Consider the following 50,597-nt stretch of genomic DNA (forward strand, 5'->3'; position numbering starts at 1 on the left):
GCCGGACCTCTTCAACCGCCTCGACCGAGACAGTCACGTCGCTCATCAGGTGCTACTTCCTTGATCGGGAGTTACACCGTTGACCGTACAGACCCGGCGATGCCGGGCAGGCCCTTCACCGTCACAGAGTGCGGGCGTCAGTTGTGGCCGAACTTCTTCTGCTTGCTCTTGTGGGCCAGATCCATCGGACTGGGCGACGGATGCATCGACTCGGTCGAGGAATCGGCCGAGGTCTTCGACGGATCCTGCGAGGAGCGGGCCTGCTGCTTCGGCTGCTTCTGCTGCTTGTTCTTGGCCATGGTGGAGCCTCCGTGAGGGTCTAGGGGCCAGGACCGCCTTCACACTCACACAGCGCTGGAAAGCGCGCATTTTGGATCATTACTGCGCGTGGTGATGCCCCTTCCCCCCGCGCACCGTGAGATCCGCCACGCCGATGATCGAGTTCCGGCCTTCAACACCCTTGAGGTCGGGCAGACTCGGGGCACCCGCCGAAAAACACAGAGGACCCCCAGGGAAGAGGGTGGAACGCGTGGACCGCTGCGTCGTCCTGGTGGACGCCGGCTACCTGCTGGGTGCCGCCGCCAGCCTTCTCGCCGGGGAGCCCTCCCGCTCCCGGATCACCGTCGACCATGCCGCCCTCATCCAGGGCCTGCGCGAGCGGGCCGAGGCCGACACCGAGCAGCCCCTGCTGCGCATCTACTGGTTCGACGGCGCACCCGACCGGGTGCCGCAGCCCGAACACCGGCGGCTGCGCGTCATGCCCCGCGTCACCGTCCGGCTGGGGGCGCTGACCCGGAGCGACGGCCGCTGGGCGCAGAAGGGCGTCGACGCCGCCATGCACGCCGAGCTCACCGAGCTGGCCCGCAACCGCGCATGCTCCGACGTGGTCCTGGTCACCGGCGACGGCGACCTGCTGCCCGGCCTGATGTCCGCCAAGGAACACGGCGTCGCCGTGCACCTGTGGGCCGTCCAGGCCGCCGACGGGGACTACAACCAGTCCGAGGACCTCGTCGCCGAGGCCGACGAACGCCGCGTTCTGGACCGGGCCTGGATCACCCGGGCCGTCCGCGCCAAGGACCTCACCGGCCTGTGCTCCCCGCCGCCCGCGCCGCGCCCCGACATCGCCGCCATCCTCTCGGCCCCGCTGCCCGAGGCGGCGCTCGCCGAGGCGGCCCGCAACGGCACCGCCGCCACCGGCGACGACGAGCGGGAGGGAGTCCCCGTACCGGCGCCGACCACCCCCGGGGGCAAGTCCGTACCCACGCCCAAGGACCTCGCCGGAGCCCTGCGGGCCCCCGGCCACCAGGCCGGCGCGCAGACCGGGCCCGGCACCGGCGGCCCGGCCCCGGCCAGCGCCCTCCGCTGGTCCTCCGACAAGGGCTGGATCGACCGGGCCGGACCCCTCGGCGAACCCGCCGAGACCGCCTCGCTGCCCACCCTCGCCCAGCTCACCAGCGCCGAGCAGCGCTGGGCGGACCGGGAGGAGGACATCACCACCGTCGGCGGCGACCCGTTCGAGGTGGGACAGGTGTTCGCCCGGCGGTGGATGGAACGGCTCCCGGAGACCGTGCACCTGCAGAAGCTGGCCACGATGTACCCGCGCATCCCGCACCGGATCGACGGTGAGCTGCTGCGCTACGCCGCCCGGTTCGGCCTGCTCGCGCACAAGGACGACCAGATCGACGAGCACGACCGGTACGCCATCCGCGCCGGGTTCTGGAGGGAGATCGACGTCCGTGCCGCCGCCGAGCACGTGGCCGCCGTACCGGCCGCCGCACCGGTAACGGGCCCCGGCGACGCCGCCGGCCCGCTGACCCCGGCGGCCGAGTAGGGGCGGGAACCCCGTAGGCTGCTCCCTCGTGAGTACGGGCACAGCACAGGCGCACAACGGCACGGCGGCAGCCGCGGGAGCGGCGTCCGACGTGATCTGCGCGGTGCGAGACCTCGTCAAGACGTATCCCGCGGTCCGCGGACGGCGCGGGGCCCCCGCCCTGCCCGAGACCCGCGCCAACGACGGAATCTCCCTGGACGTCCGGCGCGGCGAGATCTTCGGCCTGCTCGGCCCGAACGGCGCCGGCAAGTCCACCCTGGTCCGCCAGCTCACCGGCCTGATGCGGCCCGACGCGGGCTCCGTGACCCTGCTCGGCCACGACCTCGTACGCCACCCCCAGCGGGCGTCCCGGCTGCTCGCCTACCTGGGGCAGGAATCCACCGCCCTGGACGAGCTCACGGTGGCGCTGGCCGCCGAGACCACCGGGCGGCTGCGCGGGCTCGGTGCACGGGACGCGCGGGCCGCGCGCGACGCCGTACTGGACGAACTCGGGCTGACGCCGATCGCCGGACGGCCCCTGAAGAAACTTTCCGGCGGCCAGCGCCGCCTGGCCTGCTTCGCCGCCGCGCTGGTGGGGGAGCGGCCCGTACTGGTCCTCGACGAGCCCACCACCGGCATGGACCCGGTGGCCCGGCGGGCCGTGTGGTCGGCCGTGGACCGGCGGCGCGCCCGGCACGGCGCGACGGTCCTGCTCGTCACCCACAACGTCATCGAGGCCGAGACCGTCCTCGACCGGGTCGCCGTCATCGACCAGGGCAGGGTCATCGCCTGCGACACACCGGCCGGACTGAAGGCCAGTGTCCCGGGCGAGGTCCGGCTGGAGCTCGTGTGGCGGTCCGCCCCGCCGCTGGAGGTGCCGGAGGTCGCATCGCTTGCGCCGCGGGCCGCCGAGTCCGGGCGCCGCTGGGTGCTGCGACTGGCGCCGGACGAGGCACGGGCCGCGGTGGCCGCCGTCACCGGCGGGCCGGCCTTCGCCGCCCTCGACGACTTCACGCTGGCGACACCGAGCCTGGAGGACGTCTATCTCGCGCTCGGCGGGCGGATGAAGGGGCTGGTGAAGTCGTGACCACCACATCAGTGACCACTACACCCGTGGACACCGTCGTGGGCGTGCTCGCGCCGAAGGCGCGGTTCTTCCCCGCACTGGCCGCCGTGTACCGGGCGCAGCTGTCCCGGGCGCGGGTCGCCCGGATCCCGTTGCTGTTCGTGGCCACCTTCCAGTCCGTCGGGATCATGATCCTGATGCGCGGCGTGGTCGACGGGGGCTCGGAGGCCCGGGCCGTGGTCGCCGGGTCCTCGGTGCTGGTCGTCGCCTTCGTCGCCCTGAACCTGCTCGCGCAGTACTTCGGGCAACTGCGGGCCGGCGGGGGGCTCGACCACTACGCCACCCTGCCGGTGCCGCCCGCGTCCGTGGTGCTGGGCGCCGCCGCCGCGTACGCCTCCTTCACGCTGCCGGGGACGCTGGTCACCGCCGTCTTCGGCTGTCTGCTCTTCGGCCTGCCGATGGGCGGGCTGTGGATCCTGGCCGCGGTGGTGCCGCTGGCCGGGGCCGCACTCGCCGGGCTCGGCGCGGCGCTGGGGCTGCTCGCGCCGCGGCAGGAGCTGGCCACCCTCGCCGGGCAGCTCGGGATGTCGGCCGCGCTGCTGCTGGGGGTGCTGCCGCCCGAGCGGATGCCCGACGTGATCGTGTGGGCCAGGGACCTGCTGCCCTCGACGTACGGGGTGGAGGCCTTCGCGCAGACCTTCGCCCCCGAGCCCGACTGGGTGGCCGTCGCCTTCGACCTCGGCGTCTGCGGGGCGGTCGGAGTCCTCTCGCTGACCGTCGCCACGTGGGCGTACCGGCGGGCCGCGGTCCGCTGACGCGGTCCGCCGATGTCGTCGCCGGGCGCACCTGGCACGATGTGGGGGTGACCGAAGCCGTGACCCCGCCGTCCCCGTTCGACCCGCCGTCGCTCCCGCCCGAGAAGCCGGGTGGGTCCTCCGGGGCCGTCACCCCGCAGGACGTCCGGGACGGGGCCGTCGTCGCCCTGGTGGTCGGCGTGGCCGGGCTGCTCCTCGGACTGCTGTGGGTGTGGCTGGCGCCGCGGGTGCAGTACGTCTCCAACGGGGAGGCCGTGTTCCTGCGCAACAGCGAGAGCGAGGCGCGGATCGCGGCCGACGGGACCTTCTTCCTGCTGTCGGTGGGACTGGGCGTGCTGAGCGCCGTCGGGACGTTCCTGTGGCGGCGGCGCGGCGGCGTGCCGCTGGTGATCGGCCTCGCGGTGGGCTCCGGCTTCGCCGCGCTGGGGGGTTGGCGGTTCGGGCTGTGGCTGGGGCCGTCGTCGGATCTGGCCGCCGCCGCGGCGAAGGCGGGCAAGGGGGTTGCGTTCGACGCGCCGCTGCAGCTGCTGGCGCACGGGGCGCTGCTGGCCTGGCCGATGACCGCGATCCTGCTTCACCTCGGCCTCACGGCACTGTGGTCGCCGCGCGATCCCGAGCCGTCCCCGCTGTACGGCTGGTCCGGCTACCACCAGGCGCCTCCGGAGGACTCTGCGCGGCAGCCGGAGCAGCCGGAGCAGCCGGTGCAGTCGCCGCCCGCCGAAGCCGGTCCCACGGCGCCCGAGGCCCCGCGCGCCTGACCGCTCCGGGTGGCGGCTGTTCCCGGGACGCCGGACCCGGCCGCGCCGTCAGGGGAGGAAAGGTACGTTTCGCTGCCCGTTCGGGGGCTGCACACCGCACTACGCTCGGGCCGTGGGACAGCCCGAGCAGCGCGCCGAAGGCGCAGGACCGTTCACCACCCGGCTCACCTGGCACCGCCCGGAGGGAGGAACGGTGGTGTGGGAGTCGCGGCTCGCGCGCAGGCGTGGGGCACTGTCGGTCCGCGGGACGGGCGGCGCGGGCGACGGAACCTCGACCGCCGATGCCGAGGCCCTCGGCCGCCTCCGACGACTCAATGCAGTCGCCTCGGGTGCGTTCGTCGTCGGCGGGGCACTCTTCGCCCTCGGCGCCGCGGTGTCCCAGTTCGGCTGGGGCGACGCGGCCGAGAGCGCCGCGATCTACTTCGCGGGGGGCCTGTTCTTCAACACCGGGGGCTACGTCTCGCTCCTGCAGGTGCTGAACGCGCCCCGCCACTCCGGGGAGGGCGGGCGACTGGTCACGGCCGCGTGGAGGTGGTGGGGGTACGAGCCGATGCGCCTGGACTGGCTGAGCACGTTCGTGCTGTTCGTCGGGACGCTCGTGTTCGCCGTCAACCTGTTGGACTCCTTCCTCCAGGGGCTCTCCGCTCAGCAGATCAACCGGCTGATCTGGACTCCCGACGTGATCGGATGCGTGCTGTTCCTGATCTCGGGGCACCTGTCGTTCGTCGAGATCTGCCACCGCTTCCGGCCCTGCCTGCGCTCGCGCAGCCTCGGCTGGTGGGTCGTCGCCGTCAATCAGCTCGGGTCGGTGCTGTTCATGGTCTCGGCGCTGGCCGCGTTCACCCGGCCGGCCACCGGAAGCCCGCTCAACGCCGACATCGCCGACTGGGGCACGCTGTGCGGTGCACTGTGCTTCTCCGTCGGTGGCGTGCTCCAGGCCTACGAGCGGCCCTGAAGCGGCCTCAAGGCCGGGCGATCGGGGCCACCCTGGCGTCCGTGAGGGCGGTCAGGTCCGAGGGGGCAAGTTCGATCTCGAGGCCGCGACGGCCCGCCGAGCAGCAGATCGTGGCGTGCGCCGAAGCCGAGGCGTCGACCACCGTGCGCAGCCGCTTGCGCTGCCCCAGTGGGGAGATGCCGCCCAGGACGTAGCCCGTCGTGCGCTCCGCCAGTGCGGGATCCGCCATCGCCGCCCGCTTCCCGCCGACCGCCGTCGCCAGCGCCTTCAGGTCCAGCGACCCAGAGACCGGGACCACCGCCACCGTCAGGACCCCGTCCACGTCGGCGACGAGGGTCTTGAAGACCTGGCCCGGTGAGACGCCGAGGGCCTGCGCGGCCTCCTCCCCGTAGGAGGGATGCGCAGGGTCGTGCTCGTACGCGTGCGTGGTGAACGGGACGCCCGCCGCCGTCAGGGCGACGATCGCCGGGGTGCCGGCCGCCTGCTTCGCCGCCTGCCTGGTCTTCTTCGCCATCGGTGATCCGTCAGTTCGGGCTCGTCGGGGTACGGGTCAGATCCACCGCCGGCAGGGACGGGAGGTGGCGGATCACCGCCGTCTCCGTGCGCAGCAGTTTCAGTTCCTCCGCCAGCCGGGTCGCCGTGTCCGGGGCCTGCAGCAGCCGCTGCTTCGCCGGGATGTCCAGCACCGCCGCCGCTGCCACCAGGTAGGAGACCACCGACGGCTCGTCGGGGAGTTCCGCGCTCGTCAGGGACCGCTCGCGGGCTCCGGCCAGCCGCTTCTGGTAGTTGCGGAAGGCCCGCAGCACCCCCTCGGCCAGCACGCCCGCGCCGTCGCCCGAGTCCTCCGCGATCTCTTCCAGTTCCGCCGTCAGGAAGGGGCCCGAGGAGTCCACCGAGAGCAGCCGGACCCGCGTGGTGCCGGTCGCCAGGACCTCGAAGCTGCCGTCCTCCCGCTCCCGGATCGTCGCCGCGTCCGCGATGCAGCCCACCCGGTGGAAGGCCTGGATCGGGTCGGGTCCGAAACCCGCGGCGGGGCCCCGCTCCGGCACGGCCGTCTGGTCCGGCAGGCCGGGCGCGGTCGGCGCGACCTCCCGGCCGTCACGGATCGCGACGACGGCGAAACGGCGCGGCTCGTCCTCTCCCGTCTTCAGCAGCTCGCGCATCATGGCGCGATAGCGCTCCTCGAAGACGTTCAGCGGGAGGACGAGTCCCGGGAACAGCACCGAGTTCAGCGGGAAGAGGGGCAGGCGAACGGTGGTCACGAGGCACAGGGTAATGGCCGGACCGGCCCCGTCACCCACGCCTCAGCAGCCTGGAGGCCCCCGCCGCCACCGTCGTGGCCAGGATCCAGCCCATGATGACGAGAGCCGCCGCACCCCACTGCCAGCCCCCCTCCAGCTTCCACTGGCCCTGCTGGCCGAGGTCGATGACGGGCAGCAGCAGGTCCAGCGCGTACAGGGCGGCGCTCCACTGCGGATGCTCGTTCTCCTTGATCGCCGGGGGATCGAGCTGGGAGAAGAGCAGCGCGCCCGCCGCCCACAGCACCGCCATCCACAGCGCGGCCCGGCCCGGCCGGTACCCGTAGACCACCGTCCAGTCCTGGAGGTACCCCCACGCCTTCGGCCCCGGCGGCAGCGTGGCCCGGCGCCGCCGCTGCTTGGCCAGCAGCACCTCGCGGGCGTCTGCGTCCTCCCCGCTGGCCCGCAGTACGGCGGCCAGCCGCTCGTACGGCTCCGGCGAGTACTCGGGCGTGGCCGCCGCCACCCAGTCCAGCCGGCGGGAGAGCGGGAAGTGGCCCCGGGGCGCCAGGTTCTCGTAGACGAAGCCCTCGATGGACACCCCGCCCGGGCCCGGCCAGCTCGTGGAGGTGTCGACGAGCTTGACCACCTTGGCCCCGGACACCACCACCCGCCCGCGCTCGGGCCGCTCGCCGACGAAGCGGAACTCAGGGGTCTGGATCCGGCGCAGGGATATCTCCTGCTCCTCGGTGAGCATGAACCGCGCACCGTAGAAGTCGATGGCGTCCCCGAACCGGCCGTCGTCCAGCCGCAGCCCGCCCCGGCACTCGAAGCGCTGGGCCCGCTGCCCGCGCGCCGGCGTCGCCCCCACCCCGTACGGGGGAGTGGAGGAGCCCCCGCCCGGCACGTAGTCCCGCGCGATCGCGGTCAGGTAGAGGGTCCGCTCGACGGTCAGCTGAGGGGCGTTGAGCGCCCATCGCCCGTACGGATTGCGCAGACGGGCCCCGCGCAGGTTCATCGACACGCCGACCTTCGCGCCGCGCAGGCTCACCTCGCCGTACGTCTCCAGCAGCTCGCCCTGGAAGTCCTGCGCCACCGACATCCCGTCGGCGGCGATCGCCCGGCCCTTGGTGTCCCGCTGCACCACGGCCTGGCTGATCAGCAGGTCGGTGCCGATCTGGGCGTCGGTCAGCCGGATACCGCGCGCCACGCGGCAACGCGGCAGGTGCAGATCACCCTCGGTGTGCAGGCGGGCCGCCTCCAGCCGGGGGACCGCACAGTTGATCATGCGGAGCGTGCCGAAGCGGGCCTCCGACAGCTGGATCTCGCTGTCGAAGCGGCAGGACTGGAGCTCCATGTACGGGGCCACCGTGCCGCCGGACAGATCGAGCCGCCCGCTGATCCGCACGCCGCGCAGCTTGAGCGAGGCCACCCGGCCCGGCACCGGCGGCGGTCCGTGGAGCAGCAGCAGGGCCACCACCCCGGCCCGGACGCTGCGGCCGGGACCCCACACGTGGTCGGCGTGCGGATCGTCCTGGTCGGCGGCGCGGGCGCTGAGATCGCAGACGCTCCCCGTGCGGTACGCGTCCCACATCCGGCGCTCGGCAGCGGAGAGATCCGCCGGTTCCTCGCCTGCGCGCGCCTCGGTCAAGGCGGCCCCCCTCCGCTGTCCCCTGCACGCCGTCAATGATCGCTGTGATCAAAGCTATCCGGGGCCTGTGACATCCGGGGCGTGTATCAGCCAGTGATACAGGCGGACGGTGGCGCGAGGCGGTCTGAGAGAATTGTGAGGTGATCTCTCGTATCGACCTGCGCGGTGACGCCCTCCCCGAGGGCGGCGCCCTGCGCGATCTGCTGCCCCGTGCCGAGTTCGACGTAGAAGCTGCCCTGGAGAAGGTGCGGCCCATCTGCGAGGACGTCCATCATCGTGGCACGGCGGCGCTGATCGAGTACGCGCAGAAGTTCGACGGGGTCGAGCTCTCGCAGGTCCGGGTACCCGCGGAGGCGATCAAGGCCGCCCTGGAGCAGCTGGACCCGGCCGTCCGCGCCGCCCTGGAGGAGTCGATCCGGCGCGCCCGGATCGTGCACCGGAGCCAGCGCCGCACCGAGCACACCACCCAGGTGGTCCCCGGCGGCACGGTGACCGAGAAGTGGGTTCCGGTGGAGCGCGTGGGGCTGTACGCCCCGGGCGGCCGCTCGGTGTACCCCTCCTCCGTCGTCATGAACGTCGTACCGGCCCAGGAGGCGGGCGTCGAGTCGATCGCGCTCGCGTCCCCACCGCAGAAGGAGTTCGGCGGCCTGCCGCACCCGACGATCCTCGCCGCGTGCGCGCTGCTCGGCGTGGACGAGGTGTACGCGGCCGGCGGCGCCGTCGCCGTCGCGATGTTCGCGTACGGCACCGAGGACTGCCTGCCGGTCAACATGGTGACCGGCCCCGGCAACATCTGGGTCGCCGCGGCCAAGCGCTACTTCACCGGGAAGATCGGCATCGACACCGAGGCCGGTCCGACCGAGATCGCGGTCCTGGCCGACTCCACGGCCGACCCGGTGCACGTCGCCGCCGACCTGATCAGCCAGGCCGAGCACGACCCGCTCGCCGCGGCGGTCCTCGTCACGGACTCCCCGGAGCTCGCGGACGCCGTCGAGCGGGAGCTGGAGCCGCAGGTCGCCGCGACCAAGCACGTCGAGGACCGGATCAAGCCCGCCCTCGCCGGCAGGCAGTCCGCGATCGTGCTGGTCGACAGCCTGGAGGACGGCCTCAAGGTCGTCGACGCGTACGGCGCCGAGCACCTGGAGATCCAGACCGCCGACGCCGCCGCCTGGGCCGCCCGCGTACGCAACGCCGGCGCGATCTTCGTCGGCCCGTGGGCCCCGGTCTCGCTCGGCGACTACTGCGCCGGGTCGAACCACGTGCTGCCCACCGGCGGCTGCGCCTGCCACTCCTCGGGCCTGTCCGTACAGTCCTTCCTGCGCGGCATCCACATCGTCGACTACACGCGCGACGCCCTCGCCGAGGTCGCCCACCACGTGGTGACGCTGGCCGAGGCCGAGGACCTGCCCGCGCACGGCGCCGCCCTGAAGGCGCGCTTCGGATGGAAGGTGCCGACCGCATGACGGCGAACATCGGGATCGACGACCTCCCCATCCGGGACGAGCTGCGCGGCAAGAGCCCCTACGGCGCACCGCAGCTCGACGTACCCGTCCAGCTCAACACCAACGAGAACCCGTACGAGCTGCCCGAGGAGCTCGTACGGCGCATCGCCGAGCGCGTCGCCGACGCCGCCCGCACCCTCAACCGCTACCCCGACCGGGACGCGGTCGAGCTGCGCACCGAGCTCGCCGCCTACCTCACCCGTACGGGCAGGCACCCGGTCGCGCGGGAGAACGTCTGGGCCGCCAACGGCTCCAACGAGGTCATCCAGCAGCTGCTGCAGACCTTCGGCGGGCCCGGCCGCACCGCGATCGGCTTCGAGCCCTCGTACTCGATGCACGCGCTGATCTCCCGCGGCACCGGCACCGGGTGGATCTCCGGCCCGCGCCGCGACGACTTCACCATCGACGTGGAGGCGGCGGAGCAGGCGATCGCCGAGAACGCCCCCGACGTCGTCTTCATCACCTCGCCCAACAACCCCACGGGTACCGCCGTCGAGGCGGAGACCGTCCTCGCCCTCTACGAGGCAGCCCAGGCGGCCAAGCCCTCCCTCGTCGTCGTGGACGAGGCGTACGTGGAGTTCAGCCACCGCGACTCGCTGCTGCCCCTCATCGAGGGCCGCCCGAACCTGGTGGTCTCCCGGACCATGTCCAAGGCCTTCGGCGCCGCCGGCCTGCGCCTGGGCTACCTCGCCGCGCACCCCGCCGTCGTGGACGCCGTCCAGCTGGTCCGCCTGCCGTACCACCTGTCGGCCGTCACCCAGGCCACCGCGCTGGCCGCCCTGGAGCACACCGACACCCTCCTCGGCTACGTCGAGCAGCTCAAGGCCGAGCGCGACCGCCTGGTCGTCGAACTGCGGGCCATCGGCTACGAGGTCACCGAGTCCGACGCGAACTTCATCCAGTTCGGGAAGTTCGAGGACGCGCACACCGCCTGGCAGAAGATCCTCGACCAGGGCGTCCTGGTCCGTGACAACGGCGTACCGGGCCGGCTGAGGGTCACCGCCGGCACCCCGGCAGAGAACGACGCGTTCCTGGAAGCGGTTCGCGCACTGAAGAAGGAGCAGCACGCATGAGCCGCATCGGACGGGTCGAACGGACCACCAAGGAGACCTCGGTCGTCGTCGAGATAAACCTCGACGGCACCGGCCAGGTCGACGTCTCGACGGGCGTGGGCTTCTACGACCACATGCTCGACCAGCTCGGCCGCCACGGCCTCTTCGACCTCACGGTCAAGACCGACGGCGACCTGCACATCGACACCCACCACACCATCGAGGACACCGCCCTCGCGCTGGGCGCCGCCTTCAAGCAGGCCCTCGGCGACAAGGTGGGCATCTACCGGTTCGGCAACTGCACCGTCCCGCTCGACGAGTCCCTCGCCCAGGTGACCGTCGACCTGTCGGGCCGCCCCTACCTCGTGCACACCGAGCCCGAGAACATGGCGCCGATGATCGGCACGTACGACACGACGATGACGCGGCACATCTTCGAGTCCTTCGTCGCGCAGGCCCAGATCGCCCTGCACATCCACGTCCCGTACGGCCGCAACGCCCACCACATCGTGGAGTGCCAGTTCAAGGCCCTCGCGCGAGCCCTGCGGTACGCCGCCGAGTTCGACCCGCGGGCGGCCGGCATCCTGCCCTCCACGAAGGGCGCCCTCTAGCCGTGAACGGCCTCAACACCATCCTGATCGTCCTCGGCCTGTTCCTGGCCGGCGGCGTCTACTCCTTCCACAAGCAGCAGATGCCCAAGTCGGTCATCGTGCTGCTCGCCATCGGCTCCGCGATGTGTCTCGCCGCCGGAGTCCTGCGGATCCAGGGAATTTGGGAATGAGCACAGCACGTCCCACCAAGAAGGTCGTGGTCTTCGACTACGGCTTCGGCAACGTCCGTTCCGCCGAGCGCGCCCTCGCCCGCGTCGGCGCCGACGTCGAGATCACCCGCGACTACGACAAGGCCATGGACGCCGACGGACTCCTCGTCCCCGGCGTCGGCGCCTTCGCCGCCTGCATGAAGGGCCTCAAGGACGCCCGCGGCGACTGGATCGTCGGCCGCCGGCTCTCCGGCGGCCGCCCGGTCATGGGCATCTGCGTCGGCATGCAGATCCTCTTCGAGCGCGGCATCGAGCACGGCGTCGAGACCGAGGGCCTGGACGAGTGGCCCGGCACGGTCGGCCCGCTCAAGGCCCCGGTCGTCCCCCACATGGGCTGGAACACCGTCGAGTCGCCGGCCGACAGCCAGGCCTTCACCGGCCTGGACGCAGACGCCCGGTTCTACTTCGTGCACTCCTACGCGGCGAAGGACTGGACCCTCGAAGTCACCAACCCGCTGATCCGCGCCCCCAAGGTCACCTGGGCCACCCACGGCGAGCGCTTCGTCGCGGCGGTGGAGAACGGCGCCCTGTGGGCCACCCAGTTCCACCCCGAGAAGTCCGGCGACGCCGGCGCCCAGCTCCTCACCAACTGGATCGAGACCCTGTGATGACCGTGTCCTCAGCCAAGCTGGAGCTCCTGCCCGCGGTCGACGTCCGTGACGGCCAGGCCGTCCGCCTCGTGCACGGGGTGTCCGGCAGCGAGACGTCCTACGGCTCCCCGCTGGAGGCGGCCCTCGCCTGGCAGCGCTCCGGCGCCGAGTGGCTCCACCTGGTCGACCTCGACGCCGCCTTCGGCACCGGCGACAACCGCGCCCTGGTCGCCGAGATCACCGGCGCCATGGACATCAAGGTCGAGCTCTCCGGCGGCATCCGCGACGACGCCTCGCTCGCCGCGGCCCTCGCCACCGGCTGCACCCGCGTCAACCTGGGCACCGCCGCCCTGGAGACCCCCGAGTGGGCCGCCAAGGCCATCGCCGAGCACGGCGACAGGATCGCGGTCGGCCTCGACGTGCGCGGCACCACCCTCAAGGGCCGCGGCTGGACCAGCGAGGGCGGCGACCTGTACGAGACGCTCGCGCGCCTGGACTCCGAGGGCTGCGCCCGGTACGTCGTCACCGACATCGGCAAGGACGGCACGCTCACCGGCCCCAACCTGGAGCTGCTGAAGAACGTCTGCGCCGCCACCGACCGGCCCGTCGTGGCCTCCGGCGGCATCTCCTCCCTGGACGACCTGCGGGCGCTGGCCGAGCTGGTACCGCTGGGCGTCGAAGGCGCGATCGTCGGCAAGGCCCTGTACGCCAAGGCCTTCACCCTGGAAGAAGCACTGAAGGTGGTCTCCGCATGAGCAGCTCCTCCGATGTACGCCGCATCTCCTCCGGCGGCCCTTACGAGGACGTCATCGCGTACTCCCGTGCCGTCCAGCTCCCGAACGGCCTCGTGCTCGTCTCCGGCTGCACCGCGGCCGACGCGGGCGGTCCGTACGACCAGACGATCGCGGCGTTCGGCGTCGCCTTCAAGGCCCTCGCCCAGGCCGGCCTCGGCCCCGAGGACGTGGTGCGCACCCGCATGTACCTGACGCACGCCCGCGACGTGGAAGAGGTGGGCCGCGCGCACAAGGAGCTCTTCGACGCGGTCCGCCCGGCCGCGACGATGCTCATCGTCTCCGGCTTCGTCGACCCGTCGATGGTCGTCGAGGTGGAGGTAGAGGCGTACAAGGCGGTGTCCGGATGAGCCTCGCCGTACGCGTGATCCCCTGCCTGGACGTGGACAACGGCCGGGTCGTCAAGGGTGTCAACTTCCAGAACCTGCGCGACGCCGGCGACCCGGTGGAGATGGCCAAGCTGTACGACGCCGAAGGCGCCGACGAGCTGACATTCCTCGACATCTCCGCGTCCTCCGGCAACCGCGAGACCACGTACGACGTGGTGCGCAGGACCGCCGAGCAGGTCTTCATCCCGCTGACCGTGGGCGGCGGCGTCCGCACCGCGGACGACGTGGACAAGCTGCTGCGGGCAGGCGCGGACAAGGTGGGCGTGAACACCGCCGCCATCGCCCGTCCCGAGCTCATCCAGGAGATCGCGGAGCGCTTCGGACGGCAGGTCCTCGTCCTGTCCGTGGACGCGCGCCGCACCGACACGGGATCCTTCGAGGTCACCACGCACGGCGGCCGCCGGGGCACCGGCATCGACGCCGTGGAGTGGGCCCACCGCGCGGCCGAACTGGGAGCCGGGGAGATCCTCTTGAACTCGATGGACGCGGACGGCACCAAGGACGGCTACGACACCGAGATGATCGCGGCCGTACGCAAGCACGTCTCGGTCCCGGTGATCGCCTCCGGCGGCGCGGGCAACCTCGCGCACTTCGCCCCGGCGATCGCGGCGGGCGCCGACGCGGTGCTCGCGGCTTCGGTGTTCCACTTCGGCGACCTGCGGATCTCCGAGGTCAAAACGGCCCTCCGCGAAGCGGGCCACCCCGTCCGCTAGTCCGTACCCGTCTGGCGCCCGGTGGCCGCCCTTGCCCTGGCCGGCGGTGCCCCGGGTGCGGCCCGGTGGCCGCGCCTCAAACGCCGGCGGGGCTGGGTTGTGCGTCCTGGGCGGGGTCGGGATCGGGGCGTAGTGGTTGCGCGCTCGTCCTGTGGGGACACCATCCGCCGGTCCCCACACCCCCACCCCGGCGGTGCCGGCCCGCCGCGTAGCCGAAGGCCTTGGGGGTGGGGACACTCCGGGGCTCCCCGCAGGACGAGCGCGCAACCCAGGCCGTCTGGCCGAGACGTGGTCGCACGCGCCGAGCCGAGGAGAGCCCCGGAGGGGCACCGCCCCACCCGAAGCCACCACCCTGCCCGGTCTCGAGGGTCACGCCTCCGGCCAGGGGGACGAATCCAGCCCCGCCGGCGTTTGAGGCGCGGCCACCGGGCCGCAGCGGGGACGGGATCATGCGCAGGCCGGCCAGGCTAGATGCCCAGCTCCGCCACCGTCAGCCTGGCGACGGCCTCCTTCTCCCCGTCCAGCGTCACGGCGGCAGCGTCCTGGCGGCCGAAGCAGAACAGCGTCAGCTCACCCGGCTCGCCGGTCACCGTCACCACCGGCGCACCCTTGTGCGCCACCGCCGTCTGACCGTTCGGGCGGCGCAGCACCAGGCCCACCGGCGAACGGCGGCCCGTGACGCGGGCCAGCTTCTCCAGGCGCGACCACAGCGCGTCCGAGAACACCGGGTCCAGCTCCCGCGGGGACCAGTCCGGCTGCGCCCGGCGGACGTCCTCCGCGTGGACGTAGAACTCGATCGCGTTCGCCGCCTCGTCCAGCGGCTTCAGCGCGTACACCGACATCCTCGGCGGGCCGGTGCGGATCAGCCGGAGCAGTTCCTCGTACGGCTTGGCCGTGTACTCCTCCATCGCCTTGTCCAGGCGGGCCTTCAGGACGTTCAGCAGGATTCCGCCCGCCGCGTCCGGCCTCCGCTCCCGGACGACGACGTGCGCGGCCAGCTCCCGGCAGGTCCAGCCGGAGCACAGCGTGTGGGCCTCCGGACCGGCCGCCTCCAACAGGTCCGCCAGCAGCAGTCGTTCACGCTTCGCATGGGTAGACATGTGCGCCAGCCTACGGCCGGAACACGCCGCGCGCCCGCCCATCAGGCGGACAAGGATCATTGCTCCCATCCCGGCCCGGCACAATGGCCCCATGAGTACGTCCCCCCGCCCCGGCGCCCTCGATCCCGCCGTCGCCGCGCGCCTCAAGCGCTCTCCGGACGGCCTGGTACCGGCCATCGCCCAGCAATACGACACCGGTGAGGTGCTCATGCTCGGCTGGATGGACGACGAGGCCCTGCACCGCACGCTGACCACCGGCCGCTGCACCTACTGGTCCCGCAGCCGCCAGGAGTACTGGGTGAAGGGGGACACTTCCGGCCACTTCCAGCACGTGAAGTCCGTCGCCCTCGACTGCGATGCCGACACCGTGCTCGTCAAGGTCGACCAGGTCGGGGCCGCCTGTCACACCGGCGCCCGTACCTGCTTCGACGACGATGTCCTCCTCCGCGCAGCCGACTAGGTAGGGTCCCACGCCATGGATCTTGAGACGTTCCGCAAGCTCGCGGCCGACCGCCGCGTCATCCCGGTGAGCCGCAAGCTGCTGGCCGACGGGGACACTCCCGTCGGGCTCTACCGGAAGCTGGCCGCCGAACGCCCCGGCACCTTCCTGCTGGAGTCCGCCGAGAACGGCCGCTCCTGGTCCCGCTACTCCTTCGTCGGGGTCCGCAGCGACGCCACCCTGACCGCCCGCGACGGCCGGGCGCACTGGATCGGCACCCCGCCCGTCGGCGTGCCCGTCGACGGCGACCCCCTCGAAGCCCTGCGCGCCACCGTCGAGGCCCTGCACACCCCCCGCGACCTGGCGGGCGGCATGCCCCCCTTCACCGGCGGCATGGTGGGCTACCTCGGCTACGACATCGTGCGCCGTCTGGAGCGCATCGGCGAGCACGGCGGCGACGACCTGCAGCTGCCCGAGCTGACCATGCTCCTCACCTCCGACCTGGCGGTCCTGGACCACTGGGACGGCACCGTCCAGCTCATCGCCAACGCCATCAACCACAACGACCTCGACTCGGGCGTGGACGAGGCGTACGGGGACGCCGTGGCCCGCCTCGACGCCATGGAGGCCGACCTGGCGCGGCCCGCCCCGTACGTGCCGGCCCCGCTGCCCGACTCCGAGCTGCCCGAGTTCTCCGCGCTCTGGGGCGGCGAGAAGTACCAGGCGGCCGTCGAGGACATCAAGGAGCGGATCCGGGCCGGCGAGGCCTTCCAGGTGGTGCCCTCGCAGCGGTTCGAGACCCCCTGCCGGGCCTCCGCGCTGGACGTCTACCGGGTGCTGCGGGCCACCAACCCGTCCCCGTACATGTACCTCTTCCGCTTCGAGAACGGCTTCGACGTGGTCGGGTCGAGCCCGGAGGCGCTGGTCAAGGTCGAGGACGGGCGGGCCATGGTCCACCCCATCGCCGGCACCCGTCACCGCGGCGCGACCCCGCAGGAGGACCACGACCTCGCCGAGGAGCTGCTGGCCGACCCCAAGGAGCGGGCCGAGCACCTCATGCTCGTCGACCTGGGCCGCAACGACCTCGGCCGGGTCTGCGAGCCGGGCTCCGTCGAGGTCGTCGACTTCATGAAGATCGAGCGGTACTCGCACGTCATGCACATCGTCTCCACCGTCACCGGGCGGGTCGCCGAGGGCAGGACCGCCTTCGACGTGCTCACGGCGTGCTTCCCGGCGGGCACCCTCTCCGGCGCGCCCAAGCCCCGCGCCATGCAGATCATCGAGGAGCTGGAGCCCACCCGCCGCGGCCTCTACGGCGGCTGCGTGGGCTACCTGGACTTCGCCGGGGACTCCGACACGGCCATCGCCATCCGCACCGCGCTGCTGCGCGACGGCACGGCGTACGTGCAGGCCGGCGCCGGTGTCGTGGCCGACTCGGTGCCCGAGCTGGAGGACAACGAGTGCCGCAACAAGGCGGCCGCCGTGCTGCGCGCGGTGGGAGCGGCGAACCGCCTCCACGGCTCCTGAGGGCGTAGGGGATAGTGGGGTACGTGAGTGCCGTACCCCCGCCCCGAACCGACGCCGACTCCGAGCCCGAGGCTCCCGGCCACCGCAGCGCCCGGCGCAGCGTGGCCGCCGCCCTGCTGCTCGGCGCGCTCGGCGCCACCGTCGTCCTGCTCGCCTCCGGCCGGACCTGGGCCCGGGGCACCGCCGCCATCGGCGGCGACTCGCTCCAGCTCGCCGCGGACGGGCGGGTCGTGACCGGCCTCCCCGCCGCCCTGGCCATCGTGGGTCTCGCCGCACTGGTCGCCGTCTTCGCCGTACGCGGCAGGAGCCGGCTGCTGGTCTCGGGGCTGCTGGCGCTCAGCGGCCTGGGCGCGGCGCTGTCCGCAGTCCTCGGCTCGGACGGCCGTCGCGCCCTGGACGCACAGGCCGCCCGTACGACCGCCGACACGGGCGCGCACGTGGCCGGGCTGACCCAGACCACGTGGCCGTACGTCACGGCCGCCGGAGCCGTCCTCATCCTGGCCGCAGGCCTGCTGGCGCTGCGCTTCGGCCGGGGCTGGCCCTCGATGGGCGGCCGCTACGAGCGTGACGGCACCGCCCGTCCGCGTACGGTCGCGGCGGTGGATCCGGACCGGCCGGAGGATCTGTGGAAGGCTCTGGACCGCGGCGAGGATCCGACCACCGATCCGGCCACCGATCCGACCACCGATCCGCCCACCGATCCGCCCGCCGACCAGGCACGCTGACCCGACCCCCCTGGACGGCGGACGCGCCCGGTACGGGACAATGGGCACCGAGCCGTTCGACACAGACCGCGCTTTCCACACAGCACCGCGACAGAGCAACGAGGAGCAACTCATGGCGGGCACAGACCACGGACACACCCCGGCCGCCTGGACCGGCGTCATCATCGCCTTCGTCGGTTTCTGCATCTCCGGCGCCTTCATGGTGCTCGCGAACCCGATCGGCGTCTGGGCCGGCCTCGTCGTCGTCGCCCTCGGCGGTGTCGTCGGCCTGGCGATGCGGGCCGCGGGCATGGGTGCGCCGAAGGCGGCCCACAAGGACCTCGCCGAGGTCATCGCCGCCGCCAAGGTTCCCGCCAAGGTCTGAGCGGGCGATCTGCGCCGTTGCCGACAACGCAGCCGAAAGGCGCGGCCCCGCCGGGCTGCGCCTTTTGTCATGACCGGAGAGAATCAGCGGGTGGACGCCTCACACAGCCCCGATGTCCGGCCCTCGCCGGCGCCCCCGGCATCACGGGCCCGGCGGCTCGCCGTACCGGTGCTCTACCTGGCCGCGGCCGCCTCGGCCTTTGCATATGTGGGCACCGTGGACCCCAACGAGCCCGGCCACTATCCGGTCTGCCCGCTGCTGCGGCTGACCGGAATCCTGTGCCCCGGCTGCGGCGGCCTGCGCAGCGCGCACGCGTTCGCCCACGGCGATCTGGTCACCGCTTTCGGGACGAACGCCCTCGCCGTCGTGGCCTACTTCGTCTTCGCGGGATTCATGGCCCTGTGGCTGGTTCGCGCCTTCCGCGGCGGGCCCGTTCCGAGGATCGTCCTGCGGACGCCGTACTGGTGGGCGATCGGCGCGGCGGCCCTGATGTTCGCCGTCGTCCGAAATCTTTCTTTCGGCTCCGCGCTGGCCCCCTGAGCCAGGTAGGCAGGCCGTATGAGGCCCGGATTCCGGATGTCCAGTTACTGGGACGCCGTCAACCGCGTGCGGAGTGCAACGCCTCCTGCGGATACCATTTGATTGCTGACCTTGCAGTTGTACGTGTCTGCAAGGCGGCCGACCGTCATCGACCCGGAAGGGGGCCGCTCGCGTGAGTGTGCTCGACGAGATCATCGAAGGGGTCCGCGAAGACCTTGCCGAACGGCAGGCCCGCGTGAGCCTCGACGAGCTCAAGGAGCGTGCCGCCAAGGCGCCCCAGGCCAAGGACGGCGTCGCTGCCCTGCGCGGCGACAGCGTCAAGGTGATCTGCGAGGTCAAGCGCTCCAGCCCCTCCAAGGGCGCGCTGGCCGCTATCGCGGATCCGGCCGGGCTCGCCGCAGACTACGAGGCGGGCGGTGCGGCGGTCATCTCCGTCCTCACCGAGCAGCGCCGATTCGGCGGCTCGCTGGCCGACCTGGAGGCCGTCCGCGCCCGCGTGGACATCCCGATCCTGCGCAAGGACTTCATCGTCACGGCGTACCAGCTGTGGGAGGCCCGCGCCTACGGCGCCGACCTCGCCCTGCTGATCGTCGCGGCCCTGGAGCAGGAGGCCCTCGTCTCCCTCATCGAGCGGGCCGAGTCCATCGGTCTGACCCCGCTCGTCGAGGTCCACGACGAGGACGAAGTGGAGCGCGCGGTCGCCGCCGGTGCCAAGATCATCGGCGTCAACGCCCGCAACCTCAAGGACCTCAAGGTCGACCGCTCCACCTTCGAGCGCGTCGTCGGCGAGATCCCGGCCCACATCGTCAAGGTTGCCGAGTCCGGCATCCGCGGGCCGCACGACCTGATCGCCTACGCCAACGAGGGCGCCGACGCCGTCCTCGTCGGGGAGTCCCTGGTGACCGGCCGTGACCCGAAGTCGGCCGTGGCCGACCTCGTCGCCGCCGGCGCCCACCCCGCCCTGCGCCACGGGCGGAGCTGACCCGTACCCATGACCCACGACCGCCCCTCCGCCGGCACCCGACCCGGCCGCCGCGGCCTGGCCGGCGTGCCGGCGGCGCACGCGCCCCTGGCGCGCGGCTGCCGCCCCCGCGGCTGCCGCGCCCCCGCCCGGCGTGTCCACGGGCGGCGGGTCCGGTACGTGATCGGCTCCGAGCCCGGTCAGGTCAACGGCATGCGATGGCGCCGCGGAGGCGCGCTGTAACGAAGGCCGCCGGCCCGGTACGCGAGACGTACCCCGCCGCGAGGAGGCCTCGTACGGCCTGTGTCCCGGACCGACCGGATCCGGGCGCGGGCTGCCCGTACCGTCTGCGCGACATCCCCCAGCGGGGTGTGCGCGGCGCGGGCGGGCGGCGCAATACGGTGAAATCCACCCGCCGCATCGCACCCGTAGGAGCACTGGACATGTCCAGCGAGTTCTTCATTCCGGACCCGGAGGGTCACGTTCCGAACGCCGAGGGCTACTTCGGCGACTTCGGCGGCAAGTTCATCCCGGAGGCGCTGGTCGCCGCCGTGGACGAGGTCGCCGTCGAGTACGAGAAGGCCAAGGGCGACCCGGCCTTCGCGGCCGAGCTCAACGAGCTCATGGTCAACTACACCGGCCGCCCCAGCGCCCTCACCGAGGTACCCCGCTTCGCCGAGCACGCCGGCGGGGCGCGGATCTTCCTCAAGCGCGAGGACCTCAACCACACCGGCTCGCACAAGATCAACAACGTGCTGGGCCAGGCGCTGCTGACCAGGCGCATGGGCAAGACCCGAGTCATCGCCGAGACCGGCGCCGGACAGCACGGCGTGGCCACCGCCACCGCCTGCGCGCTCTTCGGTCTGGACTGCACCATCTACATGGGCGAGATCGACACCCGGCGCCAGGCCCTCAACGTGGCCCGGATGCGCATGCTGGGCGCCGAGGTCATCGCCGTGAAGTCCGGCTCCCGGACCCTGAAGGACGCGATCAACGAGGCGTTCCGCGACTGGGTCGCCAACGTGGACCGGACCCACTACCTCTTCGGCACGGTCGCCGGCCCGCACCCCTTCCCGGCCATGGTCCGCGACTTCCACCGGGTCATCGGCGTCGAGGCCCGCCGCCAGATCCTGGAGCGCGCCGGCCGGCTGCCCGACGCCGTCGCGGCCTGCGTCGGCGGCGGCTCCAACGCAATCGGCCTCTTCCACGCCTTCATCCCGGACGCGGGCGTCCGCCTGGTCGGCTTCGAGCCGGCCGGGCACGGCGTGGAGACCGGCGAGCACGCCGCCACGCTGACCGCGGGCGAGCCCGGGATCCTGCACGGCTCCCGCTCCTACGTCCTCCAGGACGAGGAGGGCCAGATCACCGAGCCCTACTCCATCTCGGCCGGTCTGGACTACCCGGGCATCGGCCCGGAGCACGCCTACCTCAAGGACGCCGGGCGCGGCGAGTACCGCGCGGTCACGGACGACGCCGCGATGCAGGCCCTGCGCCTGCTCTCCCGCACCGAGGGCATCATCCCGGCCATCGAGTCGGCGCACGCGCTGGCGGGCGCTCTGGACCTCGGCAGGGAGCTGGGCAAGGACGGCCTGATCGTGGTCAACCTGTCCGGCCGCGGTGACAAGGACATGGACACGGCAGCCCGCTACTTCGGGCTGTACGACACCGACGGGGAAGTAGCCGAGAACGAGTTTTCCGAGGGGGACGACAAGTGAGCGCCACCGACCGTGCAGCAGCGGGAACGGGCAACATCGAGCTGCTGAGCGCGACCCTCGCCAAGGCCAAGGCCGAGGACCGCGCCGCCCTGGTCGCCTACCTCCCGGCGGGCTTCCCGACCGTCGACGGCGGCATCGAGGCCGTCAAGGCCGTCGTCGAGGGCGGCGCCGACGTCGTCGAGATCGGGCTGCCGCACAGCGACCCGGTCCTGGACGGCCCGGTCATCCAGACCGCCGACGACATCGCCCTGCGCGGCGGGGTCAAGATCGCCGACGTGATCCGCACGGTCCGCGAGACGCACGAGGCGACTGGGGCCCCGATCCTGGTGATGACGTACTGGAACCCGATCGACCGCTACGGCGTCGAGCGGTTCACGGCCGAGCTGGCGGCGGCGGGCGGCGCCGGCTGCATCCTGCCCGACCTGCCGGTGCAGGAGTCCGCGCTGTGGCGCGAGCACGCGCAGAAGCACGGTCTGGCGACCGTCTTCGTCGTGGCCCCCAGCAGCAAGGACGCGCGTCTGGCCACCATCACGGCGGCCGGCTCCGGATTCGTCTACGCCGCCTCCCTGATGGGCGTCACCGGCACCCGAGAATCGGTCGGCAACCAGGCCCAGGATCTGGTGCGGCGCACCCGCGCCACCACCGAGCTCCCGGTCTGCGTCGGTCTGGGCGTCTCCAACGCCGTCCAGGCCAAGGAGGTCGCGGGCTTCGCCGACGGTGTGATCGTCGGCTCAGCCTTCGTGAAGCTGCTGCTGGACGCGCCGGACCCGCGGGCCGGGCTGGACGCCGTACGGTCGCTCGCGGGCGAGCTCGCAAAAGGCGTGCGCAGGAGCTGACGTGCGCGTTCGATCGAGGGCGCGGACGTCTGAACGGGTTCTGTAGCCCGATCGGGTGGAAGTGGGAGCGGGGAGGCACGCGAGTGCCTCCCTGCTTCGTTTGGCGGATCGTGAGCGAGAAGAACGACGGTGCGAACCGCGATGCGACGAAACGATCGGCCCGTGAGCGACTCCTCGTGGAGCGTGAGCGCCAGAAGACCCGGGACAAGCGCCGGCGGACCCTCATCGTGACGGCGGCGGTGGTCGGTGTACTGGGCCTGGCGGCCGTCGTCGGCGTGATCGCGGCCAACACCGGCAAGGGCGGCGCCGCCAAGGCGGGCCCGGTGGTCGCCCCCTCCGGGGCCACCGGCAAGGACGCCCTCGCCATCCAGACGGGCAAGGCCGAGGCCAAGTCCTCCCTCACCGTCTGGGAGGACTTCCGCTGCCCCGCCTGCAAGTCCTTCGAGGACCTCTACCGGGACGTCATCCACGACCTGGAGGCCAAGGGGCTGCTCAAGGTCGACTACCACCTGGTCACGCTCATCGACGGGAAGATGGGCGGCAGCGGTTCGCTGAAGGCGGCGAACGCAGCGGCCTGCGCGCAGGACGCCGGCAAGTTCACGGCGTACCACGACGTCCTGTTCCAGAACCAGCCGCACGAGCTCGACGACGCCTACAGCAAGAACGCCAAGCTGCTGGAGCTGGCCGGCAAGGTCGACGGACTGGACACCCCCGCGTTCCGCACGTGCGTGGAGGACGGCACGCACAACAGCTGGGTGGCCAAGTCGCAGGAGTCGTTCGTCGCCGGCGGGATCGGGGCCACCCCGACCGTGCTGCTGAACGGCAAGAACATCTACGCCGACCAGGCCAACCCGGTGACCCCGCAGAAACTGAAGGAGCAGGTGGAGGCCGCGGCCAAGGCCTCCGGCGGTTCCGAGGCCGCAGCCGGGACCGATAAGGGGGCGGCGAAGGCCACACCGTCGGCGAAGGCAGGGGCGAAGGCCTCGCCCTCCCCGTCCAGGGCCGCGTCCACGGGCTCCTCGACGGGCTCCTCGACGGGCTCCTCGACGCGCTCGTCGAACGGCTCGTCGAACGGCTCCTCGGACGGCTCCTCGGGGAACTGAGCACCACCGGTCCATGTCTGGATTTGGTTTCGTCTTGCCGGGCGGTTGCCTTCCGCACCGCCCGGCAGGGTAGCGTCAGCTCTGCCATGGACATTGCTTACATCCCCAGTCCGTCGACCGGCGTGATCCATCTCGGACCGATCCCGCTCCGCGGCTACGCGTTCTGCATCATCATCGGCGTCTTCGTCGCCGTCTGGCTCGGCAACCGGCGCTGGATCGCGCGCGGCGGAAAGCCGGGCACGGTCGCGGACATCGCCGTGTGGGCGGTGCCGTTCGGCCTCGTCGGCGGTCGCCTCTATCACGTGATCACCGACTACCAGCTCTACTTCGGCGAGGGCCGCAACTGGGTCGACGCCTTCAAGATCTGGGAGGGCGGCCTCGGCATCTGGGGAGCGATCGCGCTGGGCGCGGTGGGTGCCTGGATCGGCTGCCGGCTGCGCGGCATCCCGCTGCCTGCCTGGGCTGACGCCCTGGCCCCCGGCATCGCGCTGGCCCAGGCCTGCGGACGCTGGGGCAACTGGTTCAACCAGGAGCTGTACGGCCGGGCCACCGACCTGCCGTGGGCGGTCGAGATCAGCGCGGGCCCGAACCGGGACGCCGGGACCTACCACCCGACCTTCCTGTACGAGTCGCTGTGGTGCATCGGCGTCGCCCTGCTGGTGATCTGGGCCGACCGCCGCTTCACGCTCGGCCACGGGCGGGCCTTCGCCCTGTACGTCGCCGCGTACTGCGTCGGCCGCGGCTGGATCGAGTACATGCGCGTCGACGAGGCGCACCACATCCTGGGCCTGCGCCTGAACGTCTGGACCTCGATCGTCGTCTTCGTGCTGGCGGTCGTCTACTTCGTGCTGTCGGCGAAGCTGCGGCCGGGCCGCGAGACGGTCGTCGAGCCGGAGCCCTCCGGCGGGAAGGGCGGGGATGCGGCGGCTGCGGCCGAGGCGGACTCCGCCGCCGGGCCGAAGGACGCCGCGCGCGAGGACGAGCCCTCGGACACCGCGGCGAAGGTCGAGGCGTCCGTGGCGACGAAGGGCGACCCCGCCAAGGCCGATCTGCGCAAGGCGCAGCCGACCGAGGGTGACACCCCGGAGCCCGAGAAGCTCTGACCTGAACGCTCCGCAAGGGGGGTGCCGCGTACACCGCGGCACCCCCCTTGCGCGTGCGGTACCGCCATGCCGCCGGGCCGCCGGGCCGCCGTGCCCGCTGTCACCCGCATACGCGTCGCGTGGCGGACGCACGGCCGTGCCCGCCGGCGCCCCCGCAGTCGCGGAGGGTGCCACCCTCAGCCCTCGCGGGCGTGGGGCGTGGGGCGTGGGGCGTGCGCCCGCCCCGGCCCGGGTCAGAGCGTCGGGACACGCGCGGCGAGCGCAAGGGTGCGGTGCGCCGCCGCGACCACGGCCGGATCCACGAAGCGGCCGTCGGGCAGGGCCAGCGCCCCCGGGGTGGCCCGGGCCGCGCTCAGCACCTCCGCGGCGGCGCTCACCTCCTCCGGCGCCGGCAGATAGGCCTGCTCGATCACCGGGAGCTGCCGGGGGTGGATCGCCGCCCGGCCGAGGAAGCCGAGGGCGCGACCGCGGGCGCAGGAGACGGCCAGCGCCTCCAGGTCCCGGATGTCCGGGAAGACGGACTGGGCGGGGGGCGCCAGTCCCGCCGCGCGGGCGGCCACCACGACCCGCGAGCGGCACCAGTCCAGGCCCTCCTCCGCGCTGACGGCCAGGTCGGCCCGCAGGTCCGCCTCGCCGAGGGAGAGCCCGCGCAGGGCGGGGTGCGCGCGGGCGATCTCGTACGCGCGCTCCACGCCCATCGCCGACTCCAGCAGGGCGTGGAGGCTCACCCCGCCCGTGCGGACGGCGACGGCGGTGATCTGCTCCGGGGCGCTGATCTTCGGCAGCCGCAGCCCGGTGAGCCCCCGCAGCCCGCCGAGCGCGGTGAGGTCGGCGCCGCCCCAGGGGGAGTCGAGGGCGTTGACGCGGACGTGGACGGGCACCGGCGGCCGCTCGCCGAGCAGGTCGGCGGTGGCGGCGCGGGCGTACTCCTTGCGGGAGGCCGGTACCGCGTCCTCCAGGTCGACGATGACGGCGTCCGCCCCGCAGCCGAGAGCCTTGGCGACCACCTCCGGGCGGTCGCCGGGCGCGTACAGCCAGGTCAGGATCACAGGGCTCCTTCGCTCCGCAGCGCGGCGATCTCGGCCTCGGTCAGGCCGAGCTCGGTGAGGACCTCTTCGGTGTCCGCCCCGTGCGGGCGGCCGGCCCAGCGGATCCCGCCGGGGGTCTCGGAGAGCCGGAAGAGGATGTTCTGTATCCGCAGGGGTCCCAGCTCCGGGTCCTCGACCTCCGTGACCGTGTCGAGGGCAGCGAACTGGGGGTCCGCCATCACATCCCGCACGTCGTAGACCTGGGCGACGGCCGCCTCGGCGTCCTCGAACGCCGCGACGACCTCCTCCGCCTTGTGGCGGGCGATCCAGCCGCCGACCGCCTCGTCCAGGACCTCCGCGTGCCGGGCGCGCCCGGCGCCGGTCGCGAACCAGGGCTCGCCGATCAGCTCGGGCCGCTCGACCAGCCGCACGACCCGCTCGGCGATGGACTGGGCGGAGGCGGAGACCGCCAGCCAGCGGCCGTCGGCGCTGCGGTAGGTGTTGCGCGGGGCGTTGTTGGCGGAGCGGTTGCCGGTACGGGGCTGTACGTAGCCGAGCTGGTCGTACCAGAGCGGGTGCGGGCCGAGCACGCTCAGCATCGGCTCGATGATGGCGAGGTCCACGACCTGCCCGTGCCCGGTGCGGTCCCGGCCGGCGAGGGCCGTCATCACTGCGTACGCGGTGGTCAGCGCGGCGATCGAGTCGGCGAGCCCGAAGGGCGGCAGGGTCGGCGGCCCGTCCGGCTCCCCGGTGATCGCGGCGAAACCGCTCATCGCCTCGGCGAGCGTGCCGAAGCCCGGTCGGTGGGCGTACGGGCCGTGCTGGCCGAAGGCCGTGACGCGCGCCAGGACCAGGCGCGGGTTGGCAGCGGACAGTTCGGGCCAGCCCAGGCCCCACTTCTCCAGTGTGCCGGGGCGGAAGTTCTCGATGACCACGTCCGCGGTGGCGGCGAGGCGCAGCAAAGTGTCCCGGCCCCCGGGGGTGGACAGATCGAGGGTCATCGTCCGCTTGTTCCGGCCGAGCAGCTTCCACCACAGGCCGATCCCGTCCTTGGCCGGCCCGTGGCCGCGGGAGGGGTCGGGGCGGCCGGGGTGCTCGACCTTGACGACCTCGGCGCCGAAGTCGCCGAGCAGGGTGGCGGCGAGGGGCCCGGCGAAGAGGGTGGCGAGGTCGAGCACGCGGAGCCCTTGCAGGGGCCCGGCGGTCGTCACGAGGCGGCTCCGGGCTGCGTGGCGGCGAAGGCGTCGGTTTCGGCGCGGGCCGGCATCGAGTCCTGCGCGCCGGCGCGCTGGACGGAGAGCGCGGCCGCCGCCGAGGCCCAGCGCAGGGCCTCGGGCATCGGCCGGCCCTCGCCGAGGGCCACGGCCAGGGCGCCGACGAAGGTGTCCCCGGCGGCGGTGGTGTCCACGGCCCGCACCCGGGGCGCGGGCACGGAGAGCGGCTCCCGGCCGCGGGCGGCGTACAGGACTCCGGCCGCGCCGAGCGTGATCACCACCTCGGGCACGTCGTCCAGCAGGGCCTCGGCGGCCTGGTGGGGGTCGGTGAGCCCGGTGAGGGCGGCGGCCTCGTGCTCGTTGGGGACCAGGAGGTCGGTGGCGGCGAGCAGCTCGGCGGGCAGCGGCTGGGCGGGAGCCGGGGTGAGCACCGTACGGACGCCGTGCGCGCGGGCGGCGCGGGCGCCGGCGAGGACGGCCCGGAGGGGCAGTTCGAGCTGGAGGAGCAGGGAGCCGGCGGCGGCGATCCGGGACTCGTCGCCCGCCTCCAGGCCGGTGACGTGGGCGTTGGCACCGGGGATGACGATGATGCTGTTGCCGCCCTCGTCGTCCACGGTGATGTGGGCGGTGCCGCTGGCGCCCTCGACGGTGCGCAGCCCCGCCGTCTCGACCCCGGCCGCGGTGAGCGCGGAGCGCAGCCGTACGCCGAACTCGTCGGCCCCGACCGCGCCGATCATCACCACCTCCCCGCCGGAGCGGGCGGCGGCGACGGCCTGGTTGGCGCCCTTGCCGCCGGGGACCGTGCGGAAGGCCCGGCCGGTGACGGTCTCCCCGAGACGGGGGGCCTTGGGGACGTAGGCGACGAGGTCCATGTTCGTACTGCCGAGCACGGCGATGGCCGTCATGAGCGTGCTGCCTCCTGTGCGGTGAGGTGGGCGAGGGTGTCGAAGCCGATGCCGTCGAAGCCGGGGACGGTGGTGGCGAGGCGGTTCTTCAGGGGAGCCGTCCAGCGGTGTGGGAGGGCGTCCGGGGAGCCGGCGATCAGTCCGGCGAGGGCGCCGGCGGTGGCCCCGTTGGAGTCCGTGTCCCAGCCACCGGACACGGCGTGGCAGACGGAGCGGGTGAAGTCCCCGTCGGCGTGGGTGAGGGCGGCGGTGATCAGGGCGGTGTTGGGGACGGCGTGGACCCAGTGGTAGCGCCCGTAGCGCGCGTGCAGCCGGTCGGCGACGAGGTCGAAGCCGGGCGTGCAGCGTGCGGTGGCGATGGCGAAGCGGACGGCCTCGGCGAGGCGGGAGCCGGGTGGTACGACGGCCAGTCCGGCCCGGAGCGCGGTGTGCACGTCGGCGCGGCCGGTCGCCGCCTCGGCGGTGGCGGCGGCGATGAAGAGAGCGGCGTAGACGCCGTTGCCGGTGTGGGTCAGGGCGGCGTCCCGGTAGGCCTGGGCCGCAGCGGTGGCCGGGTCCCCGGGGTTGGTCCAGCCGTGGACGTCGGCGCGGATGAGGGCGCCGATCCACTCGCGGAAGGGGTTGTGGTGTGTGGCGGTGGCCGGCGGCTCCAGCCCGAGCAGGAGGTTGCGGTAGGCGATGCGCTCCGCGGTGAAGGTACGCCCGGCGGGCAGCTCGTCGAGCCAGAGGCGGGCGACGTCGGCGGTGGTGAAGTCCCTGCCGTGCCGCTGGAGGAGGAGCAGCCCCAGGAGGGGGTAGTTCAGGTCGTCGTCCTCGGGCATGCCGTCGATGTTCTCGGCGAGCGAGGTGGGGGCGGAGCGGCGGTTCCACGGGTACGCGGCGAGCAGCTCCGGCGGGACCCCTCGGGCGGTGAACCAGTCGTCCAGCGGCCAGTTGCCCGCCGCGCGGGCGAGGGCGCGGATCCCCTCCAGCGGCAGCTTCTCGACGGGCTTCCCGAGCAGACACCCGACGGCCCGCCCGAGCCAGGCGGCCTCCAGCCTGCGGCACAGGAAGGGATCCGGGCCGCGTCCCCCGGCGTCCCCCGCGCCCGCGCCGGCCGTGGCGGTACGGGGCTGCGCTCGCCGTGCGGCCCCCCGCGCCGGGGGCCGCACGGTGGTTCCGGTCCCGTCCGCGCCGCGCAGGGGCGGGACCTCGGGCCAGGTGGCACGGATGGATTCCCAGGAGTCCGGTTCGTCGGCACCGAGCGGGAGGGGGAGGGAGGCCAGCTCGTCCAGGAGGCGGGACGCCAGGGCGCGGAGCTCCGGTGGCGCGGGGGTGGGGGAGGCGCCGGCCCGTTCGGGAGCCGGGTGGCCGCCCGCCGCCACCCAGGCCCGCCGGGCGGCCCCGGCATCCCGGCCCTCCTCGGCTGCCTGCCGCAACTCGTGCCCGATCAGGTCCTCGGGCTGCGCCCAGGTCAGGCGTACGGGGGCGGGCGCGGGTGGCCCCGGGGACGGCCGGTCCAGGGCGGTGCGGGCGGCGGGGGCCGGCGGCACAGGCCGGGGACGGGCGGCGGGGGGACCCGGCAGCCGACCCCGGTCGTCCCCCGTCCCGGTGGGGACCGCGGGGCGTGGTTCCGGACCGGCCGGGGCGGTGGTGGGCGTGGAAGGCGCCGCAGGCCTGCGCGGACCGTGCGGGTCCGGGCAGGCCGGGGTGCCGGGCGGGGGCGGTGTCACCGAGGGTCCGCGATCGTGGTGAAGGCCGACTCGTGGGCCCGGCGGCGGGCCCGGTCCAGGGCGAAGATCTCGCGGGCCACGGCGGCCAGCGACCGGGCCGGGGCGTGCAGGTCGAGGCGGCTGGCCTCGGCGACCTGCTTGGCCCACACGGCCGGGACCACCGCCTCGCCGCCCAGAGCCCCGGCGATCGCCCCCGCCATGGTGGCGATGGAGTCGCAGTCCCGGCCGTAGTTGACCGCGCCGAGGACCGAGGCCTCGTACCCTCCGTCCGCGATCAGCAGCATGCCGAGGGCGATCGGCAGTTCCTCGATGGAATGGAGCCGGGACGGGCGGCGGGCGTCGAGCGAGGGGGTGCGGTAGTCCGGGCCGACCGAGTCGTACGGGGCCACCGCCGCCCGCAGCGGGACCAGCGCCGACTCGAAGTCCCGGTAGTCGGCGGCCACTTCGCGGACGGCGGAGATCGCGGCGTGCGTGCCGTCCTTGGCCAGGGACAGGACCGCGTCCACGACCGAGGCCGCCGTCGCCCCGGGCAGGCACGCGGCCGCCACCGCCGCCGCGAACACACCCGCCGCCTCCCGCCCATACGAGGACTGGTGCGCGCCGGCGATGTCCAGGGCTTCGGCGTACGCGCCCGCGGGGTTGCCGGCGTTGGCGATGCCCACCGGCGCCATGTACATCGCCGCGCCGCAGTTGACGATGTTGCCGCTGCCGGCCTCGCGCGGGTCGGCGTGCGCGTAGTGGAGGCGGGTGACGATCCACTTCTCCGCCAGGAAGATCCGCTGCAACGGCAGGGCCTCGGCCTCCAGTTCGGGGATCCAGCGGGGGACGGACATGAGGTCCGGGACCAGGTGCTCGGCGATCGCGTAGGCGTCGAGGTGATCCCGGACCGCCTCGTAGACCCGCACCAGCGCGTGCGTCATCAAGGTGTCGTCCGTGACGTGCCCGTCGCCCTTGTGGTACGGCGCGATGGGGCGGGCCGTGCGCCAGTTCTCGTACCACGGGCCGACGATGCCGTGCACGCGGCCGCCGTGCCGTTCCACGATCTGGTCCGGGGTCCAGCCCTCCACCGGGCCGCCGAGCGCGTCGCCGACGGCCGCTCCGACGAGAGCGCCCGTGGCCCGGTCCTCCAACGTGAGCGTCATGTCCGCATCATCCCTTCGGTGAGGTGAGTTCCGTGTGCGCGAGGAGCGCGGCGAGTTCGACGAGGTCGGTGCCGGCGAGGCGGGGGAGGGCGCAGCCGGAGAGGGTGCGGCAGGCCTCGCGCCACGCGGCGGGGATCGAGTCGCCGCCGCCGAGCACGCCGGTCAGTGCGCCGGCGAGGGCGGGGGCGGAATCCGCGACGCGGGACAGGCAGGCGGCGGCCGGGACGGCCTCGGTCACCTTGCCGCGGGCGGCGGTCGCGAGGGCGAGGGCCACGGGGACGGTCTCGGCGGCGGCGATCCCGTAGCTGTAGACGTGGTCCACGATCTCGTGTTCGAGGGTGGGGACGATGGCGAAGGCGCCGCCGTCCGTGTAGGTGCGGGCGAGTTCGACGGCGTGGCGGGCGTTGCGGCCGATCTCGGTGGCCTCGGGGAGCTGGGCCAGGGCGGCGTCCACGGCGGCGTCGACGTCCCCGGTGGTGAGGGCGGTGGCGATGGCGGCGGCCATGGCGCGGGCGCCGTGGACGCCGTCGCCGTCCTGGGTGTAGCGGGCGTCGAACTCGGCGAGGTCGGCCGCCGCCGCGGCGTCGCCGGGATGGACGACGGCGAGGACGCAGGCGCGGATGCAGGCGGCGTCGTCGAAGTAGTGCGGGTTGTCGTGGCCGGTGGCGGGCGGGCGCAGGCCGGCGGCGAGATTGCCGAGGCCGGCGCGGACGGAGATCCGGGCCCGGAGGGGGAGGACGGCGGACTCGACCTCGGGTGCGCGTTCCGCCGCCGCGGCGACCTCGGAGGCGAGGGCGTTCCACGCGAGGTCGATGGCGGCGCGCATCCTTCTCGACCGGCTGAGGTCGGAGAGCAGGACGCCGGCGGCGGTGAGGACGGACTCGGCGGCGAACGCGGCCCATTCGGCGTCGTCGGACGGGCCCAGGCGCAGCGGTTCGGGAGGCTGGTTGAGGGCGATGGGGACGGGGAGGGTGGTGGTGGCGTTCTGCTCGGCGAAGGTGTCGAGCTCGCGGGTGAGGCGGCGGGTCCACTCGGGCATCCGGCTGGCGCGGTGGCGGGCGGCGGGCCAGCCGGCGGCGTCGCCCGCGGCGAGCCCGAGGAGGAGTCCCTCGATGCGGCGTCTCCCCGCCGGCGCCGGGGCCCCTGCGGGGGGCTCGCCGGTCCGTTCGACGGCAGGGGCGGGCGTACGGGGTTCCGCGCGCAGGATGCCGAGCCCGCCGCCGGGGGCTGCGGTGACCCGGGCCACGGCCCGGATCCCGGCCGTGGCGGGAGGGGGCTCCGGGCGTGGGCCGGCCGGTGGCAGGGCGGGGGCGGAGATCTCCCCCACCCCGCCCCTTCCCGAAACCAGGGGCAGGCCCCTGCACCCCGGCTCTGCCGCCGGCCCGGCCGACGCGGCGCGCGCCCACCCCCCGAACCCCGATCCCCCTCCAGGTCCGCCCAGGCCGGGAGCCATCCCTGCCGGTGCGTCGGCCAGGCCCGACAGGAGGCCGGCCATGCCTGCCGGGCTGGTGATCATGCCTGCCGGGAAGGCGGCCGGACCTGCCGCGAGGGCGGCTGAGCCCGCCGGGGCGTCGGCCAGGCCCGGCGGGCTCGTCGTGTATGCCGCGACGGCGTCCATGCCTGTGGGGAGGGTGGCCGGGCCTGTCGTGAGCATGGCCGGGCGTGCCGGGACGGGAGCCGGGCCGGACGGGAGGCTTGTCGTGCCTGCCGCGCTGGGGGCCGTCCCCGCCGGGCTGGTGGCCGGGTCTGCCGGGACGGGGGCGAGCCCTGGACGTGGCCTGGCTCCGACCGCGGTCGGCCCGCCCGCAGCGGGTCCGACCCCGGCCAGACCGGGGCGGGCCGGGACAGGGGCCATACCTGCCGCGGGGGAGGCTGAGCCCGTCGGGGCGACGGCCAGGCCCGGCAGGAGGGTGGTCGTGCCTGCCGGGAAGGCTTCCATGCCTGTGGGGAAGGTGGCCGCGCCTGTCGACAGCGTGGCCGGGCGGGCCGGGAGGGGAGCCACCCCTGCCGGGGCGGGAGCCGCTCCTGCCGGGAGGGGAGCCGCTCCCGTCGGGGCGGCGGGCGGGCCCGGCGGGAGGCTTGTTGGGGCTGCCGGGTTCGGGGCCGTGCCGGCCGGGGCGGCGGCCAGGGCGGCCGGGGCATGGGCCGGGTTCGGCGGGTGGCCTGTGGGGTCCTCCGGGGTCATCGGGGGGCCTCGTATTCCGGGGTGAGGAGGTCCGCGATGTCCAGGACGTGGTAGCCCCGCATCGAGGGGAGGCAGCTGCCGCGGACCGGGCCGATGGCCGCCGACCAGTCGGCGGGGATCGCGGCGGCGCCCGACATCGCGCCGGCCAGGGCGCCCGCCACCGCCGCCGTGGTGTCCGCGTCGCGGCCCATGTTGACCGCGGTCAGGACCGAGGAGGAGAAGTCGCCCCGGCACGCGGCGAACGCGCCGAACGCGAGGCCCACGGCCTCGGGGGCCAGGTCCGTCCACGGGTAGCCGCCGATGACGACCGCCGAGCGCACCGCCCGTTCGCCGCGCGGGGCGGCGGTGACCGCCCGGCGCAGGGAGCGGGCCGTCCAGGAGTCCGAGGGGATCACGGACAGGGCCGCGGAGACGACGGATGCCGGGCTGCCGCCGGCCATCGCCGCCGCGACGCCCGCCGCCACCGCCTGGCCGCCGTAGATCCCCTCCCCGTCGTGGCTGACCGTGCCGTCGATGGCGACGAGCCGGGCCGCCTCCGCGGGCCGGCCCGCCGCGAAGACGCCGAACGGCGCCGCCCGCATCGCCAGGCCGTCCGACCACGCGTGCCGGTGCTGGGCGGAGATGGGGGCCGCCAGCCCCCTGCGGAGGTTTTCGAGGGTGCCGCGCTCCGAGAAGCCCGCGCCGCGGAACGGGCCCTCGTCGAGGTCCGCGATCCAGTGGTGCCAGGCCCGCTCCACGTGGGAGACGGTGAGCGCCGAGCCGTGCCGGGCCAGGAGCAGCCCCGAGAAGATCGCGTACTCGGTGTCGTCCGTGCCCGCCGGGTCATCCGACACGAAGCCCTCGATGCGGCCCCATTTCGCCCGGATCTCCGACGGCTTCATGTTCTCCGCGGGGGCGCCCAGCGCGTCGCCCACCGCAAGTCCGAGAAGAGCGCCCCTGGCCCGTTCGAGGAGGACCTGCGGATTGCATGCAATCAGCTCCATGGCGCGCCTCTCCACTTGATGGGACTCATGATGAGCCCTTGGGGGATTTGTGCCATGGCATGTGGTTTGTCGCTCGTCGCAAAACACCCCGCACGCCTCGTCGTCACCCGGTCGCCGACCTGCAAAACCGCAGGTAAGTACGGCCTTCCTTGCTGGCGGGCGGCAGAAATCGTGCGTAGTTTCGAGGTGGTCAGGGGGATCTGGACGCGTCACGGCGTCCGTTGGCACAAATGGGGAGATACACCGCATGTCCATCATCGACATCGAAGCACCACTGCACACCGCGCACCGCGACAACCACACCCATCGCGACGTCAACGGTGGATGGCTGCGGCCGGCCGTGTTCGGTGCGATGGACGGGCTCGTCTCCAACCTCGCCCTGATGACCGGCGTGGCGGGCGGCGCGGTCGCCCCGCAGACCATCGTGATCACCGGGCTGGCGGGCCTCGCGGCCGGCGCCTTCTCGATGGCCGCCGGCGAATACACCTCCGTCGCCTCGCAGCGCGAACTGGTCCTCGCCGAACTCGACATCGAGCGTCAGCAGTTGCGCAAGCACCCCGTCGACGAGATGGAGGAGCTGGCCGATCTCTACGTCTCCCGCGGCGTCGAGCCCCCGCTCGCCCGCGAGGTCGCCATGCAGCTGTCCCGCGACCCCGAGCAGGCGCTGGAGATCCACGCCCGCGAGGAGCTCGGGATCGACCCCGACGACCTGCCCTCGCCGCTGGTCGCCGCCGTCTCGTCCTTCGGCTCCTTCGCGCTGGGCGCGCTGCTCCCCGTCCTGCCGTACCTGCTCGGTGCCACCGCCCTGTGGCCCGCCGTGCTGCTGGCGCTGGCCGGGCTCTTCGCCTGCGGCGCGGTCGTCGCCCGGGTCACCGCCCGGTCCTGGTGGTACAGCGGCCTGCGGCAGCTGGTCCTCGGTGGCGCGGCCGCCGGTGTGACGTACATCCTGGGAACCTGGATCGGCGGAGCCATAGGCTGACCGGCCTGGGAGTGAGACACTATGCGGACCGCAACATAAGTAGTCCATTACCCGGTGGTTTCGATTCCGTGTCCACCGGGCATCACACCAGGACTCCGGGCAACGATGCCCGCCCTGCACCGGGACCTTCGCCCTCGCGATACCTCCGTAAGCGCCGCGAAAGTCCCCTCTTTCTGCCTCGTGCAGTGTCCGCATGCTGGAACGGCATATCCGCTTCTCGGGATTGTCGTCATCATGTAATCTGCACGAAATTTCGCAGAGGGCCAACGTCGTCCCTCGGCTATGCACATATGCCACGACGACGACGGGAGAGCCGATGCGTTCCGCATCCACGCACTCCGCGACCGGCTCCAGCACCACCGCCTGGTCGCCCATGGACGGTCGCCCCGCCCAGCAGGGCATGTACGACCCGCGCAACGAGAAGGACGCCTGTGGCGTCGGATTCGTGGCGAACCTCACCGGCGAGGCCACCCACACTCTCGTTGAGCAGGCCTTGACCGTATTGCGGAACCTCGAGCACCGCGGCGCGACCGGCTCCGAGCCGGACTCGGGCGACGGCGCCGGAATCCTCTGCCAGGTGCCCGACGCGTTCCTGCGCGAGGTCGCCGGCATCGAGCTCCCCGAGGCCGGCGCGTACGCCGTCGGCATCGCCTTCCTCCCCGCCGACGGCACCGCACAGGCCGTCGCCGTGGAGCAGATCGAGGCCATCGCCGCCCAGGAGAACCTGACGGTCCTCGGCTGGCGCGAGGTGCCCGTCACGCCGGACCTGCTCGGCAACGGCGCCCGCGCCACCATGCCGGCCTTCTCCCAGCTGTTCGTCTCCAACGGCAGCACGGGCATCGAGCTGGACCGCAAGGCGTTCGTGCTGCGCAAGCGCGCCGAGCGTGAGGCCGGCGTGTACTTCCCGTCGCTCTCGGCCCGCACCATCGTCTACAAGGGCATGCTGACCACCGGCCAGCTGGAGCCCTTCTTCCCGGACCTCTCCGACCGCCGCTTCGCGTCGGCGCTCGCCCTGGTCCACTCCCGGTTCTCGACGAACACCTTCCCGTCCTGGCCGCTCGCCCACCCGTACCGCTTCGTCGCGCACAACGGCGAGATCAACACGGTCAAGGGCAACCGGAACTGGATGAAGGCCCGCGAGTCCCAGCTGGCGTCCGACGCCTTCGGCGACGGCGTGCTCGACCGGATCTTCCCGATCTGCACCCCGGACGCCTCCGACTCCGCCTCCTTCGACGAGGTCCTGGAGCTGCTCCACCTCGGCGGCCGGTCCCTGCCGCACAGCGTGCTGATGATGATCCCGGAGGCGTGGGAGAACCACACCTCGATGGACCCGGCCCGCCGCGCGTTCTACCAGTACCACTCCACGCTGATGGAGCCCTGGGACGGCCCCGCCTGCGTCACCTTCACCGACGGCACCCAGGTCGGCGCGGTCCTCGACCGCAACGGTCTGCGCCCCGGCCGCTACTGGGTCACCGACGACGGCCTGGTCGTCCTCGGCTCCGAGGTCGGCGTTCTCGACATCGACCCGGCCAAGGTCGTCCGCAAGGGCCGTCTGCAGCCCGGCAAGATGTTCCTCGTCGACACCGCCCAGAAGCGGATCGTCGAGGACGAGGAGATCAAGAACGAGCTCGCCTCCGCCGCCCCGTACGCGGAGTGGCTGGAGACCGGCGAGATCGAGCTGACGGACCTGCCCGAGCGCGAGCACATCGTGCACACCCACGCCTCGGTCACCCGCCGCCAGCAGACCTTCGGCTACACCGAGGAAGAGCTGCGCGTCATCCTCGCGCCGATGGCCCGTACCGGAGGCGAGCCGCTCGGCTCCATGGGTACGGACTCCCCGATCGCGGCCCTGTCCGAGCGCCCGCGGCTGCTCTTCGACTACTTCACCCAGCTCTTCGCGCAGGTCACCAATCCGCCGCTGGACGCCATCCGCGAGGAGCTCGTCACCTCGCTGCTGTCCTCGATCGGCCCGCAGTCCAACCTGCTGGAGCCGACCGCCGCGTCCTGCCGCAGCGTCACGCTGCCGTTCCCGGTGATCGACAACGACGAGCTGGCCAAGCTCATCCACATCAACGCCGACGGCGACATGCCCGGCATGAAGGCCGCCACGCTCTCCGGCCTGTACCGGGTCTCCGGCGGCGGCGAGGCGCTGGCCGCGCGGATCGACGAGATCCGCGCCGAGGCCGACGCGGCGATCGCCAACGGCGCCCGCCTGATCGTCCTCTCGGACCGCCACTCGGACGCCGAGCATGCGCCGATCCCGTCGCTGCTGCTCACCTCCGCCGTGCACCACCACCTCATCGCCACCAAGCAGCGCACCCAGGTCGGTCTGCTGGTCGAGGCCGGCGACGTCCGCGAGGTCCACCACGTCGCCCTGCTCATCGGCTACGGCGCGGCCGCGGTCAACCCGTACCTCGCCATGGAGTCCGTCGAGGACCTGCTGCGCGCCGGTACCTTCCTGTCCGGCCTGGAGCCGGAGCAGGCCATCAAGAACCTGATCTACGCGCTCGGCAAGGGCGTCCTGAAGGTCATGTCCAAGATGGGCATCTCCACCGTCGCCTCCTACCGCGGCGCCCAGGTCTTCGAGGCCGTCGGCCTCAACGACGAGTTCGTCGAGACCTACTTCAACGGCACCGCCACCAAGATCGGCGGCGCCGGCCTGGACGTCATCGCCAAGGAGGTGGCCGCGCGCCACACCAAGGCGTACCCGGCCTCCGGCATCGCCGCCACGCACCGCGCGCTGGAGATCGGCGGCGAGTACCAGTGGCGCCGTGAGGGCGAGCCGCACCTGTTCGACCCGGAGACGGTCTTCCGCCTCCAGCACGCGACGCGCGGCCGCCGCTACGACATCTTCAAGCAGTACACGGACCGGGTGAACGAGCAGTCCGAGCGCCTGATGACGCTCCGCGGCCTGTTCGGCTTCAAGAGCGACCGCCCCTCGATCTCCATCGACGAGGTCGAGTCGGTGGCCGACATCGTCAAGCGCTTCTCCACCGGCGCCATGTCGTACGGCTCCATCTCCAAGGAGGCGCACGAGACCCTCGCCATCGCCATGAACCAGCTGGGCGCCAAGTCCAACACCGGCGAGGGCGGCGAGGACCCGGACCGCCTGTACGACCCGGCGCGGCGTTCGTCGATCAAGCAGGTCGCCTCCGGCCGCTTCGGCGTGACCTCCGAGTACCTGGTCAACGCGGACGACATCCAGATCAAGATGGCGCAGGGTGCCAAGCCCGGCGAGGGCGGCCAGCTGCCCGGCCACAAGGTCTACCCGTGGGTCGCCAAGACCCGGCACTCCACCCCGGGCGTCGGCCTGATCTCCCCGCCGCCGCACCACGACATCTACTCCATCGAGGACCTGGCTCAGCTGATCCACGACCTCAAGAACGCCAACCCGGTCGCCCGCATCCACGTGAAGCTGGTCTCCGAGGTCGGCGTGGGCACGGTCGCCGCCGGTGTCTCCAAGGCCCACGCGGACGTCGTCCTCATCTCCGGCCACGACGGCGGTACGGGCGCCTCCCCGCTCACCTCGCTCAAGCACGCGGGCGGCCCCTGGGAGCTCGGTCTCGCCGAGACCCAGCAGACCCTGCTGCTCAACGGGCTGCGCGACCGGATCGTGGTCCAGACGGACGGCCAGCTCAAGACCGGCCGCGACGTGATCATCGCCGCGCTGCTCGGCGCCGAGGAGTTCGGTTTCGCGACCGCCCCGCTCGTCGTCTCCGGCTGCGTCATGATGCGCGTCTGCCACCTGGACACCTGCCCGGTCGGCATCGCCACCCAGAACCCGGTGCTGCGCGAGCGCTTCTCCGGCAAGCCCGAGTTCGTCGTCAACTTCTTCGAGTTCATCGCGGAGGAGGTGCGCGAGCTCCTCGCCGAGCTGGGCTTCCGTACGATCGAGGAGGCCGTCGGCCACGCCGAGCTGCTCGACACCACCAAGGCCGTCGCGCACTGGAAGGCCCAGGGCCTCAACCTGGAGCCCCTCTTCTACGTGCCCGAGCTGCCCGAGGGCGCGGTCCGCCACGCCCTGATCGAGCAGGACCACGGTCTGGAGAAGGCACTCGACAACGAGCTCATCGAGCTCGCCGCCGACGCGCTCTCCGCCGACTCCGCCGAGGCGGCCCGGCCGGTCCGCGCCCAGGTCGCGATCCGCAACATCAACCGGACCGTCGGCACCATGCTCGGCCACCAGGTCACCAAGAAGTTCGGTGGCGCGGGCCTGCCCGACGACACCATCGACCTGACCTTCACCGGCAGCGCCGGCCAGTCCTTCGGCGCCTTCGTGCCGAAGGGCATCACCCTCCGCCTGGAGGGCGACGCCAACGACTACGTCGGCAAGGGCCTCTCCGGCGGCCGGATCGTGGTCCGCCCGGACCGCGCCGCCGACCACCTCGCCGAGTACTCGACCATCGCCGGCAACACCATCGGCTACGGAGCCACCGGCGGCGAGATGTTCCTGCGCGGCCGCACCGGCGAGCGCTTCTGCGTCCGCAACTCCGGCGCCCTGGTCGTCTCGGAGGGCGTGGGCGACCACGGCTGCGAGTACATGACCGGCGGTACGGCGGTCGTCCTGGGCGAGACGGGCCGCAACTTCGCGGCCGGCATGTCGGGCGGCGTCGCGTACGTCATCGACCTCGACCCCGACAACGTCAACGTCGGCAACGCGGGCGCCGTCGAGGCCCTGTCCGACACCGACAAGCAGTGGCTGCACGATGTGGTGCGCCGCCACGAGGAGGAGACCGGCTCGACCGTGGCCGCGAAGCTCCTGGCCGACTGGTCCGTCGCGGCGGACCGCTTCAGCAAGATCATCCCGACCACGTACAAGGCAGTGCTCGCCGCCAAGGACGCCGCTGAGCTCGCCGGACTCTCGGAATCCGAGACCACGGAGAAGATGATGGAGGCGGCGACCCATGGCTGACCCGAAGGGCTTCCTCACCACCCCGCGCGAGACCGCCTGCTCCCGTCCCGTCGCCGACCGGCTGAAGGACTGGAACGAGGTCTACGTCCCGGGCTCTCTGCTCCCGATCATCAGCAAGCAGGCCGGGCGCTGCATGGACTGCGGCATCCCGTTCTGCCACAACGGGTGCCCGCTCGGGAACCTGATCCCCGAGTGGAACGACTTCGCCTACCGCGACGACTGGTCGGCGGCGTCCGAGCGCCTGCACGCCACGAACAACTTCCCGGAGTTCACGGGCCGCCTGTGCCCCGCTCCGTGTGAGTCGGCGTGCGTGCTCGGCATCAACCAGCCGGCCGTCACGATCAAGAACGTCGAAGTCTCGATCATCGACAAGGCCTGGGACAACGGCGACGTCACCCCGCAGCCGCCGGAGCGCCTGTCCGGCAAGACGGCCGCCGTCATCGGCTCCGGCCCGGCGGGCCTCGCCGCGGCCCAGCAGCTGACCCGGGCCGGCCACACGGTGGTGGTGTACGAGCGCGCCGACCGCGTCGGCGGCCTCCTGCGCTACGGCATCCCCGAGTTCAAGATGGAGAAGGTGCACATCAACCGCCGCATCGAGCAGATGCGCGCGGAGGGCACCAAGTTCCGCACCGGCGTCGAGGTCGGCCGCGACATCACGGCCACCGACCTGCGCAAGCGGTTCGACGCCGTCGTCATCGCGGCGGGCGCCACGGTCTCCCGCGACCTCCAGGTCCCGGGCCGTGAGCTGAACGGCATCCACTTCGCCATGGAGTACCTGCCGCTCGCGAACAAGGTCCAGGAGGGCGACTTCATGGCGCCCCCCATCACGGCCGAGGGCAAGCACGTGGTCGTCATCGGCGGTGGCGACACCGGCGCGGACTGCGTGGGCACCGCCCACCGCCAGGGCGCGGCCTCGGTCACGCAGCTGGAGATCATGCCGAAGCCGGGTGAGGACCGCAACGCCAACCAGCCCTGGCCGACGTTCCCCATGCTGTACAAGGTCACCTCGGCTCACGAGGAGGGCGGCGAGCGGGTCTACTCCGTCTCCACCACCCACTTCGAGGGCGACGAGGACGGCAACGTCCAGGCCCTGCACCTGGTCGAGGTCGAGTTCGTCGACGGCAAGCTCGTCCAGAAGCCCGGCACCGAGCGCGTCCTCCCGGCGCAGCTGGTCACCCTGGCGATGGGCTTCACGGGCACGGACCAGGAGAACGGCCTGGTCCAGCAGTTCGGCCTGGCGATGGACGCCCGCGGCAACATCGAGCGCGACGCCTCCTACGCGACCAACGTCGACGGCGTCTTCGTCGCCGGCGACGCGGGCCGCGGCCAGTCGCTCATCGTCTGGGCCATCGCGGAAGGCCGCTCGGCCGCCCGCGGCGTGGACCGCTTCCTGACCGGCAGCAGCGCCCTCCCGTACCCGGTCAAGCCGACGGACCGCTCGCTGACGGTGTAACCCCGGCAGTACCCCCGCCCTGCGAAGGGCGGGACCCCTCATACGGTCCGTACAACGGCGTGCGGAACTCCGACACCGCGCCCGCCATGTCCCCGACCAGGGATGGCGGGCGCGGTGGCGTTGTGTAGTCGTATCGATGCGTTCCGCTGTCTCGGTGGCGGGGCGAGGACTACGCTTCTCGCGGAGCAAGGGGATTGCAGAGCGGGGAGTTGTCGCATGGCCACGGCAAAGGGCGAGGGTGACGCGGCGCAGACGCCGGAGGAGTTCGCCCGCGAGGAACTGAGGCGGCACCGCGAGGGGGCCGGTCTGACCCAGGAGGCTCTGGGCGAGCGGATCTTCACCACCGGTTCCTACGTCGGGCAGATGGAGTGCGGCCAGCGTCGGCTGCGCCCGGAGATCGCCGTCCTGATCGACAAGGAACTCGGCACCGGGGACTACTTCTCCCGTCTCTCCAAGGCGTTCAAGTCCAGGCACGTGGAGTACTTCGCGGTCGCGGCGGAGCTGGAAGTCCAGGCGACGGCGATCTACGAGTACGGATCCAGCCTGGTCCTGGGGCTGCTCCAGACGGAGGAGTACGCGCGGGCGGTGATCCGCGGCGGCAATCCCACCGCGCTCGATGCATACGTCGAATCACTGGTCGCGTCCCGCATGGGGCGCCAACGGCTCCTCGACGATCCGGCGACTCCCGAACTGTGGGTCGTCCTGCACGAGGCGGTCCTGCGGACGGTGGTCGGCGGGCACGGCGTGATGGCCGCTCAGCTACGGCGCATCGCCGACCATGTCCACGCCCACCGGATCACCCTACAGGTGGTGCCGTTCTCCGCCGGGGCCCAAGGCACCCTCGGCTCGTTGGTCACCATCATGCAGTTCGCCGACGCGCCTGACGTGGTCTACACGGAAGGGCCCCGGGTGGGACACTTGATCGACTATCCGGCCCTGGTTCAGCGGCACTGGAAGCTCTACGATCTGGCGAGGGCCGCCGCGCTGGCTCCGGCGGCGTCCTTGGCCTTGATCGAGTCGGTGGCGGAGGAACACGCGAAATGCGCGCAGACGTGAACAACCTGTCCTGGCGGAAGTCCTCCTACAGCAACTCCGACGGCGCGAGTTGCGTAGAGGTGTCGGACGACCTCCCCGGCGTGGTCCCCGTCCACGACAGCAAGCTGGCGGGCACCGGCCCGGTCCTCGCGTTCCCGGTCGCCGCGTGGGAGCCGTTCATCGAGTCTGTGAAGCGCCGAGCCTGATCCCGTACCGCTGCGGCTGACGCCCGACCGGCCCGAATGTCTCATCCGCCTGGATGGGGCGGTCCGCCGCGCGGGTCCCGACGGGGCGAGCCGGGACGCCCGCTGCCGAAACCTCGACACGCACCGCAAGACGGCGCTAGAGGTACTCGGCGCGCGGCCCGGCCAGTCGCTCGGCCACGAGGGCCAGCCAGCCGCTCGGCGCGTAGGGAGTCGGGGGGTCGACCTCCATACCCAGCTCGGCGACGCCGACCGCGTAGTCGACCTCCTCCAGGCCGAGGGCGAGCAGCTCGCGCAGCTCACCGACGAGCCGTGCCACCAGGATCGGGGCTGCCGATTCGGCGTAGTCGCGGACGGCGGCGTCGTGGTCCTCGAACTCGTCGGGCATGTCCTGCGAGAACCAGCCGCCGAGGAACTGGCCGAGCTCGGGGAAGCGGGCGTGCCACTCCCAGTGCGTCTCGGGCAGCGCCGCCGGGGACGGGACCCGGCCCTCCTCGACGCTCGCCTTGATGTGGTCGGCGAGCAGCACCAGCCACTGCTGGATCTCGGCCTCGGGCAGGCCGATGTCCGGGACCGGGTAGAACTCGCCGAGGCGGTGCCGGAGCCGCCCGGGCGGGTTGTGGGCGTAGGTGCGCAGCTGCTCCTCGGCGACCGCGAGGGCCCAGGGCCGGGTGTGCCAGGTGTGGCGAAGGTAGGCGGTGAGGGCCTGACCGGGCCGGTCGGCGGTGTCGTCGGCGTCGAGGCCGGCGTACGCGCTGATGACCTGGTCGAGCTCGCCGTAGCGGCGGTCGAACTCAAGGGGCTTCATGGACATGGGCCTGTGCCTCTACAGGTAGATCGGGCAGGTGGCGTGGACGACGAACCCGAGCGGGCTCGCGGGCTCCCGCCGGAGGACCACCCGCGCGGCCCGCACGTCCACCGCCCCGCGCCCGGCGAGCGCCATGGCCTGGATCAGGACGCGGCCGACCGGCTCCTCGCGCGAGGGCCAGGCGGCTTCGATGGTGAGCCGGGGGCGGGTGCCCTGGGCGAGCCAGCGGTGGATGGCCTGCTCGTTGCGGGTGACGACCTGCTGAGCGGCCCACTGGGCGGTTTCCCGGTCGGGGTAGGTGGCGGATCTGGTGAGCATGTGGCCTTCCCTGTTCGGCAGGTGGGATCAGAGGTTCTGGAAGTTCCAGAACACGGCGACTTCGTCGTCGTTGACGGCGATCAGCCCGGCGTCCCAGTCGTACCCGCTGAAGGGGTTGGAACCCAGAGAGGATTGTTTGCGGAAATCGGGACGGTCGCCCTTCCAGCCGAGGTTGGTGTAGAACCGGGTGCCGTCCGGAAAACGTGACAGGATCGCCTCGGCCCGGCCATCCATTTCCGGCCCGCGCCTCTCCCAGCCCGGTAGCAGGGAAAGGTCCGAGAGCGGTCGGACTGCGAGCAGGACGAGCAGCGACGGCACCGAGGACCGGGGGAGCTCACTCACCAGCGCCCGGTAGCGTTCCGTGTCCGCGGGTGTGGAGGGTGTTTCCAGCCACGGGAACAGCGGGTCTTCCCGGCGCTCCTCCTCGCCGTCGTAGGGGTCGATGGCTTCCCAGCCTCGTGGGTCCTGCGTTTCGAGGCGCATGATCGCCCGGACGTCGAGCCACCACTCGTCGTGCGCGCGCGGAGCGACGCCGACGAACGTGCATACCCACTCGTACAGCTTGAGCGCGTTCGTCCATGCTTCCGGGGTCAGGGGTTCCATCGTCCGTTCCACTACTCGGGCGCCGACGTGTAGACGACGAATGGCGGGTTGAGGTTGGGGTCGTACTTGAGCTTCGTGATCACGCCGTGAGTGTCCTCGGCCGGCAATATCGTGCCGTCCTTCACGTGTATGGACCGTCCGGTCACGGTGGAATTGTTGAGCGGACCCTCGACTGGGACGTCGGGGGTCTTGACGACCAGCTCTTTCTTGGCGGGTGGTGGGTTCTCGAGCCAGTCCTCGATTTCCGGGGTGTTCTTGCGGATGTTGTACTGAGTGTATTTCTGGGCCGAATTCATGTCCGTGAAGGACGAGGACGACAGGATGTTGAAGTTTCCGTTCGCGCGCTGCTCGTCCTTGATCCGCTGCAAGAGCTGTTCGTCCGTCTTGCCGACGTGCTTGTCGAGAGTGTGGGCGCCGCCCAGCCCCTCGTTCGTCGCCAGGTCCAGCGAGTACATGTACGGGGAGGGGCTCTCTCCGCCGATCTGCCAGCTGTGTTCCTTCTTGAACTCGTTGAGCGAGCGGGCGCCGAAGCCCTGGGCGCGGGCGATCTCCGCCAGGTAGGTCGGGGCGCTCTTGCTGGCGAAGTCGAGCTCCCAGAGGAGGGCCTTGAGCTTGGCACCCGCCTCGGTGAATTCCTTGTGGTAGGTCTCGACGACCGCGTTACACCCTTCCTTGTCCATGTGGGTCCGGAAGGAGAGCACGATCCGGCCGATGACTCCGCCGACGGCCAGCTTGGTCAAATTCATCACACTCAGGTCGGACAGTTCCATGGCCGTGGCCTTCGCCGCGTTGATGCCGGTCTGACTCGTGAACTTTCTGGTCTTCTCACCGACGTCGGCGACGTGTTCCAGGATGTCCGCGACCTTGTCCGCCGTCTCCTTCAGCACGTCGATGATGGGGCGCCGGCGGTCGGGAGTGACGTCCTTGCTGTGCCGCCACTGCCGGCCGCCCTTCTCGGTCCGAGTGCCTGCCGCGTCCATCTGCCTGCCCCACGCCGTGGCGCCCCAGATGCTTTGGCCGAAGTCCGCATCGCGGCCTGCCAGTCGCCCTTGTCCTTCGGGTTCGTGATGCCTGCGATGGCGGCGTTGAAGTCGTCCGAGGCCTTCACCGCCTCGGAGCCGAGCTTGCGCCACGCCTTGGCCATGTCCCGGACCTCGTCGTCCCGGATGCCGGGGGTGATCTCGTGGACCTTGCCGAGGCGCAGGCCGTGCTCGATGGCGGGCCGGATGACGTCCGCGAGGAAGTCGGGGAACTCACCGATGACGCCGGAGATCCACCAGGAATCGACGTCCTCGCCAGTGCCCGTCCATTTGATGGGATTGACGGGGCCATAGCGCGAAGGCTTGTTGATGACCACCGGCTCCGGCTGCCGGGCCGGCTGCGCACCCTTGCGTCCGCTCGCCTCCCAGTCAGCCAGGACATAGTGGTTGGCGGTGTGGTTCAGGCCGACGGCGGCTCCGCCCGCACCGACCACGCTGCGGCCCCACGCATCGAGGAACGTCGCGGCCACCTCCATATAGGCGTCCGCGAACGCGTCCGCGCACCGGCCGGTCCCGGCGGACTGGTTGTACTTGTTCAGTACGTCGACCAGGACGAACGCCCGCTCCGCATGCGCGAACTGGGCTTCCTTCACCAGGCCGGCCGCATGGTGGACGTGCACCGGCTGCACGTCGAAGCCCCCGTTCACGGCGGGGGAGGGCGGCGCGCCCATCAGGCGGCCCCCCAGCCGCGCAGCACGGCCTGGTGCGCGGAGGCGTAGGTGAGGTGGCCGTTCACCACGATGTCGTGCAGCCAGGCCTGGGTGGCCTCCAGGTCCTGCGCGGACCGGTCCCACTTGTCGAGCTGGTCGACGAAGGCCTGGCGGGCCTCGCCGTCCCAGCTCAGGACGAGCTTCTCGACGCGCCCGTACAGCAGGTCCAGCTGCTCGTTGAGCGTCTTGAGGATCTCCTCGAGATCCCCGGCCATGCCCTGGAGTGTCGCGAAGTCGACTGATATGTGGTCGTCACCCGACGACATGATTCCCCCTCGTTCGATCCGGTCACAGGTCGGCGATGCGGCTGCGCGGTGCGGTCTGCGGCTCGGGCACCGTGTTCGGGGTGGACAGGGCGTCGGTCTCCGCCTGAATGTCCACGGACGACTGGAGGCGCCGGAACGCTTCCAAGGTTTCGAGGTCCTGTGCGGAGAATCCGTCCTTGCTCAGCCGGACCGCCTTGGACAGGAGCTTCATCGTCTCCCGGATGCGGACGGCGTCCTCGGCGGCGGCCCGGTGCTTCGCCCGGTACGCCTCCGAGGCCGGCCCGCGCCAGCGTGCTTCGATGCGGTCGACGATCTCGTCCATCCGCAGGAGCTGCTTCTTCAGTACTTCCTGCATCGTGTCGAGGTCACCGGCGAGCTTCTTGAGGTGGGCGCCGTCCCACGCCAGTTCTGCTGTGCCACCGGCCGCCCCGGTCGAACTCCCCACATCGGGCCCAGCGTTCATGGTGCCCCCTCCCCCGAGTGTGCTGTCACAAGGTCACCGGGCCGACCGTGGCAAACGCCGAGAAGGGGACGAACTCCTTCCACCGCTGCAAGCACTGCAGGCCCGGCCGGACGGGCCGGCAGGCGGTCGGGCCGGCAGGCGGTCGGGCCGTCAGGCAGGCGGGTCATCGGCAGTCGCGTCGCCCGGGGCCGGGTCCTCGCGGGGTGGTTCGTCGTCGTTCCCGCGGCGCAGGGTGTGCAGGCCGCGCTCCGGGGTCCACGCCCGCACGACCAGGTCGTCCCCCTCCACGCTGATGTGGACGACCTCCGTCAGGTCGGCCTGGAAGAGGTGGAACGGGTGCGGGGTCTCCGTCTCCTCCGCGTACCGGTGCAGCTCGGGAGGGTCCACGAGTTCCACCGCGCGCCCGGAGATCCGTACGTCCCCGTCCGGCATCTCCTCGCCCTCACCCGGATTGGTGTGCAGGGCGAAGCGCGGGTCGCGCTGGAGGTCCCTGGCCTTCATGGAGCCCGCCATCATGCCGAGCCACAGTTCACCGCCCCGGATGTCGACATTCAGCCCGGCCACCCGAGGGGAGCCGTCCTTGCGGAGGGTGGCCAGGACGTGGTGCGGGTACTGTGCGAAACGGGCCCGGACGGTCGCCGCGAACTCCGGTTCCGCCTGCTCGAAGACTGCCCAGCTGGTGTGCGTCATACGTCCATGAAAGCGCGTGACCCCGGCGGTGGCCGCTCAGGCGCGCACGATGCCCGCGTCGCGCGCCGCCGCCAGCCAGGCCGGGAATTCCCCGACCAGGCGGTCGTACAGCTCAGCGTCCGGGATGGTGCGCGGGTCCAGGCCCGCGTGGAAGTAGCCCGCGTTGTCCACCGCCCGCTTCGCCGGAACGGGCAGTTCGTCCAGCCGGCGCAGGAAGTCGAACTGCGTGCTGCGCGTGTTGCCGAAGCCGACGAACTGCCAGAAGAGCGGCAGCCGGGCCGCCTTGCACAGGTACTTCTCCGCCGCGAGCTTGTTGATCGGCCCGCCGTCGGTCTGGAAGACCACGAGGGCCGGCCGTGTCGACCCCGAGTCCAGGTAGTGGTCGATCACCGCGTCCATCGCCGCGTGGTAGGCCGTCTTGCCCATGTGGCCGAGACGGGAGGCGATCTCGTTGACCCGGCCCTCGTGCCCGGCCAGGGACACCTCCTCCACCGCGTCGACCTCGGTGGAGAAGAAGATCACCGGGACGCGGGCGTCGTCGTCCAGGTGCGCGGACAGCCCCAGCACCCGGTCCGCGAGGGCCTGCACGCTGCCGTCCTCGTAGTACGGGCGCATCGAACCGGAGTAGTCCAGGACCAGGTAGACCGCGGCCCGGCCGCCGTCCATCCCGTGTTTGCGCAGGGAGACCCCCGCGCTCTTGTAGAGGCTCACGAGCGCCGGAGCCGTCTCCTCGACCTTGCGGAGGTCAATCGCGCTGCCCGTCATGGGGCGAGGGTACGCCGGTCCGACGGGCCCCTAGTTGCGCTTCTCGTCAGCAGCCCGTTCGGCACGCCCCCTGGCCAGTGCCTCGACGTCGTCGAGCATGGCGGCCGCGAGGTCGCGCTCGGAGGCGTAGTAGCGCTCGGCCCACTTGAGGGTGAGCGTCGGGTACGCCCAGGCCGGCTCGTCCTGCGCGCTCTGCGCGTCGGCCACCGCGGCAAGGCGCATCCGCTCCGCGAACTCCTGGTGCCGCCCGAGGACTTCGCGCATCTGCTCCGGTTCCAGCAGGTGGCCCAGCCAGAGCCGCAGCATCGGCCCGTGCTTGAGGACGGGCGGGTCGACCGGGGCCTCCCGGGCCCATTCCCGTACGGCCGTCATGCCTTCCGCGGTGATCCGGTACACCCGCTTGTCGCGCGTCCCGGTCTCCTGGGTGACCCTGCGCGAGGAGGCGTAGCCCGCCTTCTCCAGGCGCTTGAGCTCGCTGTAGATCTGGCTGAAGGACGGGCTCCAGTAGAAGAACCGCAGCGACCGGTCCGACCACTTCTTCAGGTCGTAACCGGAGAGCTCCTCCCCGAAGGAGAGCAGCCCGAGTACCGCCCAGCTGGTCGCGGGGAGCGCGCGCCTGTTCGTCTCGTCTGCCACGCAGCGCAGTCTACGACCGGGCCCCGGCGCCCTTCCCCCAGCACGGCATGCCTGCTAGAAGTATGCCTATTCGAACCATTGCAGGGGAGGGAGGGCCGAGTCGTGGGCGTTTCCCTCGACGGGAAAGTCGTCATCGTCACCGGGGCCGGGCGCGGTCAGGGTGCGGCCGGGGCCCGGCTGTTCGCGCAGGCGGGGGCGCGCGTCGTGGTCACGGACGTACGGGAGGACGAGGGCCGGGCGGTGGCCGCGGAACTCGGCGATCAGGGGCGGTACGTTCGCCACGACGTGGCCGACGCGGCGAGCTGGGCGACGGTGGTGGCGGAGGCGGTCCGCGCCTTCGGAACGGTCTCGGCGCTGGTCAACAACGCGGCCCTGTGGCGCACGGCCCACGTGGAACGGCAGCGGCTCGACGACTTCGAGGCCCTGCTGCGGGTCAACCTGCTGGGGCCGTTCCTCGGCATCCAGGCGGTGGCCCCGGTGCTGCGGGCGGGCGGGGGAGGCTCGGTCGTCAACATCTCCTCCACCGCCGGACTGGTGGGGATACCCGGCCACGCGGCCTACGGATCGACCAAGTTCGGGCTGCGGGGACTGACCCGGTCGGCGGCGCTCGACCTGGCCGCGGACCGGATCCGGGTCAACTCGGTGCACCCGGGGGCCATCGACACCCCGATGGTGGCCGAGGCGGTCGCGGGCCGGGACTGGTCGCACCTGCCGCTCGGGCGGATGGGCCGACCGGAGGAGGTCGGGGAACTCGTCCTCTTCCTCTGTTCGGACGCGTCCTCGTACGTGACGGGCGCGGAGTTCGCGGTGGACGGCGGGATGACGGCGGGATGACGACGGCATGAGCGACGAGGGCAAGGACGACCTCCTGTCTCCGGCGGCCAGGCGGCTGTGCGAGATGATGACGGCCGGTTTCCCCCGGCCCGGCGACGCAGCGGCCCTGCGGGCGGCGGCGGTGCCCGGACGGCCGGGCCCGGCCGTGGCCTCGGTGTCCGACGCGGTGGCGGACGGGGTCCCGGTCCGGATCTACGATCCCGCACCGGGCTCCGGCGGGCGCCCCCTGGTCGTCTTCCTCCACGGCGGCGGCTGGGTGATGTGCGGCCTGGACACCCACGACGCGACGTGCCGGGCGCTGGCGGCGGCCTCGGGAGCGGTGGTCGTATCGGCCGACTACCGGCTCGCCCCGGAACACCCCTGGCCGGCGGCGCCGGACGACGCACTGACGGTCCTGCTGTGGGCCCGGACGCGGGCCCCCGCGCTCGGATGCGACGCCCGCCGGGTGGTGGTGGCGGGGGACTCCAGCGGCGGCAACCTCGCGGCGGTGACCGCCCTGCGCGCGCCCGGACTCCTCGCGGGACAGGTGCTGTTCTATCCGCCGCTGGACGCCTCGATGGACTCCGCGTCGGTGGAGACGTATGCGGAGGGCTACTTCCACACCGCCGCCCACATGGCCTGGTACTGGGACCAGTACGGTGGCGACCCGGCGCACCCGCACGTCTCGCCGCTGCGGGCCGCCGACCTCTCGGGCCTGCCGCCCGCGCTGATCGTCCTCGCGGACTGCGACGTCCTGCGCGACGAGGGCCTCGCCTACGCGCGCCGGCTCGCGGCGGCGGGCGTCGACTGTACGGTCCAGCTCCACCCGGGCGTCTTCCACGGCTTCCTGGGCCTGCCGCTGCCGGCGGGCGCCGGAGCGCTGCGCGCGGCGGCGGGGTGGGTGGCGGGACGGTGAGGGGCGGGACGGTGAGTGGCGGCGGCATCCGGCGCCTCGCCGGGACGGCGGGCAGCGGGTCGGGACGGCGCCGGCCGGTTCGACGGTGCGTGGCCCTCCGCCGGAGGCGAGGCGGCGATGCGCACGCGTCAGTTGTCCGCCGTCCCCGCGACCCCTCCGCCGGGGGGGTGTCTCTATGTCCTTCGTCAAGGACATGGTGTCGGGTATCGGGCTGTTTGGGATGGTCATGCGGCGAGGGTGACGGTGGGGGTTCTG

General features: G+C 72.5%; 53 protein-coding genes. 31 read left to right on the top strand and 22 right to left on the bottom strand.

Features of this window, described 5'->3' with window-relative positions; translation table 11 throughout:
* Positions 1-137: 137 nt before the first annotated feature.
* Positions 138-299: a hypothetical protein gene (locus ACWGIF_RS22335; protein WP_453499969.1), complete on the bottom strand. Its 162-nt coding sequence runs from the start codon at positions 297-299 to the stop codon at positions 138-140.
* 221 nt (positions 300-520) lie between these two features.
* On the opposite strand from ACWGIF_RS22335, the gene ACWGIF_RS22340 reads away from it, so the two are divergent.
* The 5 genes from ACWGIF_RS22340 to ACWGIF_RS22360 all read left to right on the top strand — a co-directional run bounded on the left by ACWGIF_RS22340 (position 521) and on the right by ACWGIF_RS22360 (position 5,404).
* Positions 521-1,831 carry an NYN domain-containing protein gene (locus tag ACWGIF_RS22340; protein ID WP_453499971.1) on the top strand — a complete coding sequence of 437 codons (1,311 nt, stop codon included), beginning with the start codon at positions 521-523 and terminating at the stop codon, positions 1,829-1,831.
* A 28-nt stretch (positions 1,832-1,859) separates the two neighbouring features.
* On the top strand, positions 1,860-2,897 hold the full coding sequence (locus ACWGIF_RS22345) for an ABC transporter ATP-binding protein (RefSeq protein ID WP_453499973.1): 1,038 nt from the start codon (positions 1,860-1,862) through the stop codon (positions 2,895-2,897).
* Positions 2,894-3,691: an ABC transporter permease gene (locus tag ACWGIF_RS22350; RefSeq protein WP_453499975.1), complete on the top strand. Its 798-nt coding sequence runs from the start codon at positions 2,894-2,896 to the stop codon at positions 3,689-3,691. Before ACWGIF_RS22345 ends, ACWGIF_RS22350 begins: the two co-directional genes overlap by 4 nt.
* Positions 3,692-3,738: 47 nt before the next feature.
* Positions 3,739-4,449, top strand: coding sequence for a hypothetical protein (locus ACWGIF_RS22355; protein WP_453499977.1), 711 nt, complete (start codon positions 3,739-3,741; stop codon positions 4,447-4,449).
* A 112-nt stretch (positions 4,450-4,561) separates the two neighbouring features.
* Positions 4,562-5,404 carry a hypothetical protein gene (locus ACWGIF_RS22360; protein ID WP_453499979.1) on the top strand — a complete coding sequence of 281 codons (843 nt, stop codon included), beginning with the start codon at positions 4,562-4,564 and terminating at the stop codon, positions 5,402-5,404.
* A 7-nt stretch (positions 5,405-5,411) separates the two neighbouring features.
* Here ACWGIF_RS22360 and ybaK read toward each other — a convergent pair whose 3' ends face one another.
* The 3 genes from ybaK to ACWGIF_RS22375 are packed head-to-tail and all read right to left on the bottom strand — an operon-like array spanning position 5,412 to position 8,293.
* The gene (gene ybaK / locus ACWGIF_RS22365; RefSeq protein WP_453499981.1) at positions 5,412-5,918 is read right to left on the bottom strand and encodes a Cys-tRNA(Pro) deacylase; all 507 of its coding nucleotides are present in this window, start codon (positions 5,916-5,918) and stop codon (positions 5,412-5,414) included.
* 10 nt (positions 5,919-5,928) lie between these two features.
* Complete coding sequence (locus tag ACWGIF_RS22370) at positions 5,929-6,666, bottom strand: LON peptidase substrate-binding domain-containing protein (RefSeq protein WP_453499983.1); 738 nt, start codon at positions 6,664-6,666, stop codon at positions 5,929-5,931.
* Positions 6,667-6,697: 31 nt separating this feature from the next.
* The gene (locus tag ACWGIF_RS22375; RefSeq protein ID WP_453499985.1) at positions 6,698-8,293 is read right to left on the bottom strand and encodes an oxidoreductase; all 1,596 of its coding nucleotides are present in this window, start codon (positions 8,291-8,293) and stop codon (positions 6,698-6,700) included.
* 140 nt (positions 8,294-8,433) lie between these two features.
* Here ACWGIF_RS22375 and hisD point away from each other — a divergent pair, with 140 nt between their 5' ends.
* The 8 genes from hisD to hisF are packed head-to-tail and all read left to right on the top strand — an operon-like array spanning position 8,434 to position 14,150.
* Positions 8,434-9,756 carry a histidinol dehydrogenase gene (gene hisD, locus ACWGIF_RS22380; RefSeq protein WP_453499987.1) on the top strand — a complete coding sequence of 441 codons (1,323 nt, stop codon included), beginning with the start codon at positions 8,434-8,436 and terminating at the stop codon, positions 9,754-9,756.
* Complete coding sequence (locus tag ACWGIF_RS22385) at positions 9,753-10,868, top strand: histidinol-phosphate transaminase (protein WP_453499989.1); 1,116 nt, start codon at positions 9,753-9,755, stop codon at positions 10,866-10,868. The genes hisD and ACWGIF_RS22385 overlap by 4 nt, the downstream gene beginning before the upstream one ends.
* A complete protein-coding gene (gene hisB, locus ACWGIF_RS22390; RefSeq protein ID WP_326591415.1) occupies positions 10,865-11,458 on the top strand; it encodes an imidazoleglycerol-phosphate dehydratase HisB in 594 nt (197 codons plus the stop codon). Before ACWGIF_RS22385 ends, hisB begins: the two co-directional genes overlap by 4 nt.
* A 2-nt stretch (positions 11,459-11,460) precedes the next feature.
* Positions 11,461-11,628 (top strand): hypothetical protein, encoded by a 168-nt coding sequence (locus tag ACWGIF_RS22395; RefSeq protein ID WP_360890602.1) that lies wholly within the window; start codon positions 11,461-11,463, stop codon positions 11,626-11,628.
* Complete coding sequence (gene hisH / locus ACWGIF_RS22400; protein WP_453499991.1) at positions 11,625-12,275, top strand: imidazole glycerol phosphate synthase subunit HisH; 651 nt, start codon at positions 11,625-11,627, stop codon at positions 12,273-12,275. The genes ACWGIF_RS22395 and hisH overlap by 4 nt, the downstream gene beginning before the upstream one ends.
* Entirely contained in the window at positions 12,275-13,012 is a 738-nt protein-coding gene (gene priA, locus ACWGIF_RS22405; protein WP_326591419.1) for a bifunctional 1-(5-phosphoribosyl)-5-((5-phosphoribosylamino)methylideneamino)imidazole-4-carboxamide isomerase/phosphoribosylanthranilate isomerase PriA, read from the top strand. Before hisH ends, priA begins: the two co-directional genes overlap by 1 nt.
* Positions 13,009-13,398 (top strand): RidA family protein, encoded by a 390-nt coding sequence (locus ACWGIF_RS22410; RefSeq protein WP_453499993.1) that lies wholly within the window; start codon positions 13,009-13,011, stop codon positions 13,396-13,398. Before priA ends, ACWGIF_RS22410 begins: the two co-directional genes overlap by 4 nt.
* A complete protein-coding gene (hisF, locus tag ACWGIF_RS22415; protein ID WP_453499995.1) occupies positions 13,395-14,150 on the top strand; it encodes an imidazole glycerol phosphate synthase subunit HisF in 756 nt (251 codons plus the stop codon). Before ACWGIF_RS22410 ends, hisF begins: the two co-directional genes overlap by 4 nt.
* Positions 14,151-14,617: 467 nt before the next feature.
* Here hisF and ACWGIF_RS22420 read toward each other — a convergent pair whose 3' ends face one another.
* The gene (locus ACWGIF_RS22420) at positions 14,618-15,250 is read right to left on the bottom strand and encodes a TIGR03085 family metal-binding protein (RefSeq protein WP_453499997.1); all 633 of its coding nucleotides are present in this window, start codon (positions 15,248-15,250) and stop codon (positions 14,618-14,620) included.
* Between the two features lie 91 nt (positions 15,251-15,341).
* Between ACWGIF_RS22420 and hisI the strand changes: the two genes are divergently transcribed.
* The 11 genes from hisI (at position 15,342) to lgt (ending at position 24,563) form a co-directional block, all read left to right on the top strand.
* Positions 15,342-15,710 carry a phosphoribosyl-AMP cyclohydrolase gene (gene hisI, locus ACWGIF_RS22425; protein ID WP_453499999.1) on the top strand — a complete coding sequence of 123 codons (369 nt, stop codon included), beginning with the start codon at positions 15,342-15,344 and terminating at the stop codon, positions 15,708-15,710.
* A gap of 15 nt (positions 15,711-15,725) precedes the next feature.
* The gene (locus tag ACWGIF_RS22430; RefSeq protein ID WP_453500001.1) at positions 15,726-17,216 is read left to right on the top strand and encodes an anthranilate synthase component I; all 1,491 of its coding nucleotides are present in this window, start codon (positions 15,726-15,728) and stop codon (positions 17,214-17,216) included.
* 14 nt (positions 17,217-17,230) lie between these two features.
* Positions 17,231-17,941 (top strand): TIGR02234 family membrane protein, encoded by a 711-nt coding sequence (locus tag ACWGIF_RS22435; protein WP_453500003.1) that lies wholly within the window; start codon positions 17,231-17,233, stop codon positions 17,939-17,941.
* A gap of 112 nt (positions 17,942-18,053) precedes the next feature.
* Positions 18,054-18,305: an HGxxPAAW family protein gene (locus tag ACWGIF_RS22440; RefSeq protein WP_453500005.1), complete on the top strand. Its 252-nt coding sequence runs from the start codon at positions 18,054-18,056 to the stop codon at positions 18,303-18,305.
* 69 nt (positions 18,306-18,374) lie between these two features.
* Complete coding sequence (locus tag ACWGIF_RS22445; protein WP_453500007.1) at positions 18,375-18,845, top strand: DUF2752 domain-containing protein; 471 nt, start codon at positions 18,375-18,377, stop codon at positions 18,843-18,845.
* Between the two features lie 172 nt (positions 18,846-19,017).
* Positions 19,018-19,827 (top strand): indole-3-glycerol phosphate synthase TrpC, encoded by an 810-nt coding sequence (gene trpC, locus ACWGIF_RS22450; protein ID WP_453500011.1) that lies wholly within the window; start codon positions 19,018-19,020, stop codon positions 19,825-19,827.
* 9 nt (positions 19,828-19,836) lie between these two features.
* Positions 19,837-20,049, top strand: a complete 213-nt coding sequence (gene trpM, locus ACWGIF_RS22455; RefSeq protein WP_453500013.1) for a tryptophan biosynthesis modulator TrpM — start codon at positions 19,837-19,839, stop codon at positions 20,047-20,049.
* A 200-nt stretch (positions 20,050-20,249) separates the two neighbouring features.
* A complete protein-coding gene (gene trpB, locus ACWGIF_RS22460; protein ID WP_453500015.1) occupies positions 20,250-21,521 on the top strand; it encodes a tryptophan synthase subunit beta in 1,272 nt (423 codons plus the stop codon).
* Positions 21,518-22,357: a tryptophan synthase subunit alpha gene (gene trpA, locus ACWGIF_RS22465; protein WP_453500017.1), complete on the top strand. Its 840-nt coding sequence runs from the start codon at positions 21,518-21,520 to the stop codon at positions 22,355-22,357. Before trpB ends, trpA begins: the two co-directional genes overlap by 4 nt.
* Positions 22,358-22,467: 110 nt before the next feature.
* Positions 22,468-23,460 (top strand): DsbA family protein, encoded by a 993-nt coding sequence (locus ACWGIF_RS22470; RefSeq protein WP_453500019.1) that lies wholly within the window; start codon positions 22,468-22,470, stop codon positions 23,458-23,460.
* Between the two features lie 86 nt (positions 23,461-23,546).
* Complete coding sequence (lgt, locus tag ACWGIF_RS22475; RefSeq protein WP_453500021.1) at positions 23,547-24,563, top strand: prolipoprotein diacylglyceryl transferase; 1,017 nt, start codon at positions 23,547-23,549, stop codon at positions 24,561-24,563.
* 233 nt (positions 24,564-24,796) lie between these two features.
* On the opposite strand, the gene ACWGIF_RS22480 is transcribed toward lgt, so the two are convergent.
* From ACWGIF_RS22480 to ACWGIF_RS22510, 7 genes are all read right to left on the bottom strand, one after another.
* Positions 24,797-25,612: an HpcH/HpaI aldolase/citrate lyase family protein gene (locus tag ACWGIF_RS22480; protein WP_453500023.1), complete on the bottom strand. Its 816-nt coding sequence runs from the start codon at positions 25,610-25,612 to the stop codon at positions 24,797-24,799.
* The gene (locus tag ACWGIF_RS22485) at positions 25,609-26,802 is read right to left on the bottom strand and encodes a CaiB/BaiF CoA transferase family protein (protein ID WP_453500025.1); all 1,194 of its coding nucleotides are present in this window, start codon (positions 26,800-26,802) and stop codon (positions 25,609-25,611) included. Before ACWGIF_RS22485 ends, ACWGIF_RS22480 begins: the two co-directional genes overlap by 4 nt.
* A complete protein-coding gene (rbsK, locus tag ACWGIF_RS22490) occupies positions 26,799-27,710 on the bottom strand; it encodes a ribokinase (RefSeq protein WP_453500027.1) in 912 nt (303 codons plus the stop codon). Before rbsK ends, ACWGIF_RS22485 begins: the two co-directional genes overlap by 4 nt.
* The gene (locus ACWGIF_RS22495; protein WP_453500063.1) at positions 27,707-29,212 is read right to left on the bottom strand and encodes an ADP-ribosylglycohydrolase family protein; all 1,506 of its coding nucleotides are present in this window, start codon (positions 29,210-29,212) and stop codon (positions 27,707-27,709) included. Before ACWGIF_RS22495 ends, rbsK begins: the two co-directional genes overlap by 4 nt.
* 206 nt (positions 29,213-29,418) lie before the next feature.
* Complete coding sequence (locus ACWGIF_RS22500; RefSeq protein ID WP_453500029.1) at positions 29,419-30,564, bottom strand: ADP-ribosylglycohydrolase family protein; 1,146 nt, start codon at positions 30,562-30,564, stop codon at positions 29,419-29,421.
* Positions 30,565-30,571: 7 nt separating this feature from the next.
* Positions 30,572-32,017 (bottom strand): ADP-ribosylglycohydrolase family protein, encoded by a 1,446-nt coding sequence (locus ACWGIF_RS22505; RefSeq protein ID WP_453500065.1) that lies wholly within the window; start codon positions 32,015-32,017, stop codon positions 30,572-30,574.
* Positions 32,018-32,745: 728 nt separating this feature from the next.
* A complete protein-coding gene (locus ACWGIF_RS22510) occupies positions 32,746-33,732 on the bottom strand; it encodes an ADP-ribosylglycohydrolase family protein (protein ID WP_453500031.1) in 987 nt (328 codons plus the stop codon).
* Between the two features lie 247 nt (positions 33,733-33,979).
* On the opposite strand from ACWGIF_RS22510, the gene ACWGIF_RS22515 reads away from it, so the two are divergent.
* The 5 genes from ACWGIF_RS22515 (at position 33,980) to ACWGIF_RS22535 (ending at position 42,317) form a co-directional block, all read left to right on the top strand.
* The gene (locus ACWGIF_RS22515; RefSeq protein WP_453500033.1) at positions 33,980-34,711 is read left to right on the top strand and encodes a VIT1/CCC1 transporter family protein; all 732 of its coding nucleotides are present in this window, start codon (positions 33,980-33,982) and stop codon (positions 34,709-34,711) included.
* 373 nt (positions 34,712-35,084) lie between these two features.
* The gene (gltB, locus tag ACWGIF_RS22520; RefSeq protein ID WP_453500067.1) at positions 35,085-39,623 is read left to right on the top strand and encodes a glutamate synthase large subunit; all 4,539 of its coding nucleotides are present in this window, start codon (positions 35,085-35,087) and stop codon (positions 39,621-39,623) included.
* Positions 39,616-41,076: a glutamate synthase subunit beta gene (locus ACWGIF_RS22525; protein ID WP_453500035.1), complete on the top strand. Its 1,461-nt coding sequence runs from the start codon at positions 39,616-39,618 to the stop codon at positions 41,074-41,076. The genes gltB and ACWGIF_RS22525 overlap by 8 nt, the downstream gene beginning before the upstream one ends.
* Positions 41,077-41,292: 216 nt before the next feature.
* The gene (locus ACWGIF_RS22530; RefSeq protein ID WP_453500037.1) at positions 41,293-42,132 is read left to right on the top strand and encodes a helix-turn-helix domain-containing protein; all 840 of its coding nucleotides are present in this window, start codon (positions 41,293-41,295) and stop codon (positions 42,130-42,132) included.
* Positions 42,117-42,317 carry a DUF397 domain-containing protein gene (locus ACWGIF_RS22535; RefSeq protein WP_453500039.1) on the top strand — a complete coding sequence of 67 codons (201 nt, stop codon included), beginning with the start codon at positions 42,117-42,119 and terminating at the stop codon, positions 42,315-42,317. The genes ACWGIF_RS22530 and ACWGIF_RS22535 overlap by 16 nt, the downstream gene beginning before the upstream one ends.
* Positions 42,318-42,453: 136 nt before the next feature.
* Here ACWGIF_RS22535 and ACWGIF_RS22540 read toward each other — a convergent pair whose 3' ends face one another.
* The 10 genes from ACWGIF_RS22540 to ACWGIF_RS22585 all read right to left on the bottom strand — a co-directional run bounded on the left by ACWGIF_RS22540 (position 42,454) and on the right by ACWGIF_RS22585 (position 48,622).
* Complete coding sequence (locus ACWGIF_RS22540; protein WP_453500041.1) at positions 42,454-43,128, bottom strand: contact-dependent growth inhibition system immunity protein; 675 nt, start codon at positions 43,126-43,128, stop codon at positions 42,454-42,456.
* A gap of 12 nt (positions 43,129-43,140) precedes the next feature.
* Positions 43,141-43,440 (bottom strand): RNase A-like domain-containing protein, encoded by a 300-nt coding sequence (locus ACWGIF_RS22545; protein WP_453500043.1) that lies wholly within the window; start codon positions 43,438-43,440, stop codon positions 43,141-43,143.
* 27 nt (positions 43,441-43,467) lie between these two features.
* Positions 43,468-44,043 (bottom strand): hypothetical protein, encoded by a 576-nt coding sequence (locus tag ACWGIF_RS22550; RefSeq protein WP_453500045.1) that lies wholly within the window; start codon positions 44,041-44,043, stop codon positions 43,468-43,470.
* Between the two features lie 11 nt (positions 44,044-44,054).
* Complete coding sequence (locus tag ACWGIF_RS22555) at positions 44,055-45,023, bottom strand: RNase A-like domain-containing protein (protein ID WP_453500047.1); 969 nt, start codon at positions 45,021-45,023, stop codon at positions 44,055-44,057.
* Positions 44,924-45,754 (bottom strand): hypothetical protein, encoded by an 831-nt coding sequence (locus tag ACWGIF_RS22560; RefSeq protein WP_453500049.1) that lies wholly within the window; start codon positions 45,752-45,754, stop codon positions 44,924-44,926. The genes ACWGIF_RS22555 and ACWGIF_RS22560 overlap by 100 nt, the downstream gene beginning before the upstream one ends.
* Positions 45,754-46,059, bottom strand: coding sequence for a WXG100 family type VII secretion target (locus tag ACWGIF_RS22565; protein ID WP_453500051.1), 306 nt, complete (start codon positions 46,057-46,059; stop codon positions 45,754-45,756). Before ACWGIF_RS22565 ends, ACWGIF_RS22560 begins: the two co-directional genes overlap by 1 nt.
* Before the next feature lie 22 nt (positions 46,060-46,081).
* Complete coding sequence (locus ACWGIF_RS22570; RefSeq protein WP_453500053.1) at positions 46,082-46,522, bottom strand: WXG100 family type VII secretion target; 441 nt, start codon at positions 46,520-46,522, stop codon at positions 46,082-46,084.
* 150 nt (positions 46,523-46,672) lie between these two features.
* Positions 46,673-47,212, bottom strand: coding sequence for a pyridoxamine 5'-phosphate oxidase family protein (locus tag ACWGIF_RS22575; RefSeq protein ID WP_453500055.1), 540 nt, complete (start codon positions 47,210-47,212; stop codon positions 46,673-46,675).
* 36 nt (positions 47,213-47,248) lie between these two features.
* On the bottom strand, positions 47,249-47,977 hold the full coding sequence (locus ACWGIF_RS22580; protein WP_453500057.1) for a VWA domain-containing protein: 729 nt from the start codon (positions 47,975-47,977) through the stop codon (positions 47,249-47,251).
* Positions 47,978-48,007: 30 nt separating this feature from the next.
* Positions 48,008-48,622, bottom strand: a complete 615-nt coding sequence (locus ACWGIF_RS22585; RefSeq protein ID WP_453500069.1) for a PadR family transcriptional regulator — start codon at positions 48,620-48,622, stop codon at positions 48,008-48,010.
* A gap of 93 nt (positions 48,623-48,715) precedes the next feature.
* On the opposite strand from ACWGIF_RS22585, the gene ACWGIF_RS22590 reads away from it, so the two are divergent.
* A complete protein-coding gene (locus tag ACWGIF_RS22590) occupies positions 48,716-49,447 on the top strand; it encodes a glucose 1-dehydrogenase (protein ID WP_453500059.1) in 732 nt (243 codons plus the stop codon).
* 7 nt (positions 49,448-49,454) lie between these two features.
* Positions 49,455-50,342 (top strand): alpha/beta hydrolase, encoded by an 888-nt coding sequence (locus tag ACWGIF_RS22595; RefSeq protein ID WP_453500061.1) that lies wholly within the window; start codon positions 49,455-49,457, stop codon positions 50,340-50,342.
* Positions 50,343-50,597: the final 255 nt, after the last annotated feature.

This window comes from Streptomyces sp. NPDC054849, from assembly GCF_053610945.1.

Bases quoted from the DNA above. Each gene is read 5' to 3' on its own strand.
- ACWGIF_RS22335 (WP_453499969.1), bottom strand. From the start codon at position 299: ATGGCCAAGAACAAGCAGCAGAAGCAGCCGAAGCAGCAGGCCCGCTCC.
- ybaK (WP_453499981.1), bottom strand. From the start codon at position 5,918: ATGGCGAAGAAGACCAGGCAGGCGGCGAAGCAGGCGGCCGGCACCCCG.
- ACWGIF_RS22385 (WP_453499989.1), top strand. From the start codon at position 9,753: ATGACGGCGAACATCGGGATCGACGACCTCCCCATCCGGGACGAGCTG.
- hisB (WP_326591415.1), top strand. From the start codon at position 10,865: ATGAGCCGCATCGGACGGGTCGAACGGACCACCAAGGAGACCTCGGTC.
- hisH (WP_453499991.1), top strand. From the start codon at position 11,625: ATGAGCACAGCACGTCCCACCAAGAAGGTCGTGGTCTTCGACTACGGC.
- priA (WP_326591419.1), top strand. From the start codon at position 12,275: ATGACCGTGTCCTCAGCCAAGCTGGAGCTCCTGCCCGCGGTCGACGTC.
- ACWGIF_RS22410 (WP_453499993.1), top strand. From the start codon at position 13,009: ATGAGCAGCTCCTCCGATGTACGCCGCATCTCCTCCGGCGGCCCTTAC.
- hisF (WP_453499995.1), top strand. From the start codon at position 13,395: ATGAGCCTCGCCGTACGCGTGATCCCCTGCCTGGACGTGGACAACGGC.
- ACWGIF_RS22420 (WP_453499997.1), bottom strand. From the start codon at position 15,250: ATGTCTACCCATGCGAAGCGTGAACGACTGCTGCTGGCGGACCTGTTG.
- hisI (WP_453499999.1), top strand. From the start codon at position 15,342: ATGAGTACGTCCCCCCGCCCCGGCGCCCTCGATCCCGCCGTCGCCGCG.
- ACWGIF_RS22430 (WP_453500001.1), top strand. From the start codon at position 15,726: ATGGATCTTGAGACGTTCCGCAAGCTCGCGGCCGACCGCCGCGTCATC.
- ACWGIF_RS22440 (WP_453500005.1), top strand. From the start codon at position 18,054: ATGGCGGGCACAGACCACGGACACACCCCGGCCGCCTGGACCGGCGTC.
- ACWGIF_RS22445 (WP_453500007.1), top strand. From the start codon at position 18,375: ATGACCGGAGAGAATCAGCGGGTGGACGCCTCACACAGCCCCGATGTC.
- trpM (WP_453500013.1), top strand. From the start codon at position 19,837: ATGACCCACGACCGCCCCTCCGCCGGCACCCGACCCGGCCGCCGCGGC.
- trpB (WP_453500015.1), top strand. From the start codon at position 20,250: ATGTCCAGCGAGTTCTTCATTCCGGACCCGGAGGGTCACGTTCCGAAC.
- lgt (WP_453500021.1), top strand. From the start codon at position 23,547: ATGGACATTGCTTACATCCCCAGTCCGTCGACCGGCGTGATCCATCTC.
- rbsK (WP_453500027.1), bottom strand. From the start codon at position 27,710: ATGACGGCCATCGCCGTGCTCGGCAGTACGAACATGGACCTCGTCGCC.
- ACWGIF_RS22500 (WP_453500029.1), bottom strand. From the start codon at position 30,564: ATGACGCTCACGTTGGAGGACCGGGCCACGGGCGCTCTCGTCGGAGCG.
- ACWGIF_RS22505 (WP_453500065.1), bottom strand. From the start codon at position 32,017: ATGGCTCCCGGCCTGGGCGGACCTGGAGGGGGATCGGGGTTCGGGGGG.
- ACWGIF_RS22510 (WP_453500031.1), bottom strand. From the start codon at position 33,732: ATGGAGCTGATTGCATGCAATCCGCAGGTCCTCCTCGAACGGGCCAGG.
- ACWGIF_RS22515 (WP_453500033.1), top strand. From the start codon at position 33,980: ATGTCCATCATCGACATCGAAGCACCACTGCACACCGCGCACCGCGAC.
- gltB (WP_453500067.1), top strand. From the start codon at position 35,085: ATGGACGGTCGCCCCGCCCAGCAGGGCATGTACGACCCGCGCAACGAG.
- ACWGIF_RS22525 (WP_453500035.1), top strand. From the start codon at position 39,616: ATGGCTGACCCGAAGGGCTTCCTCACCACCCCGCGCGAGACCGCCTGC.
- ACWGIF_RS22530 (WP_453500037.1), top strand. From the start codon at position 41,293: ATGGCCACGGCAAAGGGCGAGGGTGACGCGGCGCAGACGCCGGAGGAG.
- ACWGIF_RS22535 (WP_453500039.1), top strand. From the start codon at position 42,117: ATGCGCGCAGACGTGAACAACCTGTCCTGGCGGAAGTCCTCCTACAGC.
- ACWGIF_RS22540 (WP_453500041.1), bottom strand. From the start codon at position 43,128: ATGTCCATGAAGCCCCTTGAGTTCGACCGCCGCTACGGCGAGCTCGAC.
- ACWGIF_RS22545 (WP_453500043.1), bottom strand. From the start codon at position 43,440: ATGCTCACCAGATCCGCCACCTACCCCGACCGGGAAACCGCCCAGTGG.
- ACWGIF_RS22550 (WP_453500045.1), bottom strand. From the start codon at position 44,043: ATGGAACCCCTGACCCCGGAAGCATGGACGAACGCGCTCAAGCTGTAC.
- ACWGIF_RS22555 (WP_453500047.1), bottom strand. From the start codon at position 45,023: ATGGACGCGGCAGGCACTCGGACCGAGAAGGGCGGCCGGCAGTGGCGG.
- ACWGIF_RS22560 (WP_453500049.1), bottom strand. From the start codon at position 45,754: ATGGGCGCGCCGCCCTCCCCCGCCGTGAACGGGGGCTTCGACGTGCAG.
- ACWGIF_RS22565 (WP_453500051.1), bottom strand. From the start codon at position 46,059: ATGTCGTCGGGTGACGACCACATATCAGTCGACTTCGCGACACTCCAG.
- ACWGIF_RS22570 (WP_453500053.1), bottom strand. From the start codon at position 46,522: ATGAACGCTGGGCCCGATGTGGGGAGTTCGACCGGGGCGGCCGGTGGC.
- ACWGIF_RS22575 (WP_453500055.1), bottom strand. From the start codon at position 47,212: ATGACGCACACCAGCTGGGCAGTCTTCGAGCAGGCGGAACCGGAGTTC.
- ACWGIF_RS22580 (WP_453500057.1), bottom strand. From the start codon at position 47,977: ATGACGGGCAGCGCGATTGACCTCCGCAAGGTCGAGGAGACGGCTCCG.
- ACWGIF_RS22595 (WP_453500061.1), top strand. From the start codon at position 49,455: ATGAGCGACGAGGGCAAGGACGACCTCCTGTCTCCGGCGGCCAGGCGG.